Source organism: uncultured Clostridium sp. (assembly GCF_947072515.1).
Taxonomy (GTDB): domain Bacteria; phylum Bacillota; class Clostridia; order Clostridiales; family Clostridiaceae; genus Clostridium.
In genome coordinates, this window is record NZ_CAMTIG010000021.1 from 1 (window position 1) to 57,671 (window position 57,671).

Below are 57,671 nucleotides of genomic sequence, written 5' to 3' on the forward strand. Positions count from 1 at the left end.
AATTAGTAACACACTTTTTATATTATTCTACTGCTGGATATTCTTTAATTATTTTATCTTTTTTCATTAAATATCCAACTCCACCACCTTGATTAGGCATTCTATATACATTTCTTTCAATTTTATCAACTATATAAACAGCCATAGTATAATCGCTATCAACATAGAAAATATAGGCTTCTTGTATAGGTAATTTAAAAATATTTATTCCATTTCTAAGTCCTTTTCCCTCTTCTCCAGTATCCTTTAAATCACACCATATTCTAGGCTTTACTTTATAATACGTTTCTCTAAGTAATTCATCTAAAAATTCCCCATCATTTTCCTCTATAAGTTTCAAACCTTCTTCACAAGTTAATTCTTTTTTTTGTATTTGTTTTTCTACTGCATCATCAATTTTCTCTTCTAATGCATCTATATCTTCTTTTAACATATTCCAATCAACACCATTTTTCACTATACCAAGTATAACTTTATTAGCTTCTTCTATTTTTCCTTTTAGATATAAGTCATCAGCTAATAAATAATCTTTTATCTCTTCAATACTCTTTTTTGCTAATTTATTATCTTTATCTCTGTTTATTACTTCATTAAAGCATTCTACTGCCTCCTCATATTCGCCACTATTAGCATTGCTTATTCCTGTATCCATAAAACTATTTATTTTATAATATCTATAACTATAGAAAATGAATGCTAATAAGAATATTATTCCTAGAAACTCTATTGTCCTTTTTACTTTTCTCATTTTTTCCTCCAATATAACCTAATTCCTTTTACAATATATAGTTTTTCTCTTTATTTTGTGTATATACTACAAATATTCTTTATTTATAACTTTTAATCTTTTTATAATTAATATTTTCTTCCTATTTTTTAACTTTCTTTAGTTATACTATATATAAACTATAAAATTATATGATTAAAGGAGACTTTACAATGAAATTAACTAATTATCTTTATACATTAGATATTAATGTTTCTTTTATGGGACATAACAGTCTTATAACACCTGCATTAATAAAAACTTCTTCTGAAGCTATTTTAATAGATACAGGATTCCCAAATACTTTAGATTCTTTTGAATCAGAATTAAAAAAACTAGATTTAACTATTTCTGATTTAACAGGAATAATACTTACTCATCAAGATATTGATCATGTAGGTAATGTATCACAAATGAAGAAAATGAATAACAATATCGAAATAATGGCTCTTAAAGAGGAAATCCCTTATATAGATGGTACTTTACTTCCTCATAAGTTAAATGCTCTTGAAGAAAACAAAGACAATTTAACACCTGAATTAGAATCTAGATATAACATGTTTAAAAAAGGCTTTGCTAATACAGCAGTTAACGTAGATAGAGTTTTAACAGATGGTGAAACTTTAAATATCGCTGGTGATGTCGAAGTAATTCACACTCCTGGGCATACTTTGGGTCATACTTGCCTTTATTTTAATGATGGTAAAATTCTTATTGCTGGAGATATGTTATTTTCAGAGGATAACACTTTAAAAACTGGTAGAAAAGGAATAAACTTTGATGATAATTTATATAAAGAATCATTAAAAAAATTACTTAACTATGATATTCAAACTATTGTTCTTTATCATGGCGGAATTTTAAAAGGTAATATAACTGAACAAATTCAAACTTTACTTTCTTCTCTATAATAAAATAAAGCTAAGTAAATTTTAAATTACTTAGCTTTTCATTTTATATTGAATCTTTTGGAGTGAACACACAGTATCCTAACATGTCACATTCTTCTTTTAATTTTTTAAATTCATCTTCTTTTATTGAATCCATTGCTGTTGGATAAAGAATATAATTTTCTTTAAATATATGATCTCTTAACTCAAATACTATATCCTTAGATATTTTATCAAATCTTTCTTTAAAATCTTCTAAACTTAAATATTTCCATACTGAACAAAGTTCTTTTAATTCTCTTTTCTTCATTCTTAATTCTTCATGTTCTAATCTCATTACTCTTGTTGGTCCTGTTATTTCTAAGCTTTCTAACTTTTTAAACAACACCTCTTCTTCTCTTTTATGATGTGGTTCTGCATTCAATAAGCTTACTCCTAATGCTCTACCTTTTTTTATCTTTTCTTCATCAAAACTTTTCATTTTTTGTATTTCTTTATTTAAAGATTCTAATCCATCTAAAAACTTCAATATTTCTTCATGCTCTTTTATAAATGTATATAATACATGTCCTTTTTCCACGCTTTTTTCAAGTCTTTCTAATTCATCTTTTAATATTTCCATGTGAATATCACATAAATGTCTAAGTTCATTTGGATTCATTCCATCATCTATAAGCTTTTGTTCTGCTAATGATATTTCTAATGGGTCTATATTCTTTACTAGTTCAATTGCTTCTTTTCTTAATTTTTTAGTAAGTTCTTCTGTATTTAATCTTCTTAGTAATTCAGTTAATTTTTCTAATTTCTCATTTTCTATTTTTTTATTTATGTGTAAAACTTCTTTCATAAGTATCAACCTCTTTTGTATTTATTCTATGAGTTAATTATACTTCCACCCAAAAAGTTTTTATGTAACATACGTTACTACTATAATTCTTCATTTTATATAAAAAATATTTTTTGTACTTTAGCCCTAAACCTTCTTCTATATTATTATTCTAAAATTTTATATTTTTATAAAAAAAACTCATTAGGTACAACCTAATGAGTTTTGTATTTAAATATATTTTATTCCATCATTTTTGCAATTCTATTACTTAATAATAATAATACTATTCCTAAAATAATACATACTCCTGATATTAGTCCAAATATTTCTTTTGCTCCAAAAGAATCTAAATTTGAAGCTATAAATCCGCCTAGAATATTTGCAACTCCTGAACTTGCAAGCCATACTCCCATTAAAAGAGATGCAAGCTTTGCAGGTGCTATTTTAGTAACCATCGATAATCCTATTGGCGAAAGACATAATTCCCCAACTGTATTAAAGAAGTAAGTTATTACAAGCCACCACATACTAGCTTTTACTACTGGATTTGTCCCATCTCCAACTGACATAGTTGCAAATACCATTACTAAGAATCCAACTCCTAGTACTATCATCCCAATAGCCATTTTTACTGGTACTTTCATATCCCCTTTTCTTCTATTTGCAAGTACAAACCATACCTTTGCAAATATCGGTGAAAGAATTAATACGAATACTGGATTTAACGATTGAAGCCATGATACAGGAACTGTCATTCCTAAAACATCTCTATTTGTTAGCTTTTCAGCAAACATTGTAAGTGAACTTCCAGCTTGTTCGAATCCTGCCCAGAAAAATACTACGAATGCAGCTAATATAAATATAGCTATTGTTCTTTTCTTTTCTTTTGCTGTTAAAGGTTTCTTTTCTATTACTTTCTTTTCTACTTTTTTTCTTTCTAAATGACCTAAATATTTAGGTGATAAAGCCATAAATATAACTTGTCCGATTATCATTCCAATTGCTGATGCTAAAAAGCCATATTTAAAGCCATATTGTACAATTTGTCCATTTATTGTATTTGCAAAAATATTTTCTGCAAGTAATCCACATATTATAGGTGCTATTAATGAACCAACATTTATTCCCATATAGAAAATTGTAAATGCTGAATCTTTTCTACTATCACCTTCTGGATAAAGTTGTCCTACTACTGTAGATATGTTTGGTTTAAAGAATCCATTCCCTATAATTAATAGTGCTAGTCCTAAAAATAATCCTACATGTCCTGGCACGCCAAACAATGCAAGATTTCCTATTACCATTACAATTCCACCAATTATTATAGATAACTTTTGTCCTAAAAATCTATCTGCTAAATATCCTCCTATTATTGGAGTGAAATATGTAAAACCTGTATATAATCCATAAATCATAGCTCCTGTTCCTACGGTAAATCCAAGTCCACCTTGAACAAAGCTAGTTGTTAAATACAAGATTAGAAGTGATCTCATCCCATAATAACTAAATCTTTCCCACATTTCTGTAAAAAATAAAAGATACAGCCCTGGTGGGTGTTTTAGTTTTGTATTGCTTTTAATAACAGTTGTTTCTGTCATGTGTACTCCCCCTTGAGTTTATCTGTTTTTATTCATATTGTTTAACATTTTTAAATTTTTATCTGTTTTTGTTTAATACTTTAATAAAACTATAACACAATTCGACATTTTTTTCAATTTTCTATGACGAAATTTATAACTACTCTCACTTTGTTCATTTTGAGTTTACATTTATTTTCTTTTTCTTCTTTCAGAATTTTCTAAAAAATATATCCTTCCCCTCCATTTTTAATATATATTTTGGAAATACATTATTTTTTTCTACATCTTTCTACATTTTTCCTTAAAAAATTATTAACAGTTTATTCTTTTTTTGATATACTTGTTTTGAGGTGTTTATTATGAAAAATTTAAAAATTTATTTTACTTCTGACATTCATGGATATATATTTCCAACTGATTATAGAGATTTTGATGAAAAAAACTTAGGTTTATTAAATATTATTAGCAATTTCAAGAAAGATGGTAATACTTTAATAATTGATGGTGGTGATACTATCCAAGGTTCACCTTTTACAACTTATTTATCTAAAAATCAATTTTCATTTAATCCTTTAAGTGAAATTTTAAATATAGGTAAATATGATTTTATAACTCTAGGTAATCATGACTTTAATTATGGATATGATTATTTGAAAAACTATCTAGAAAATTTAGATGCTACATGTATATGTGCAAACATAAAAGATAAAACTAACAAACTTCCTATCTTACCTTCTAGTATAAAAGTATTAGAAAACGGACTTAAAATAGGTTTAATTGGAATAACTACAGATTTCATTCCACTTTGGGAACAACCTAAAAATTTAGTTAATATTCAAGTTATGGATACATATTCTTCAATAAAACAAGAAATATCCTCTTTAAAAGATAAAGTAGATATTTTAATTGGTGTTTATCATGGTGGTTTTGAAAATAATTTAGAAACAGGTGATGTTTTAAGTACAACTTCTGAGAACATAGCTTATAAAATTTGTTCTACACTATCCTTAGATTTATTATTAACAGGCCATCAACATATGGAAATTTACAATAAAAACTTATTTGGTACACATATTGTACAAACTCCAAATAACGGAACAAAGTTTGCTACTATAAACATTACTATAGATGATGATAATAATAAAAATATAATCTCTTCATTAGAAGTACCTACTATTAATCCTAACAAAGAAGGATTAAATTTATTACAATCTATTGAAGATAAAGTTCAAGAATGGCTTGATACTCCAGTAGGATTTTTAGATACTTCTCTTCTTCCTACTACTCATTTAGATATGGCCATTAATGGTAGTACTCTTGCAAATTTTATAAATAGTGTACAACTTCATTTCTCAGATGCCCAAATAGCATGTACATCATTTGCTAATTCAATTAAAGGTTTTAATAAAGAGGTTACTATACGAGATATTGTTTCTACTTACATCTATCCTAATACCTTAGTAGTTCTAGAAATTACAGGTACAATTCTAAAAAAAGCTTTATATAGATGCTCAGAATATTTTCATTTAAATGAAAATGGTTCCCTTGAAATTTCAAAAACTTTTTTAGAACCTAAAATAGAGCATTATAATTATGATTATTTTTACAATATTTCATATACTTTTGATTTAACTAAAACAGATTCTTCTAGAATCTCTTCTGTTAAATATAATGGAGTTGAAATTGAAGATACTGATAAATTTTCTATTGTTATGAATAACTATAGAACTAGTGGTTCTGGTGGCTTCGAATTCTTTAAAGATGCTCCTATTATAAAGGAAATTCAAATTGAAATGCCTGAACTTTTAATTGAATATTTTATAAAATATAAAAATATTTCTACTAATAATAAGAAATCCTTAAAACTTATATATTAATTGTATATTTTTCTATTTTTTGTTAATACTCCTTAATGAGAACACATTAAGGAGTTGATTTTTTTGAATAAAGTCATATTAACAGGCTATTTAACTAATGATTTAGAACTTAAATACTCTAAAGATAAAAATATACCTTTTACTAAAGGTAGTATTGCAGTAAATGATAGAATAAAAGATACAACTCATTTCATTCCTTTTGTAATTTTTAATAGAAATGCAGAAGTTATGTGTGAACATACTAAAAAAGGAAGTCATATAGGTTTATTTGGTAGAATAGATAGATCTCCTTACTTTGATGAAGAAAATGATAAAACTGTCTATACTACAACTGTTCTCGCTGATAGTTTTGAATTTATTAACTCAACAAAAAAGAAAAATTCAGAACAGATTCCTGAAGATGCAGAGCTTATATCAAGCGAAAATCTTCCATTTTAAATTGATATATTTGGCTGACCCCCATAGTTATATCCCCTTATAACCTATCCATTCAGCCAATTATATAAAAAGGAATTGCCTCTTTTTGAGACAATTCCTTTTATTTTTTTATTTTCAATTGTTTTACCCTCTTGCTAATTTTGTTCTTAATTTTCCTGAATAGAATTCTACTAATAATACAAAGATTATAAGTACTATTAATATTGCACCTGCTTTACTCCAATTATAAGAGTTCATTGCAAAGATAAGTGGTGCTCCGATTCCACCTGCTCCAACCATTCCTAAAATAGTTGCATCTTTAACATTTATTTCGTATCTATATATTGCAGTTGATACAAAGTTTGTAAATAATTGAGGTAAAATCCCATATCTTATTTTTTGAAATGTAGTACATCCAGCAGCATCAAGTGATTCTAAAATTCTTGTATCTAAATCTTCTATAGCTTCTATATAAAGTTTAGTAATCATTCCTATTGATGCAACAGAAAGAGTTAATACTCCTGTAAAAGGACCCGGTCCTGATACTCTTATAAACATTAGTCCATATACAAACGCTGGGAATGTTCTTATAGCTGCTACTATAAATGTACCAATTGTACTTACCCATTTCGGTACTATATTACTTGCACAAAGGAATGCAAATGGAACTGATACTATAGCCCCTATGATAGTTCCTAAAAATGCTATACATGCTGTTTCAAATATTAAATATAGTACACCTGTTTTTGTGAAGTTAAAAAGAAATTCTGTATCTGGTGTAAACAATCCCTTTATAATCCCTTCGACTATTCCAAAACCATCTTTTTGTATTCCTTTAAATTCTACACTTGTACTTGCCCAAAGGAGAATTAAAAGGATTCCTATTATATTTATACTTCTCTTTACCCAAACTTTTGGTTCAGCTAAAAGCTGCTTCTTAATTTTTTCTGTCATCTACGATAATCTCTCCCTTATAAATTTACTTAAATACTCAATTGAAATTACTGTTATGAATAACATTAAAAGAATCATTCCAACTCTATCGTATTCTCTCCATCCTATTTTTTCGTTTAAGATTATTCCTATTCCACCTGCTCCAACATATCCTAATATAGCTGCATAACGAACATTTATTTCAAAACTATATAAGCATACTGAAAGATATGTAGGTAAAATTTGTGGAACTACTGCCCCTATAAAGGCTTGTAATTTAGTTGCTCCTACTGCTTCCATTGATTCAAATGGTCCCATATCTATTGTTTCTATTTTTTCATAAAGCATTTTAGCTACTATTCCAAATGTAAATATTGAAATAGCTACTGTTCCTGCAAATGTTCCAACATCAAATATAAAAGTTGCAATTATAGCTATTATTAAAGTTGGAAGTGTTCTTATTACACTTGAAAAAAATCTTACTATAGTTAATGTATATTTATTTCCATTTATATTGCTTGCTGAAAGTATTGCAAATGGAATTGCTATAACACACCCTACTACTGATCCTAATAGAGACATTTTTATAGTATCTAAAAGTTGTGTCCATATAGGTTTTATATAATTAAAATCTGGAGGAAACATATCCTTAATCATTCCAAAGAATTTTTCTCCTCTTTTTAGCAATGTAGCAAAAGAAAAATCTGTTATTTGCATTGCTATAAAAACTAAAATCACAAGTCCAATAACTATAAATGGTGTTTTAGAAATTGGTTCTTTTATTTTTTTTCCATTCGAAAGATTAATTTCTTTTTGTTTAAAGATTTTATTTATCATATTACTCCCCCATCATTTCATCTTGAGTAACTTCTCTACCATATATCTCTTTTAATACCTCTCCAGTTACTTTTGATGAAGGTCCATCATAAATTATTTCTCCTGCTTTAATTCCAATTACTCTATCTGCATATTTTAAAGCTAAGTCTACATGATGAATGTTTATAAGGATAGATATATTCATTTCTTTATTTATTCTCTTAAAGTCATCCATTACTTCTTTAGCTGTAACTGGATCTAGTGCTGCAACTGGCTCATCGGCTAAAATTATTTCTGGTTTTTGAGCTAATGTTCTTGCAAGTGCCACCCTTTGTTGTTGTCCTCCAGATAATTGATCTGCTCTAACATATGCTTTATCTAGAATTCCAACTTTATCTAACGCTTCTAATGCAATTACTTTATCTTCTTTTGAAAATAAACCTAACGCTGATTTATAAATAGGCATATCTGGTACTCTTGATGTTAAAACATTTTTTATAACAGTTGTTCTATTTATTAAGTTAAAAGATTGAAATACCATTCCTATATTTCTTCTAAAGCTTCTTAATTCTTTTCCTTTTAAATTATTAACTTCCTTATTATTAACTACTAATTTTCCATCAGTTATATCATGCATTCTGTTTATAGTTCTTAAAAGTGTTGATTTTCCTGCACCTGACAATCCAATTATGGCTACAAATTCACCTTGATTTATTTCTAAATTTATATCTTTTAACGCTTTATATCCATTAGGATAAACCTTATTTACATTCTCAAATTTAATCAATCTCTTACCTCCAATTATGAAAAAATAGGCCCATGAAAGATTTCATGAGCCTAAAAATAATTTACCTCTATTAACTAAAAATTTTATTTATTTAATTCTTTTAGTAATTTTTGTGCTTCACGCTCACTATCATAATTTTTATCTTCTGCTTTTGTATATCCTGAATGACTGTAAATTGCTATTATTTCTTTACCTTCATCTGTTTCTGCTATTTCTAAGAATGAATCTTGAATTGCTTGTTTTAATTCTGGTGTCATAGATTCATCTTTTGTTACTGCGATCATATCGTTGTATATTGGCTTAGTAACTCCTATAACTGCTGTTTCTTCCCAAATATTTTTCTTTCCATGATCTTTTGTCCAACCACTTTCATAGTCTCTTCTAACATCTGCATATCCTGTCATAACATCTGCTTGCCCTGCTGCTAATTTTGCAACTGCATCTGCATATGATGGTGTTTGAATTAATGAATCGCTTATTGCACTTAATCCATTTAATCCAAAATTATCTTTTATCCATAATGATGGATAAACATATCCAGCTGGTGAAGTTGTACTACTAGGTACTGCCCATTTAACATCTTTTATATCTTCTGCTGTTAATTTTTCACCATTATTTATTTTTTTAGCTAACGCCTGTCCCTTTTCTGATGGACCAGCTATAATTAAACTTCTATAACTATCTGCTTTATTATCATCCATTCCTTTAGTTGGTTCTGTATTCCAATCTTTTGCTTCATCTGAATCATGATTTAAAGAATCTCTTGTTGCAGTTAATAGTGCTTCTGATTCACCATCATATAATACATATGTACTACCTGGAATAAACCCTACTTGTGCTGTCCCAGCACCTAATGCTTCTGCAACTGTTTCAAAATTTGTTCCAACCTTTACTGAAACCTTTTCTATATCGAAACCTTTGTCTTTTAACTTTTCTTTTAACATATTTTGTAGTGGATCTGTTGCTTTTTCAATTTCACTTGCATCTCTAGATGGTACAAATTGTACTATTAACTCCTCTGGTACCTCTGAAGACTTTGCTCCTCCACACCCTACAAATATTGAAGCCCCTAATATTACTGCTCCAACTAATGAAATAATTTTCTTCAATTTCATTAATATCCCCCCCAAAAAAATATCTTTTAGCTTGTCTTTCTTTTGACATCTTGAGTATATCATATTTTTGTCTAAATTTGAACTTTTTTTAAACTTTTTTTCTAAATTAATAATTTTTTGTATTTTTAATGAACAAAATTCCTATTTTTTTCTATTTTTACTTCTTTTATTTTAATTCTATTAAATCTCTCTTTCTATTTTTTATAAAAAAAATAGAGATTATCTTAAATAATCTCTATAAATATTATGTATTTTAAATTGTTTTTATTAAGTTAATTTTTATTTTGTTGTATCCGTTTGATTAATTTCCTTAGTAACAGCATTTATAGTTGTTGTCGAATCTAAATTTCTGCTATTGGTAACAATTACACCATTTTTCCCATTGATTTTACTTATCTTATATCCACCAAATATAATCAAAATTATCACTAAGCAAATTAAACTTATAATTTTCTTACTCATTTAAATGCCTCCAAATTAATACTTTATATTAATATATTACGATTTTTCTTTGCTTTTTTCAAGCTTTATTCTTTTTATTAACGTTTTTTTCAAAAAAACCTATGGTTTTTTTACAAATTCCATAGGTTTTATTTTACAATATTCAAATTTTTTTTACTCTTTATTTTTAAGCATATCTCCAATAGCTGCTATACTTCCTAAAGAAGAAAGTGTTTCATTTGGTAATATAAGTTTATTTGCTGGTCCATTTGCCATTTCTTTTAGTGCTTCTACTTGTTTTAATGCTATAACTCTTTCATCTGTTCCTGATTCAATAATTGCAGAGTTTACTTTTCTTATAGCTTCTGACTCAGCATCTGCTATTCTTTGTATTGCACTTGCTTTCCCCTCTGCTTCTAACAGTTGTGATTCTTTAAGTCCTTCTGCACGTCTTATTTGAGCTTCTTTTTGTGCTTCTGCTTCTAAAATTCTTGCTTGTTTTTCTCCTTCAGCCTTTTCTATTTGTGATTGTCTTTGTCCTTCAGCTTGAAGTATCATTGCTCTTTTATCTCTTTCCGCCTTCATTTGTTTTTCCATTGCATTTTGAATTTCTGCTGGTGGAATTATATTTTTTATTTCAACAGAAAGTATTTTTATTCCATAAGCATCTGTTATTTCATCTATTATAGTTAATAAATCTTGATTTATTTTATCTCTTCCTGATAATACCTCATCTAAGCTCATATTACCTATTAAATTTCTAATATTAGTTGTTGCAGAATAAACTATTCCTGCTTTATAATCCTCAATATTATATACTGCATCTCTAGCATTTAATAATTTATAAAAGATAACATTATCTACTGATATTTTAACATTGTCTTTTGTAATAACTGATTGAGGTTGAACATCTAGTATTTGTTGCTTTGTTGATATTTTTCTTCTAACAAAATCTGCAAATGGAATTGTAAAATGCCATCCTGGCTCTAACACTCTATGAAATTGTCCAAATCTTTCAACTACATAAAGATACCCTGTATTAACAATTTTTATTGATGATAATAACCCTATTAAAATAATTACAAGAATAACTATCGGTACTATAATCCCTATCATACTATTCATTTTTCGACTCCTCTTTTTTTATTTTTAATTTACTTCCTTCTATACCTATTACGGTAAACTCTTCATTTTTTAAAATTTTCTCTCCTTCATTTATACCAGCCCAATAAACGCCTCCTACCTTTATTCTTCCTTCTTTCTCTATATCTTCATAAGCTATAAATTTTTTCCCTATATACTCTTCTTCCATAGTTTTTACTCTTTTAGTTGACTGTCTTAATTTCTTCTTTACTATTGGATAACAAAAAATAATAAGCAATATACTAACTATAAAAAATACTATTACTTGGATTCCAAATCCTACCCCAAATGCTTCTAATATTAATGCTCCCAAACTTCCAACTGAGAAAAAACTAAATAAGAATGCACTTGTCATTAAATCAATTCCAATTCCTAATATTGCTACTACTATCCATAGAATCATCTTTTTTCATCTCCTTACTTATTCTATATTTATATTATATTCCTTTTTCCACCTTTTAACAATTTTTAGAAAAACTCTTTAAAAGTTATTCTATACCCTTTAAATTTTCTTTTCTCATATTTTCTTCTCTTTTCATTGATTTTCTAATGTTTTCATTTTATTATTGTTATATAAATTAGACTTGTCATTCAAATCTATTTTGAAATTTTAAGTATTTTTACGTTTAACTAATATAAATTTGAAAATACTAACTATAATATATAATTTAGGAGTTGATTTAATGGATTTTTTTAAAGTTAGTTCTGCTTGTCCAAAGACTAAAGTTGCAGATATAGATTTTAACCTTAATAATATTTTATCTTGTATTAATGAAGCTGTTACAAATAATTCTAAACTTATCGTTTTCCCTGAACTTTGTATAACTTCATATACTTGTGCTGATCTTTTTCTTCAAAGTTCTCTTATAGAGAGAAATTATCAGGGCTTAAAAACACTTTTATCTAAAACAAAAGACTTAGATATCCTTATAGCTGTAGGTGCACCACTTATAAATAATAATATCCTATATAACTGTGCTTATGTTCTATTTAAAGGAGAAGTTCTAGGGATTATGCCAAAATCATATATTCCAAACTACAATGAATTTTATGAAAAACGTTGGTTTACAGAAGGTTTAAATATTACTAATAGTACTACCGACTTATTTTTCCAAGAAAACATTCCTTTTGGAACTGATTTATTATTCCAATATAAAGATATAAAAATTTCATTTGAAATTTGTGAAGATCTTTGGGTTACAATTCCGCCTAGTTCAAATCTTTCTCTAATGGGTGCTAATATAATCGGTAATCTTTCTGCATCTAATGAGTTAGTTTCTAAAAGTAATTATAGAAAATCTCTTATAGCTAACCAAAGTGCAAGATGCATTACTTCATATATCTATTCCTCTGCTGGAGTTCATGAATCTACTACTGATCTTCTTTTTAGTGGTCATTTATTAATTTCCGAAAATGGATCTATTCTGAAAGAAAATAATAGATTCAATCGTGAAAATGAAGTAATTCATTCTATAATCGATATCTTTAAATTAAATTCAGAAAGAATGAAAAACTTAAGTTTTAGAGACGCTTCTAAAAATTTATCAATAAAGCCTAGAATTATAAAATATAATTATACTTCTACTTTAATCGAACATTTTGATAGATTTATAGATAAGCATCCTTTTGTTCCAAGTAATCTTCTAGAAAGAGCTGATCGTTGTATGGAAATTTTCAATATTCAATCTGCAGCTTTAGCTAAAAGATTAGAACACACTAATCTTAAAAAAGCTGTAATTGGAATATCTGGTGGACTTGATTCCACTTTAGCTTTACTTGTTATTTATAAAACTTTTAAACTTTTAAATTTTAATACAAAAGATATAGTAACTATTACAATGCCTGGTTTCGGTACAACTGATAGAACTTATACCAATGCATTAGCTCTTTGTAATGAATTAAATTGTGATTTAAGAGAAATAAATATTGTCGATGCTGCTCTTCAACATTTTAAAGATATTGGACACGATAAAGATATTCATGATGTTACATATGAAAATGTTCAGGCTAGAGAAAGAACTCAAATCCTTATGGATTTAGCTAATAAAGAAGGTGGTCTTTTAATAGGAACTGGGGATTTATCAGAGCTTGCTTTAGGTTGGTGTACTTATAATGGTGATCATATGTCAATGTACTCAGTAAATCCATCTATTCCTAAAACATTAGTTAGATATCTAGTTCAATATGTTGCAGAAAATGAATCTACTGAAAAAGTAAAAGAAACTCTTTTAGATATTTTAGATACACCTGTAAGTCCTGAATTATTACCTTCTGATGGAGACGGAAATATTGTTCAAAAAACGGAAGATATCGTAGGTCCATATGAATTACATGATTTCTTCTTATATCATTTTATGAAAAATGGCTCTTCTAAAGAAAGAATTCTTTTCTTAGCTAAAATTGCTTTTAAAGATACTTATTCTGAAGATGAAATTAAAAAATGGCTTGATAAATTTATATGGAGATTTTTTTCTCAACAATTTAAACGAAGTGCTCTTCCAGATGGGCCTAAAGTTGGAACTATATCTTTAAGTCCTCGTGGTGATTTAAGGATGCCTTCTGATTCTTCACCTAATTCATTTATTTAATATTTATATATTTCTTTATAAGTTAGAAAAGAGCTAAAGTAAAACTAGCTCTTTTTTAATATTTCAATATTTTCTTAAGTCTGGATTAAAATATATTTAATATCTAAAAATTCTTTTAATTCCATTCATATTTTCTATAATTTCAGAGGAATCTTTTTACATTTTTTTGAAGAAACCCTTTAAATTCAACCTTTTTAATCTTATTCTAACATTTTATTTTCATTTGTTTCCTTTACAACACATACTGCTATAAGATATACTTAGTAAGTTGAGACAAAAAAAGATATTAATATTTTTTATATAAAATACATACAAACGAAGGGAAATATAAATGGAAAATTTAAAATTCGAAAATCTAAACCTAAAGCCATCATTACTACAAGCAATTAATGACTTAGGATATGAGGAACCATCACAAATCCAAGCACAAGCTATACCATTAGCTTCTGAGGGGTATGATCTTATAGGGCAAGCACAAACTGGTACTGGAAAAACTGCCGCTTTTGGTTTATCTATATTAAACAATTTAGAAAAAACTAACGGTATTGCTTCTATTATACTTACACCTACTAGAGAACTTGCAATTCAAGTATATGAAGAGCTAAAAAAGTTATCTAAGCATGAAAAAGTTAGTGTTTTACCTGTATATGGTGGTGACCCAATACAAAAGCAAATTAGAGCCTTAAGTGGGCATATTGATATAGTTGTTGGAACTCCAGGGAGAGTTTTAGACCTAATTAAACGTAAAAAACTTCATTTAGATAAGGTTCAATTCTTAGTTCTTGATGAAGCTGATGAAATGTTAAACATGGGATTTATTGAAGACATTGAAAGTGTTATTAAAGAGTTACCTGAAGAAAGACAAACGCTTCTTTTCTCTGCTACAATGCCACCTCAAATAAAGAAATTAGCTAATAGATATATGAAAACAGATTCAAAGCATATCGAAATCAAAAAAGTTGCTATGACTGTTTCAAAAATCAAACAAGTTGCTTTCTTTGTAAATCACAAGAATAAATTTGAAGCACTTTGTAGAGTATTAGACTTTGATACTCCAGATATTGCTATCATTTTCTGTAAAACAAAAAAAGGTGTTGATGAATTAGTTCAAAACATGCAATCTAAAAACTATGTTGTTGAAGGTATGCATGGAGATATGTCACAAATGCATAGAACTAAAACATTAAAAAGATTTAAAGAGGGTGCTTTAAACTTCTTAGTTGCAACTGATGTAGCAGCTAGAGGAATTGATGTTGAAGGAGTTACTCACGTTATAAACTATGATTTAACACAAGATGTAGAATCTTATGTTCACAGAATCGGTAGAACTGGTAGAGCTAATAAAGAAGGAACTGCATACTCTTTCGTTACTCCTAGAGAAAACTCTATGCTTAGAGATATTAAAAGAGTTACTAAAGCAGATATCGCTAGAGGTGACCTTCCAACAGTTCAAGAAATTTTAGATAGAAAACTTGATGATAAGTTCTATCAAATCCAAGAAAATCTTAATAAAAAAGGATACCAAAAGTACTTACCACTTGCTATCAACATTTTAGATAATTTTGAAGCTGTTGATGCTATTGCAGCACTTTTAAAAATGGAATTTGATAAAGAAATGTCATTTGAATATACTAATGACTCTTTAAAATCTGCTGAAGAAGAAGATGTAAGATTATTCTTCTCTATTGGTAAAAGAGATAATTTAACTAAGAAAGCTTTAATTTCATTTATTTCTGAAAGATCTAAAATAAACGGATCTAAAATAAATAAAATTGATATTCTTGAAAACTTCTCATTCGTATCTGTAGAAAAAGATACATTTAATAAAGTTATTGATAAGTGTTCAGGAATCAAATTAAATGGTAGAAGAGTTAACATAGAAGTTGCTACTAAAAGAAGATAATCATAGGCGCTAAAAAGCGCCTATTTTATATTACAATAAAAATAATGCTAGAGGCAAAGCCTCTAGCATTATTTTATAATTCTTTTTCAGCTAAATAATTTACTGCACTAAGTGCTGCAATATTACCTTCACCTGCTGACTTTATATATTGATAAGGCTTACCTATACAGTCACCAGCTGCAAAACAGCCTGCTATATTTGTTTTCATAAGTCTATCAACTTTTATATGTCCATCTTCAATTTGAAGCCCAGGAACCAATTGTGTTGGTGGTACTGCATTTTTTAATAAAAATACTCCATCAGCCTTTATTTCATCTCCTGATTTTAAGATTACTTTTTCAACTTTTGCTTCTCCAACAATCTCTTTTGGTTTGCCTTCAATAACTTTTATTTCAGAGTTTAATTTTAAATCTCCTCTATACATAGGAATATAATTTACATTACTTGCAAGTTCACTAACATAATTAGCTTCTTCTTCTCCCTCTTTTGAATAAGAAATTATAGTAACTTCTTTTCCTTTATAAAGAGGTGCATCACAAGTAGCGCAATACCCTACTCCTCTACCTAGGAATTTTTCTTCTCCTTCTAGAGGTTTTGTGTATTCTATTCCTGTTGCTAAAATAACAGTTTTAGCTTCATACATTTTCTGATTTACCATTAATGTAAAATAATCTCCCATTGAGTAAACATTATTTACTCTCTCTTCAACTATTTCAATTTCCATCTCTTTTATGTGATTTTGAAAATTTGTAAGTAAGTCTTTTCCTTTTATAGAACTAAAGCCTAAATAGTTATTTATATGTGGGGCTAAAGCAAGTTTTGGGCTTATTTCTTTGCTTCCAAAAACAATAAAAGACTTATTTCTAATTTTTGCATTTAAAGCTGCCGATATTCCTGCCGGACCACTTCCTATAATTGCAATATCAAATCTTTCCATTACTATCATCCCTTATTTTATCTATGATTATTAATCATTGATACTATTTGATCTTTTGGTAAAAATCCTACTGTTGTTTGAACATCTTTTCCGTCTTTAAATAATTTCATTGTTGGTATACTTTGAATTCCATAAGTATTTGCTGTTTCTGGGCTTTGATCAACATCAACTTTTACAATTTTTACATCACTTAATTCAGTATCTAACTCTTCTAATATTGGAGCTATCATTTTACATGGACCACACCAAGTAGCAAAAAAGTCTACTAATACTAATCCTTTTGATTCTAAAACTTCTTCTTTAAAATTACTATCGTTTATATGCATTGTCATTTTTCTTCCTCCTGTATACCCCCATAGGGTATCTCTTTTTTTTATAATTTTAATCCTTTTTAATTTTATAGTCAACCCTTTTACTATATTTTATCACTAAATTCTATAAATATACTATTACTATATAATCTATTTATAAAACACTATTTTTGATATTATTTTTTTCTATAGTTACTTCTTATTTTAAAAAAAATTAGGGCTGTAAAATAACAGCCCTAATTCTCTATAAATCAATATTATTTTATTAGCCAAGTTCCCTCTGAATCTTGTTTGATTTTTCCTTCTTTCATAAGTCCACCTAAAGCCATTTTAAAATAATTTTTACTTGTTTTAAAAATTTCTTTTATTTCTTCTGGTTTTGACTTATCATTTAATTCCATAAATCCATTATTATCTCTTAAATGTTTTAGTATAACTTCTTTTATTTCTTCTCTAGCATCTAATCTTTTCTTTCTAGTAGATAATCCTATTACACCATCTTCATATATTCTTTTAATTCTTGCTTCTACTTCTTCTCCTGGATAAATAACTTCATCATGCTCATTTCCTAAAATGATTCCTCTGTATTTTCCATCAATACAAACTTTTAAGGTTTCTCCACCACTTCTAGCATAAGTTATTCCTTTAGCCATATCATCTACTTTATACATGCCTTCTTCAGCCATATCAAGATAATCATCAATTTCAGTAGTTCCTGCAATTCTTCCCGTCTTATCTACATATGCATATATAAGATATTTCTTTCCTTTTAATAGCTTAAATTTTTGTTCTCTCATTGGTACAAAAAGATCTTTATCTAATCCATTATTAAGGAAAGCTCCAAAATCACTTACACCTGCTACTTCTAAATATCCAACTTCTTCAACTGCAATTATAGGTTTCTTTAATGTTGCAACCCTTCTATCACTTGAGTCAATGTATACAAAAACTTCTATTGTTTCGTCTACTTCTACTTTTTCTCCATTTAATAATGATTTTGGAAGTAATACTTCATCTCCCTGTTCATCACATAAAAAGAACCCAAAATCTCTTTCTTTATTTACTTTTAAAACGTTATATTTTCCTACTTTTATCATTTTTCCTCCTAGAGTGGTTTATTTATATTTTTCACTTAATTCTATATAATGCTGTGCTGATTCTCTTATTCCTTGAATTTCCTCATCTCTGAGTTTTCTTACTGCTCTAGCTGGACTTCCTATTATTAGTACGCCCTCTTCAAATTCTTTATGCTCTGTAACTAGTGCTCCTGCTCCTACAATAGAGTTTTTTCCTATTTTAGCTCCATTTAAAATTATACTTCCCATTCCAATCAATACATTATCTGCTATTGTACACCCATGCACAATAGCTCCATGACCGACTGTAACGCCTTTCCCTATATAAGCAGGGTATTTACTGTCTACATGTACTACAGCATTCTCTTGGATGTTTGTACCCTCTTCTATAACTATCTTATTCATATCGCCTCTTAATCGGCTACCGAACCAGATGTTACACTTACGCTCTATAGAAACATCTCCTATTATATCCGTACTTTCTGATATGTATGTATTTTCGTTTATTTCTGGAAATTTTTTATCGAATTCATGAATCATAAAAATCACCTCTTTATTTTTATAATTTTATTTTATCATTTAAAGCTTTTATTGTCATTATTTTACCCTCTTATAGACTATATATAAATATAACAATAAAAAAGGATATATTATGCCAGCTAAATTAGATATGTATACTAAGATTCAATCTAACTGTAAATTTTTATATGGAATATTCCATGGACATAGCTCACTTTCTATTGGTCAAGGTACACCTCTTGATTGCTATAATTCTGCTTACCACAACGGGTTAGACTTTTTAATATTATCAGAACATAGTGATTTTTTATCTTCCTCAAACTCCAAATGGGATAAAGGGATCTCTCAATCTTCTCATTTTTCAAAAAAAAGAGAAAATTTTATTTCACTTTTTGGATTTGAAGGTAAAACAAATTTTTTAAATGAATTAAATATTATAAATTCTAATACTTATTTTAATGGTGTTATGAAAGATATACGTCTATTACCAATTTGGATTTTAAATAATCCAAATGCATTTATTATTATTAGCAACCCTTTGAAAAGCCTATGTAATATAGATTATAGCCCTCTCTTAGATAAAATAATCACTGCTATTGAGGTTACTTCTGGCACTTCTAATCGTTACCTTCATAGAGAAAAATACTATTTTGCTCTTTTAGATAAAGGATTTAAACTTGGAGCTGTAAATGGTCTTTCTGAGTCTAATTTCAACTTTGGAGATTCTGAAAATCTAACTTGTGTAATCACCTCAAAATTTAATAAAGATTCTTTTATTAGTGCTATTAGAAGTCGTCAAACATTTTCAACTGAATCTAAATCCTTAAGACTTCTTTACTTTATTAACGATACTTTTATGGGCGGCACTTTCTCTGATGAACCTAATTTAAGATTCACAATTATACTTGAAGATAAAAATTATCTTATTGAAAAAATTGAAATTATAAGTAATGGCGGAGTTTTAATCCATTCACTTGATAATATCGGTTTAAATAAAATAAAATATTTATATAATCATACTCCTGAAAATTCTGAATCCTGGTATATCATAAAAATCTACCAAGCGACTAATAAACAAGCTATAAGCTCCCCCATTTTTTATTCTAAATAAAGTTTAGCAAAAAAGTCCAAGGAATAGTATTCCTTAGACTTTTATTATTTTGAATCCTTTTTCACATTCTTAACTCTATTTGGTTTTGCTTTTGGCTTCATTTTAATAGCTTTTTCTTTTGGTCTTGGTCCTCCAGTTTGTTGAATGTCTAAGAACCAGAATAATCCTATTATAATTAATGGCGTACATACAAGTCCAAACCATGTTCCAGTAATCTTGCCTGTGAATTGAAGCAGAAGCAATATAATTGCTACAGCTAATGGTATAAATTTGTTTACTCTTACTTTTGGAAATACATATTTTTTCCCTAAAAATAATATTGCTACTGTAATAACAAACAATATAACAAAAGTAAGTATTGTTGAAATTAGATGCATCATAAATCATGTCCTCCTAAAACCGCATTATACTATATATAGTAATTTAAAATAAAATTTTTTTCAATACTAAACATAGTTTATTTTACTCTTTTATACCATTTATCTTTCTTAACTGTAAATTTTTATCAAAATAATAATATTTATTAAATATTTTAAACATTTTTTAATATTCTCTTTATTAAAGTGTTTTTTTTTGATAGAATTATATACGATTTATATATTTATCAGATTACTGAGGTGATAATATGGCTAACAATAATAATTTACAATTAGATGAGTTAGATCTTCAAATATTAGATTTACTTATAAAAGATTGCAGAACTCCTTATCTAGAAATCGCAAGAATTTGCCACGTTAGTGGTGGTACAATCCATGTACGTATGAAAAAAATGGAGGATATGGGTATAATCAAAGGAACAAGAATCATATTAAACTTACCAAAGCTTGGTTATGATGTTTGTTGTTTCGTTGGAATATTCGTAGATAAAACTTCATCATTTACTTATGTTTTTGATGAAATGCAAAAAATTAAAGAAGTTGTTGAACTTCACATAACTACAGGAGCTTATTCTATCTTTGCTAAAGTTATTTGCAAAAATATTAGTGATTTACAAGAGCTTCTTATGAACAAAATAAATAATATTGATGGTATTCAAAGAACTGATACTTTCATTTCTTTAAACCAACCAATAGACAGGAATATTACTTTATAATTTTATTTTTTAAATAATACTTTTTGATAATGGGTAAACTATTTTGTATAGCCTATTATCAAGAAGTATTTTTTTATAAATTTATTTCAATCTTTATTTTTTATTAAGCTTTATTTAAGGTTTAGGATTTATAATAAATTTATATAATAACATTAGGAGGATTCTATGAATATTAATACTTTTATTTTAGTATTTTTTATCTATTCCTTTTTAGGATGGTGTGTGGAAGTTACTTATCAATACTTTAAACATAAAGTTTTTATAAATAGAGGTTTTTTAAACGGGCCATTTTGCCCTATATATGGATTTTGTGCATTATTAATAGTTAATTGTCTTTCAAGCTTAGAGTTAAACGTTGTATGGTTATTTATATTTACGTCAGCCTTAACGTCTGTTGTAGAATATGCTACAAGTGTATTCTTAGAGAAATTTTTCAGATTGAAATGGTGGGATTATTCTGAAGACCCATTTAACCTTCACGGTAGAATTTGTTTTCATTTCTCATTAGCTTGGGGATTAGGATCAGTTTTTGTAATTAAAGTTTTAAACCCTTTTTTACTTTCTTCATTAAATGGATTAGATAGTAAATCTGTTGGATTTTTAGCTATATTAATTGTTACCTATCTTTCTGTTGATTTCTGTATAACTTTATATAATCTATTTATGGAGAAAAGAAGAGTTTTATTAGGTAATAATGATGATTTACCTTTTTAAGAAGCAATAATTATATTGCTTCTTTTTTTGCATAAAAATAGTGGAGGCAAGTATGCTCCACTATTTCAGATTTAATTTTCATTAAATATTATGTATGAATATAATATTTTTGTAATCACAAAATATACAAAATAAATAGCCATATAAATAAGATATATGCCCCCTATTACTACAAAGAACTTTCCACCTAGTCCCAATATAGTGATACTCAATGCAACTGTAGCATGTATTAATCCTATAACTAGAGGAATAATATATATTAGTTTTAACTGAGTACTAATTGTTTTATCTATATCTTTTCTAGTAAATCCTATTTGCTTTAAAATCTTATATCTATTTCTTTCCTCGTAGGCTTCTTGCATTAATTTAAATAATAAAATAGATAATGTACATATCGTAAATACAATTCCTATGAATATTCCCACAAAATATATACTTCCTGCTATCTCATTATTTATTCCACTATCTCTCGAAAAATATAATGTACTGCATATACCAACTGTAGTTAACGTAGACGCAATTAAAATCGTTATAGTACTTAGAGTTCGTGCGTTACTTCTAACTCTAAATAATACGTTTGATAAGGCTACTAATTTAACTTTATCCTCAAATCCATTTCCTGCTTTTTTCTTTTTTATCCCTTCTATAATTTTAGTATTAAATAGTTTGTATGTTCCTTTAACAACTATAATCAATGTAACTATTACACTTAATCCTAAAGTTGCAATTGCCCAAGGATATGTTAAGTATCCTAATATAATAAGTATGACTGCAGGTATTCCCTTTACTACCTTTTCTTTAAAAAGTTTTTCACTACTTTTACTATCATTAAATAATTGGAGTAATGTATATCTATTTACTATATCTGCACTTCCTAGACTTACATATAGATAAAAAATCCAAAATACAATAATTGTAACTAAAAGTGCCTTACTATTAATCCAACTCATACTCTCTATGCTTTTTAAATTAAATATATCCAGATATGCTATTGTGATAAATTGACTCAATATAATTCCTGCTATAGTTCCAACTACAGTTGCAATTGCACCTATAACTATATTTTCTGTGAAAATCATTTTAGCAACTTTCTTTTTTCCCATCCCTAATAACATAAAAATTCCAAATTCTTTTTTTCTTTTCTTTATAAAAAAAGAATTTGCATAATACATAAATACGCCCATAGAAATTATAACTACCATTAAAGCTGCATAGAACACCCCATTTGCTTTATCAAAGTTTTTTATTATTCTGTCTAGTAGCTCATTATATAATATGGAATTAAAAATATATATAATTGAAAATCCAATAGTCATAGTAGTTAAATATATCCCATAATCAACTTTATTTCCCTTTATATTTTTAAAAATTATTTTCATAGATATCCTCCTCTCTATTACTTAATTATAAAATATACATGAAATACTACATATTTATCTTCGTTACACTATTCTTTCATTTATGTAAGATACTATATTAAAGCCGAGTGCATTTTATATAAAAAAAAGAAAGGCAATATTGCCTTTCCCTAAATTAAAATTTTATAATTTTTTTATTTCTTCAAATAATTCTAAAGCTGCATCCCTTGGTCCAGTTTTTTCCTGACCATCTACTCCTAGACATGTTTTTATTTGTCCTACTTTAACTCCTACTTTAAACATTTCATTAAAGAATTGGTCTAATAATATATCTGTTTCCTCTTGTTTTTGTGCTGGTCCAAATGGATTTGCAAAGTAACTTTCTACTAATCCTTTTTCACTAGTAGTTCCTTTTGCCATTCTTGCTCCTGATCTGAATACTTTAATTGCTTCTTCTGGGGATTTGAAATAATCTATAGATTTCTCATTTTCTCCTACAGCAGTATAATTGTTTGCATAATAGAATAAATCTACTGGATATCCTTTAATAACTTCTTTATAAGGCGCTACCGGCATTACAAGCCTTGCATTTACTTTGTCTGGATTCATAAATATACTTCTATCCATTTCTTTAAATGCATAACCTGGATCTAAATCATCTAATCTAACAAATGCCCCTATTTCAGTTCCATATCCTTTTATTTTTCCATCTTCAAGCTTGAATGTACCCATATCATCAAATAGAATAGTCATATTAGAGATATAATCTTCACTTAATGTTCTAAGCGCTTCTAAACTTTCTGATTTTCCAGCTCCACTATCTCCCATTATTACAACATTAGCATTTTTCCCATCTTTTAATGTTATATTTACCATTGCTCCATGAATAGGTAAGTTTCCCTTTTGTATCATTTTTAAATTGTGTAGCGTTAATGTCATCTTTTTTAAATAACCAAAATAATCTACATCTACATTATGATTTACATATCCGAACATAATATCATTTTTCGTATCATTATAGAAAACTGTCTTATCATCGCCTTCTTCATCCTTTGCTCCATATACATAGATAAGATCCGGCTTAACACCTCTACACTCATCTTTTCTTGCCATTTCAAAAAGGTTAGATAAAGTTATTCCATGTGCCATAAAGTCTCTATGGAAATATATATATGCTAAAACTTCTCCCACTTTAGCTGGGTAACAATACCAATGATCTTTATTCATAGTTGAATATTTCAATGGATTTTCCTTAATTTCAGCAAACATACCTTTTCTAGTATTTCTCTTTGGATAAGTTATAAATGGTGTTTCTAAAAGTATACTATCAATAAATGGTATAAGCTCTAATTTTTCATATCCAGCTGGAATTGGCCATAAAATTTCATTTATCATAAGACATGAATTTCCACCTGCTGGAATTTGTCTAAATACTTTAGGTTCTCTTCCTAAAATATTTTTTTCAACTTTTCTATATAATTTTAATATAAGCTTTGATAACCCATCATTTGCTTCAATAAAACTCATTGCTGCAAGTCCTGTAGATTTTGCTCCACCATGAACTAAAGTGTATCTTTCAAGTCTTCTCCAGAAAAGATATAATTCTTCTATAAATTCAATAGCTCTATCTTTATCACTTAAAAGTACTCCGTATCTCTTATCTATATCTCTTATATCTTCAATTTTCATTACAGTTAAGTATTTAAATATTCTTGATAAATCTTTTCTTATTTCCGTTAAATCATCAGTTCCTAATGATTGAGTTAAATATCTATAACTTAAAGTATTTTTCTTTTTTGCTTTTTTAAGAAAATTATCTACTACTCTTCTAAACCCCTCACTTTCTAATAAAGTCTCAAAGTTTGAACAATACTTTGTAGTAAAATTTATTATAACTTTATCGTTACTCATTGAAAAATCTCTTTGCATCTTTATGCCCCCTTTTTGAAATTTTAATTCGTCAAAAATTTCATTTTTAAACATTTATTTTAATATTGTTCTAATTATAACACAACTTTTGAAAGTTTGTGAATATAAATTTTTCATTTTTCAAAATTTAAACATTTACATTTTCTTAGGTGCTTTAATAACTCTTCTTCAATATCTTTTCTAGATATTGTATATTTTATACTTTCTTATACATAAAAAAAGATGCTACCTTAACTTAGGTATCATCTTTTATCTATTTTTATTTTTTTATTTCAACAACAGCTTTATCTGTTTTTCCTTCTTTTGCATTTGCTAATGCTGCTTCAAATAATTGTTTTGCCTGTGCTGTTGAATTAGTAGCCCCAGTTACAACATCTATTTCAGCATTTTGTTTTTCAACTACTTGCTTTTCAAATTCTGGCTCAAACTTCTCTGGTGAAGTTTTAACTTTCTCTTCCATCATTTTGTTATATTTTTCATCATTTCTTTTGTCACCATCTTTAGTAAACTCATTGTATTTAGCTTCTGTTATTTTTCCTTCTTTAACAGTTAATGCAACCCTAGCACCTTTTCCTTCATCATCTGCTTTTGTTTCAGCTTCATATGTTCCATCTGTAATAGCTGGTTTTTGTGCTGCCCCTTTATCTTCTGGTTTGTCTCCTCCACATGCAACTAATGACATAGTCATAACTGCTGAACATAAAACTAATAATAACTTCTTTTTCATAATTTCTCGTCCCCCTTGATTATGTTTACACTATGGATTATACCTCATTTATCTAAGTACCTATTAATATATATTTTCTATATTATATAAGTTTTTTCTATTACCATTCCCTTCCTTATTACATTAAAATTTAAATATACTTATTTTTAAGGAGAAAACCGTTGAAAGCTATTAAAATTTTAAAAAAATTAGATTTAATCGTAATAATTTGTCTATTTTTAACTTCTTTAATTCCATTTTTTGTTGTAAAAGCTTCACCTATTAATGAAGTTAAAAGGAAATTTATAAATATAAAAGTTAGTGGTACAGTATTAGAAACATTACCTTTATCTGAAAATAGAACTTTTGATATAGAAACTTCCCATGGTATTAATACTATTAAACTCCAAAACGGTATAGTTTCCATGATTGATGCAGATTGTAAAGATTCAATTTGTATAAATACAAAAGGCATTTCTAAAGTTTATGAATCAATTATTTGTTTGCCACATGAAGTTATTATAGAAATAAAAGGAGAGATTGAAAATCAATCAGATGATGATATGATTTTTTCACATTAATAATTATGCTTAAAAGAAAATCTTCAAAATTAGTTTATATGTCACTTTTAATATCTTTAGCTTTAATTCTATTTACTATAGAAAGAGCTATTCCTTCACCTATACCTGTCCCAGGAGCTAAAATAGGACTTGCTAACTTAATTATAATGATAAGTATCTATACCTTATCTTATAGAGATGCTTTTATTGTCCTAGCTCTTAGAATAATACTATCTTGTATCTTTGGTGGTGGTTTATCTACTTTGCTTTATAGTTTTACAGGTGGTGTTTTAAGCTTCACTATTGCTATATGCTTCAAAACATTATTTAAAGATAATATTTCTATAATTGGTATTAGTGCTTCTGCTGCTGTATTTCATAATTTAGGTCAAATATTAGTTGCATCTATTATTTTGCAATCACCTTACATATTTTTATATCTTCCCTTTCTTTCTTTTTTAGGCATTTTAACAGGAGTTTTTATTGGTATTACTTCTAACTACTGCCTTATACATTTAAAAAAGCTTAGGTTATTTACCTAAGCTTTTTACATATTCACTATATTTATAATCTTTTTTAATATTTTTTTCCCGAAGCATCCACTCTTTACATAAATTAAAGTCTTTTTCTTTAAAATCTTCCTCTTCTTCAAATGTAAATTTTAAAAATCTTTTTTGATATTCCTTTGAATAATTCATTTCTTCCCTTAAAAACTTTTCCTTTTCCTCTAGAGACATATTATTATATATTTTCCCTGCCATTCTTACTCCGAAGTGAAAATCTCTTATTTCATCTTTATTATTTTCATAATAATTTTTATCAAAGCAATACATTACTAAATTCTTATCTGACTCTCTAAGGCTCCATTTCACTTTTCCTATCTTTTCATCTTCTATTATATCTACAAAAGGATTTATAGCTATTAGCCCTTGAATTCTGCCTTCTCTTAATGCTTCTATTCTCTCGAAGGTATTATTTATCCATACTATTTCCGGCTTATTAAGTTTTTCTTTTAAATCATTTTCTAAAAACAATTTAAATAATCCACTCCTATTAACTCCAATTTTCAAGTTTTTTTCATTTATCTCTACTCCATCTTTTACTACTAAATGAATTGTTCTTGTTAATGTTGATGTAATTACAGATTCTTTTCCTCTTTCCAATGCATAAAAGAAAAACGTTATATCTCCAATCATTAAATCAGATTTACCCTCCATATAAGGATTTTCTCCTATAAATTTAAAATCCTCTATTATTGATAAATTTAACTCTCTAAATAGCCCTAATTTTTTTCCTAAAATAATTGATATACTCAATGGATTCGTATTTATTACACTAATATTCATATTCCCACTCCTTTTAATATAATTCCTATTAAGAACATCCCTGACATAGTTAAATTAAAACTATAAATTAAAAGTAGAGGTCTTGGTCCCCATATTCTGCCCATTTCTTTAAATGGCTCTCTTATCTTTGAATATTCCTTATACCATTTTTCATATCCAAAATAATAAATTACAATTAATCCTATAACTATCATTCCAATATTCAAATGTCCTAAGATTCCAATACTTATAAATGCTAAAACCATCATCATCCCTTCTGGTAATAATATTTTTATAGAATTCTCAAATCCAATTACATGTGGTAATGTAGTCCTACTTCCCATATCTTTATTATAATCTGATGTATTATTTGTAGCCATTAAAAATATAGTCATAAATACACCAATAATTGAATATAGTACTAGTCCTAAATTTAAACTTTCAAATTGAATATACGCCGAAACTAAACTGCTTACTCCACCAACAAAAATTCCTGAAACCACTTCTCCAACTGGATATATTATATATGGTTTAGGTCCTAATGAATAACATAATGCTGCTAATGCACTTACAACTCCAATAATTAAAATCATAATATCTTTAGTTATAAACACTATTAAAAGCCCACTACCAGCTCCTAGCATAAGAAATATCCCTAAAGCTATGATTGCATCCTTTAGATTAGCATCTCCTCTTGCAAGGCCCTCACTTCCCTTATGACCTGTTAAAGTTTCTTCTGTTTCTTCATTTTTTAAATATCCTCTTATCTCATTAGCAATATTCGCAACTATATTAAAACTAAAACCTGATATAAACATTAACGCTAACAATAATATATCTAAACTTCCCTTTAAATAAGCTCCAAATAATCCTGCACTTAAAATTGGTAATCCCGTTGCAAACCCTGTTCTCAATTCTATTACCGTATACATTTTCTTAAAAAATCTAACCATTTTACCCCTTTACACTTCCTTCAACAATTCCTGAATAAATTTTTTTTTGTAAAAATACAAAAAGTATAATCATTGGAATAATACTTATAATTACTCCTGCACAAATCACATTCCATTCAATTTTACTAGTACTCATAAATTTAAATATAGTTTGAGAAACTGTATTTAATCCTTCTTTTGGCATATATAAATATGGAATATAAAAATCATTATATATACTAATCATCTTAAGCAAACACACTGTAAATGTAGCTGGCCTTAATATTTTAAATATAATATCTTTAAAAAGTCCAAAAACTGTTCCTCCCTCTAAGATATATGCTCTATCTATATCTCTTGGTATCTTCTCTAGCATTTGCATATAGATAAATAATGTAACCATGTCTATGCTCATATATAATATAATTGGTGCTATTCTCGTATTATATAAACCTAAATTATTTATTATTTTAAATGTCGTAACTTGTGAAATTTCTATAGGCACTATAGAAACTAATATATACATCAGCAATATAACTTTTTTAAATTTAAAATCAAATCTATTTAAGCAAAAAGCTAACATACTTCCTAGTATTATTGTCCCTAAACACCCTCCTAAAACTAATATAAAACTATTAATAAACCCTAAAAGCATCTTCCCATGAAAAAATGCTCTCTTATAATTTTCTAGTGTAGGATTAACTGAAAATTCTAGTCCTCCAGTACTATTAAATTCGCTATAACTTTTAAACGACCCAATTAAAACTGTCAAAATAGGTACTAAAATTACAATAGCCCACAATATCAGTAATCCATATTTTAATCCTTTAATATAAACTCTCTTCATTCTTCACTCTCTTTTTAATTAAATATCTAACTAAACTAATTAATATAATTATTAAACTTACTATGACTGCCATAGCTGATGCTAATCCAAAATCTTTATCTTTAAATGCTATATCCATAGTTTTCAAAATAACTGTACTTGTTCCATTCGATCCTTCTGTCATTATCATAGGAATATCAAAAACAGAAACTACACCAATCAAAAGCATTAATAAATTTATTTTTATAGTTGTTTTTATATTAGGCAATATAACATATTTTATTTTTTCTAATGCTCGTCCACCTTCAATGGAAACTACTTTAAAATATTCTTTTGGTATAGCTGCTATGGCTCCTAAATAAAGAATAAAACTAAGTCCTGTATATCTCCACAAAGATATAGATGCTAAGGACCAATTCACTATCTTAGGATCTCCTAGCCAATATCTTATATATTCTTCCAAACCTAACATAGTTAAAATTCCATTTAATGTTCCATCTGGTGAAAAAACTACTCTAAACATCATAGATATAGTAACTCCACTAATTAATATTGGTAATATAAATATCCCTTTAAAAAAACTTTTTCCTCTTAATTTTTCAGAAAGACTATATGCTAACATAAATCCAATTATTATTTGTAGTAATCCTGAAATCAAATAATAAATACAATTTTTAAATACTTCTAAATATTTTGGATTGGTTAAAATTTTAATATAATTATCTAAATAAACTATATTTTCTCCACTTCCCATTCCATTCCAGTCTGTAAAACTATAATATATAAGTTTCACCATAGGAATAATTCCAAATAAAAGAAGTAAAATTATAGGCAAAGAAAGAAAAGTAATTAAAACTTTTCTTTCTTTAAAACTTCTACTATTCATTATCTTTTACAGCTTTTTCCCACTTAGTTTCAGAATTTTTGATAAATTCCTCATAACTTTCATTATCTTTTGGATATAATCCTATATTTATTGATTTTTGTAATACTCCATTTAATCTAGCTACATCTGCATCTTTTGCAATCTTTGTATATTTAGCATCTACTTCTGGTTCTACTTGAGGCGCTGTTAAAACTACATTATTATTTTTCAAAGCTTCTTTTTCCTCTTTAGTTAAAGATTCAATATTAGGCGCAAGTCCTGCTAAGCTTTCTGCATATCCACTTTCTCTTGATGTTATAAACTCGACAAATGCCTTTGCAGTTTCTTTATTCCCACTATTTTTATTTATCCCTATTACTTCTGGAGCTCCAAATGCTATAGATGTTTCTCCATTAATCTTTATTGGAAAAGATCCTATTTTTATGCTGTCTTTATTCTTAGCCTGTGCTCTTATTTCTACTAATTCTTGTGACCCCATCATAAACATTGCTACTTTTCCTTCAGCTAACATCTGCTGTGACTTTCCATAATCACCAGTCATAGGATCTTCTTCTACTAATCCCTTACTAGATAATTCATAAAATAAATCCATAACTTCTCTTATAGGTTGTCCATCTTCAAAAGCTGTACCCTTTTTCAAAGTTTCTGATCTATAATTTTCTCCTCCATATGAAGTTAAAGCTCCACCCCATACACCAAGTGTTCTATTATAATTTGTATAAAATGGTATAGCATCAGTATTCTTCTTAATTTTTTCACAAGCCTCTACCATCTCTTCTAAAGATGTTGGCATTTTTTCTACTCCTGCTTCCTTTAAAACATCTTCATTATAAATAATTCCTAATGAATTTAATGCAGTAGGAATACCATATGCCACTCCATCGTAATCCGCTTCTGTTACATCTATATATTTATCATCTAATTCATCTACTTTTCCTAATGGCTCTAAATAATCTCCATACTTGTCTGGTGTTCCACTCATACTAAATGGCACAAATAAGACATCACCATAATCTTCTGTATTCATTCTAGTTCTAATATGATTGTCATAATCACTAGATGATTCAAATATAACATCTTCAACCTCTGGATATTTTTCTTTAAATTTCTTTTCTACTTCTTCTAAAATTTCATCCCCATCAGTTTTACTAGTTACAACCTTTATAGTTCCTCCAATTTTGCTCTCTTCCTTTTTTTCTCCACTTCCACAAGCAACCATTGATAATATACTACTTCCTAATAACAACCCAACTACTAACTTTTTTCTCATAATTCTTCTCTCCTGTTCTCTAATCCCTAAATATATTTATTTTATCTAAATCAAAAGATATTTTTACCCTATCTTTTGCTTTATACTTATTTTCTAATATTTTTGCTCTGATAGACTTCCCATTTAAATCTATTTTGATAAGATATTCACTTCCTAAATATCTTATATCTTCTATAATTCCTTCTAAAAATCCATTTTCATTTATTTTTATATTTTCTGGTCTCACACCTATTGTGTATTTTCCTTTTTCTAAAGCTTCAAATAAGTTTATTTTTATATTTTCTAAATAATTTTCTTCCCCTACAGTTAACTTTAAAAAATTTATTTTTTGTCTTCCTAAAAATTCTGCAACAAATTTATTTTCTGGATTTTTATAAATTTCTTCCGGGGTTCCTATTTGTTCAATTTCCCCATTTCTTATTATTATTAATCTATCTGAAATTAATATTGCTTCTTCTTGATCATGTGTTACATAAATAGTTGTTCCATTTATTTTTTTATTTAAACTTACTATTTCTTTAGCAGTTTCCATTTTCAAATTATAATCTAAATTAGATAATGGCTCATCCATAAGAAATACCTTTGGGTTCCTCACTATCCCTCTCCCTATTGCAACTCTTTGTTTTTGTCCCCCCGAAAGTTCTTTTGGTTTTCTTTTTAGATATTTAGTTAACTCTAAAATATCTGCTGCCCAAAGAACCTTTCTTTCTATATCTTTCTTTTTTTCCTTACGAATTTTCATTCCTAGTGCTATATTCTCATAAACATTCAAATGTGGCATTAACGCATAGTTTTGAAAAATCATTGATATATCTCTATCTTTTGGTTCTTTTTTTGATATTTCTTCTCCATCAATGTAAATTTTCCCATTATCAATTTCTTTAAACCCACATAAACTCTCTAAAATAGTAGATTTTCCACTTCCACTCTCACCTAATATAGAAACTATTTCTCCTTTTTTTATAGAAAAACTAATATTTTTTAATACTTTTGTTTTTCCATAACTCTTATCTACATTCTCAAACTCTATATATCCCATATTAATTTTTCCTTTGTAACATTTTTTCTGTTATCTCTAAAAGAATTTCTCTATATGTGTTTGATGGCAACATCCTTATATTCCTAATTGCTTTCTCTGAATACTTATTAGCTATATCAAAAGATTTCTCAATATACTTTTCCTTTTCCAAATATTCAGTAACACTCTTTATTTCATCATCTGAATACTCTTCTCTCAAAATACTTTCCATTTCTTTCCTATCATCTTTTAATGCTAAAAGAACAGGTAATGTATATATTCCTTCTCTTAAATCATTTCCTATTAGTTTTCCTGTTTTATGTTTTTCTCCAACTAAATCTAAAATATCATCTATTATTTGAAATGCCATACCTATGTTATGACCAATCTCCCAAAAAATTCTTGAAGTTTTATTATCTAAATTACTTTCCACTGCCCCTATGTATAAACTCAACGAAAATAATTCCGCTGTTTTTCCTGATACTCTTTTTAGATATTCCTTTATTGTTATATCTCTTTTATATCTTGAATTTAACTGTTCTACTTCACCTAAGCATATTCTTGACATAACTTTCGTGTCTACCGTAACATCTCTATTTAAATTTTTAGTCATTGCAAGAGTTTTAAAACAAAGACAAAAAAGATAATCTCCTATATATACAGCATAGTTTTTTCCATACTTACTCTGTACTGTTTCTTTTCCTCGTCTAAGCTCTGCATCATCAATTACATCATCATGTACTAGCGTTGCCATATGGAACATTTCTACTACAGATGCTAAAGCTCTTGTTCGTTCTTCATTATATTCCCCAAACTTAGAAGCTAATATTGTAAATCCTGGCCTTAACATTTTCCCACCAGATCCCAATAATTCTGTTATGCTATTTTCTATAATTTTATCTTTACATTTTGCATTTTTTTCAATAATCTCTTTTACTGCTTCTATTTCTCCATATATTTCAGGATAATCCTTCCAAAACCCTTTCACTTTTAAAACACCTCAACTTTCAGTTTTCGCAAGAATAAAAGGCTGTGCTCTCTTTTTTAATTCAAGATAATCAAATTAAAAATCTAAATTTCAAATTTTTTATAACACAACCTTTTTCTTACTCTTAACTAAAGCATAACATCTTTAGTAACTCTTTTATAATTTTTATGCATCTATAGATGCTTTATCTGATACTTCTTTTTCTGTTAAATTCCATATTCCTTTTCCATGTATATCATATATTGGCTCTCTTTTGCCCATCCAGAAATTCGATGTAATTCGACTAATCCATGGCATTACGTAATAATCAAGACCAAATGTTCTTCCTGCACCACTCATTAATGCGATACTTCCAAATGTAAACCATAATATATCAAATCCTGCCATTGCTGAGAATATAAAGTTCACAGTCATAAATGCTGATCCTGCACTCGCCAAGAATGTAAATAATCCAGCAATTAAACATAATCCAATTCCAATTTCCATAAGCACCACTACTCTTTGTGCCCATACTGCAATTTCTGCATTTGGCATAAATACTTGCATTATAGATTCATAGAATTTTGGCATAGTTTCAAATATCGGTTCTGGCATATTAGCTAAAGCTGCATCTGTAGTTGCTGATGCACCCGATACTGTATCTTGAAGCCAAGTAAATGGCATTTTCACATTCCCCATTTTCATCCAACTATCCCATCCAATAGTTAAATTATCACCCAATGCTGCTACATAAGAAGTTGTTCCATCTATAATTCCATCAGCCCCATTAAATGCGCTTTCTGCCATTTTAAATGTTTCTTTCCACGTTTCTTCACCAATAAGTTTTTTAAGTCCTTCAAATAACCATAAAACTCCTATATAAACCCTAAGAGGTACTAGCCATAATCTGTTTCCTTTAGATGAAAGATGACCTCTCATAATACATCTTCTTTCCTTCATAGCAAAGAATTCATGTTGTAAATAATTATATACTGCATGTACATCATTTACGCTAAATAGATAAACCATATTTATAAGATGTTTCATAACCATTGCAAAGAATCCTGAAAGCTTTATTCCCATAAGATTAGCTACAGCATATCTTCCACCTATAGATACCATAAATCCATGATAGTTTGGCTTAAATTTAACTTTCTCAGCTTTTCCTTCTATTGCATTTATTATATTTTTAGCTGCTGCTACTGCAGTTTGTTCTGCTGCTTCAACTATTTGAGGATTACCATTTCCCTTTTCATCCTCTGTGTATGCTAAATCTCCAACTACATAAACGCCATCTTTTCCTATAGCCTCCATGTATTCATTTGTTTTGTATCTTCCAGCTCTAGCTTTTTCGACCTCTAATTCATCTAAATCATTATTAGCTTGAATTCCACATGTCCAAATTAATGTCTCTGTTGGGATAACTCCACCATCTTTAAGCTTAATTGTATTTTTAGTAACTTCAGTTATAGGTGAATCTTTTAAAACTTCTACTCCATGCTTAATCATGTATTTCTCTGCTTTATCAGCTTGTTTTCTATCTAACATATTAAGAATAGTTCCCATAGCTTCAACTACTAATATTCTAATTTCTTTTACATCTACTCTATACTTTTTAGCTAAAGTATCTTTCCATTCTAAAAGCTCTCCAGCCATTTCAATTCCAGTAAATCCAGAACCTGCAACAACAAAAGTTAGCATTCTCTTTCTTTTTTCTTTATTTCTTTCAAAAGAAGCTTCCCTCACTCTATTTTCAATGTGTGATTTTATCTTTAATGCATCTTCTAGAGACCATAACGTAAATCCATTCTCCTTAACTCCTGGTACACCAAAGAACGCTGGTTCACTTCCCATTCCAAGCATTAGATAGTCATATTCAAACTCTCCTTGCTTTGTTTTAATTACTTTTTTATCTGTATCTACTTTTTCTATAAAATCAACAACTACATTGACTTTACTTCTATGAAAGATTCTTCCTAGTTCAATCTTTACAGATTCTTCTGGAACTCTTCCTCCTGCTACCTCATGTAATTCTGTCATTAATGTATGATATGGATTTTTATCTATTAATGTAATTTCCACATCACTTCTTTTTTTGTACTTCTTTCCCAATTTTTTAGCTGCATGTACTCCTGCATATCCTGCACCTAAAATAACTATTTTAGTCGACATAATTTTATCAATCCCTTCTATATCTCTATCTACATGGATTCATTCTATATTCATATATCTACCTTGTCTACAGGAGTTTTTTATATCTTTTTCTTCTTATATTCCTCTTCAAATGCTTATTTATCTTGCTTAAGCCAACTTTCCCTTTTATTGGTTATAAAAACTTTTAATTATGTATAACTTTTTTAAATACCTTATTTTAATAAAATATCTATTCTTTCCTTTAGCCCATTAATTCTTTCCTCTATATTTTTATCAATATTTTTTCTATATGATATATAAAGGTTATAATAACATTCCTCTAATCTTTCAATAAATATTTCTCCATCATTAATCTTTTTTTGAATTTCTATTCTAGGTAATATGGCACAGGTATCTTTTCCTTCTAGAAATCCCATGATAATAGCTATTGAATTGCTTTTTAATGCTATATTTAAATTATTTTTATCTACATATTCCTCAAATTTTTTACAATGTTTATAATCTAATATTCCTACTCTCATATTCTCTAAATTATCTATTTTAGTTTTACTCACTAAAACCAATTCATCTTTACCTGCAAACTCTGATTTCAAATCTTCATCATGCAATTGTTCACTTCCTATAATAATATCTGACTTTTCATTTATAAGTAAGATATGTCCTCCATTTACTAGGTTTTTATTCATTTCTACATTGTATTTATTGAATATACTTCCAATTCCTCCTGCTATAGCTGAAAAAATATAGTTTATATATGGACTTGTATTTGTAACCCTTAATTCTCTCTTTTCTTTTTCATTTTTATTTAATTCCTTATGTAATTCTTCATATAATGCTAGAATTTTTTTAGAATAATTGTATACAACTTCTCCTCTTTCTGTTATTTCAACGCCCTTATTACTTCTCTCTAATAACTGTAAATTAAATTCATTTTCTAATTTAAACAGTTGATGACTTAAAGCTGGTTGAGAAATATGTGAATTCTTCGCAACCTTAGATATACTCTTCAACTCAACTACATCATTAAAATATTTCAAACTTTCTAAGTTCACCCTTTTCCACCTATTCCTTCTTAAAATCTTTATTTATAAGTTCAAAATTATTTTCTAATCCATCTGATAGATATATATTTTTATTATTATCTACAAAAACACTCTCAACTCCATTTAACTCATTAATAAATTTTAACCCTTCATCTATTCCCAAAGTAAATATTAATGTGGATAATGCATCTCCATCTATGGATTTATCAGATATAATACTTACTCCTGCGATATTACTCTCATATGGATATCCTTTTTTAGGATCTAATATATGGTGATATTTTTTTCCCTCTTCTTCAATAAATCTTTCATAAATCCCCGTAGTTACAACTGATTTATTCTCCACATAAACTGATCCAACTACATCACCTCTCTCTGAAAAAGGATTTTGTATTCCAATTTTCCATGGCTTGTCCTTTTCTTTTGTTCCCATAGCATATATGTTGCCTCCTAAATCTATAATAGCTTTTTCTATTTTTTGTTCTTTTAAAATTTCTGCTATTTGATCTGCTGCATACCCTTTTGCAATACTTCCTAAATCTAAAATCATTCCCTTTTCCTTTAAAAATACCTCTTTAGTTTCTTTATTTAATTCTATATCTCTATAATCTACGTATTCTAGTGTTTTATTAACCTCTTCTTGTGTTGGTATTTTTGCTTCTGGTAATCCAATACTCCATAGCTTAACTATAGGACCAATGCTTATGTCATATTTCCCATTGGACATTTCAGAATATTTTAACCCTTTTTCTATTATTTCAAATGTATCATCACTAACACTTACTTTTTTAATTCCAGCATTTTTATTTATTTCATACACTTCAGTCTCATTTTTATTTATACTAACTTTGTCTTCGATTTCTTTTACTTTCTCAAAAGCTTCATTTAAAACTTCCTCTTTTCCATTATATATTTTCACACTTATTGCAGTTCCCATAAATAATTCAGTTCTCGATTTAACCTCTTCCTCTTTTTTTCCGCACCCTAGCATTCCTATCAATATTACTGATAATGCTATTGAAATTAAATACATTCTTTTTTTCATCCCTTATTCATCCTTTATTAATTTTATTAACTCTTTATTAATATTTTAACTCTTAATATAATTTTTTTCAACTTTTTCTCCTTCTTTTTTAATTTAATTTTTATAATAATAAAAAAAACTAAGTGTAATTCACTTAGTTTTAAACTCTTATTATATTTTCTTTTACAATTTTCTCTAATTTTGATGATAAATTTTTCTCTTCTTCTTTACTTATTTCACTAGTATAAATTGGTTCTCCAAATACAATTGTCACCTTTCCCTCTTTGAATCTTTTAGTATCTTCAAAACATTTAGCTGTTCCATTAATAGAAAATGGTACTACAGGAGCCTTTGCCTTTGTTGCAAGCTTTGTACTTCCTTTTTTAAATTCATGAACTTCTCCATCTTTAGATCTTGTCCCTTCTGGAAAAATAATCATATTATATCCTTCTTTTATGTATTCAGCACCTTTACTTATTACTTTTATTGCTTCTCTTGGATTACTTCTATCTAATGGTACACAATTTGTATTCTTTATCCAAAACCCTAATATAGGATATTCTAAAGCTTCTTTCTTTGCTATAAACCCTATCGTTCTATCTCTAAGTGCATGCTTTAATACTGGAATATCTAATACACTTTGATGATTTCCAACAAATGCGCAAGTTTCCTTTGGTATATTCTCTTTCCCTATAATTTCAACATCTATTCCTATAATCCTTAGAGTATCTTCACTCCACTCTAAAAATACTGATTGAGCATACTTAAATGCTTCTGCTTCACCTTCATTTTTTCTTATCTTATTAAATTTATAACTCTTTAATTTTAAGCTTGTCATACAAAATCCATATCTTATATATTTAAAAATTCCCATTCATTCACCTCTAGTTTTTTATTTAATTATAATATTTTAAAAAAGTTTACGCAAATTTTATTTTTTGGCAATAATTAAAATATATAAATATTCAGGAGGTCTTATGAAGAAATTCCCTAAATTTTTATTTTATTGTTTATTAATCTTTAGTACTCTATTTTTAATCAATAAGTTCATCCAGACTCCAAAATCTGATAAACTCTACGTCTATTTTTTAGATGTTGGACAGGGTGATTCAACTTTAATTCAATATATGGATAATACAATTTTAATTGATTCTGGACCTAAAAGTTCTGAAGATAAAATTCTCTCTTACTTAAAACAATTAAAATTAAAAGATATCGATTTTTTAGTTTCTACTCATCCCCATGAAGATCATATAGGTAATATGGATGAAATTATAGATACAATAAAAGTAAAAAAATTTTATGCTCCTCACGTATCTGTTGAAACTGAAGAATTTTCTGACTTAATTAATTCTTTAAATAGACAGAATCTGCAAATAACCATCTTAAATCAAGATACCGCCTCCATTAACTTAGGTGATGATATTAGAGTCGATATATTTTATCCCTTTAAAGGTTTAGAAACTGAAAATTTAAATAACTACTCCTCTGTTATAAAAATAACCTTTAAGGAAACTTCCTTTTTATTTACTGGTAATGCTGAAAAAGAGGTAAATGATTATTTACTTTCAAATAAATTACCAATTCAATCTGATGTTTTAAAACTCGGACATCATGGCTCAAATACCTCTTTAGATGAATATTTTTTAAGTGAAGTATCTCCTAAATTAGCTATTGCATCTTGTGGGTACAATAACTCTTATAATCACCCTAGTTCAAGTGTTATAGAACTTTTAAACTCTAATAACATTCCGCTTCTAAGAACTGATTTAACCGGTTCTATTATTCTTTCTAGTGATGGGAAAAATATATCTATTGAAAATTAAATAGGGGAAATTACTTCTCCTATTTAATTTAAAAGAATTTCTTTTAACTCTTCTTCACTTAATCTTTTTAGTGTTTTTCCATCCATCTTTTTATCATCTATAATATTATCTATAAGTTCCTCTTTTTCTTCTTGCAATTTTATTATTTGTTCTTCTATGGTATCTTTTGCTATAAATTTTATTATATTCACTTTGTTTTTTTGTCCAAATCTATAAGCCCTATCACTTGCTTGTTCTTGAACTTTTGGATTCCACCAAGGATCAAAATGAATAACTACACTGGCACTTGTTAAATTTATTCCTACGCCTCCAGCCATCAGCGATATTAAAAAAACTCCTGCTTCTTTTTGTTCATTAAAATTATTTACTATTTGTATTCTTTCCTTTGCATCAATACTTCCATCTAAGTAATTTATGTTAATATGATTTTTCAAAAGTTCCTTTTCTATTTCTTTTAAAACAGATACAAACTGAGAAAATACAAGTACTTTCTTTCCTTCTTTCATCAATTCTGTTACTAGTTCTTTTAAAGCTTCTATTTTAGACGATGTTTTTTTATACTCTGGAACTATTAAGTTTGGTGATAATACTAATTGTCTCAGTTTTATTAATCCCCCAAGATTTTTTTCTTCCTTAATCTGTTTTACTACATTTTTATATAATATTTTTTCATCTTTTGATAATTCTATATAATAATTTTTTTCTATTTTTTCAGGAAGTTCCTTTAAAACTGCTCCTTTAACTCTTCTTAAAATAAATGGTGTTATAAGGCTTTTTAATTCTTCACTATTGTCTTCTTCCATATACCTTTTTTTAAACTCATTTTCTTCTAATAAATATCCCGGCATTATAAAATCAAATATTGACCATAACTCTAATAAATTATTTTCTATGGGAGTTCCTGTTATCCCTATATTCCCCTCAGATTTTAATTCTTTTAAAGCCATTTTAACTTGTGATTTTGCATTCTTTATAGTCTGTGCTTCATCAATTATTATATTAAAAAATTTTATACTTCTATATATTTCAATATCATTTTTTACATTTCCATAAGTCGTTAATATAACATCATATTCTTTTAAATTTTCTAATGCCTTTCTTCTTTTATTTTTTTCTCCATGACAAAGCCCTATTTTTAAACTTGGTCCAAATTTTTTGAATTCTTCTAGCCAATTATATATAAGTGATGTTTTAGCTATAATTAAGAATTTTTTCTTTTTTTGTGAAAGTATATATGCAATTATTTGTATTGTTTTCCCGAGTCCCATATCATCTGCAAGTATTCCTCCAAACCCCAATGGTAATATCTCATTTAACCATCTAAATCCTTCTTTTTGATATTCTCTAAGCTCACCCTTAAATTCTTTTGGAATTAATTTTCTTTTAAATTCCTTATTTATAATCTTGTTTATGATTTTATTTGCTATCTCTTCTGACTCTACAAAATCTAAATTTCTATCTTTTAATCTTTCTTCTAAATAAAGCAATTTATTTTTTTCTATTAAAATCCCTTCTTCATTTCCAGAATAAAGTTGAAGTTCTTCTATTAAATTTAAAAATTCTTTCATTTTTTCATCTGTTAAATCGATAAACATATTATCTATTTTCAAAAAATCTATCCCTTTATTTTTCTCTCTATTTATCCATCTTAGATTTTCTTCATCAAGCCCTTCTATAAGATATTTTAATTTATATCCATCTTTATTGCTTTTTATGGAACTTTTTATTTTATTTCTATTTATAATTTTCTCTCTATCCTTAAACTTTATATTTAAACCATTTAACTCTTTCTTCCCATCTCTTAAAAGTTTAAATTTTTCTTCATCTTCGCCTCTAAAATAAAACTTATCTCTTTCTTTTCTTATTCCATACTTAGCTAAAGTTATTTTTATAATTTCCTCAAAAGCTTTATCTCTAAAAAAGGATACTTCTTTCTTATCTTCTATATCTATAAAGTTACTAAAATAATTAATCATTATTTTTACTCTATTTTCTTCTTCAAAAATAATATTAGTTTTAATTCCTTCTCTCTTTAATTCTTTTATATTAGAATCAAGAAAAACATCATTTGTAATTTTTTTCACTTTATTTATTATTTTCTCTAACTCAAATATTGTATTTTCATATTTAATTTCTCTATTTTTTAAAAATTGATTATATATATCCTTATATGCATTTAACTGATTTTCACTAGGAATATATATATTTCTATCAAATAAAACAACATCTTCACTTAGAAATACTGGAAATTTATTATGATGTCTTAAAGTAATCTTATCTTCTTTTATAGACATAGCTAAACTTATTGGAACATCTTCTTTTAAAACATGTCCATTGTAATCTATAAATTTATAATTTACACTACATTCATTTAAGTTTGATAGAAAATTTTTCAACTCATTTTTATAAACCTTTAAGCTATTTCCTGTTATCTTTTCTTTTTTACTTATTATAAAATTCAAAATTTTATTTTCTATAGTATCAATTCGTGGATCTAGCCATTCTAAATCTGTTATTTTAAATTTTTTCTTATTTAAAAATGCTTCTACAAAACCTCTTAAATCTAAAATTGGTATAAAATACTTTTCTCCAATACTAAAACTACATAAAAATGAATTGACTCCATTATTCTCTATAACTTTTATTTTAACCTGTAGTTTATACTTCTTTCCTTCTCTATTTTCTAATACTTTCTTTTCCTTCTTCTTTGCTATTTTATAAAAAAGCTCTATTGTGGAAATAATATGCATACACATATATCTATCATATTCTTTTCTATTCTCTTCAAATCTTTTACATGTACAAGATGATTTAATTATTTTACTAGTTTTAGTATCTATCTTTATATAAGTTTCTTCGTCTCTACTTATATTTGATACCTTTCCATATAAATTATATATACCATTTATAGATTTTCCTTTTAATCCATTAACAGCCTTCTTTTTAATAATTTCCTCTGCTTGTTCTCTTGTTAAACTTGAGCTTCCTATTAATATTTGTTTCTTTAAAATTTCTAAATCCATGAACTCCCTCCATGTATCCTTCAGTTAATTTTTCTCTTTTCATTATGACACATCACTAAAAAAAGTATCAATTAAAATTTAAATATTTTATTTAGTATAACTATTTATCCCATATTTCTTTTGTTTTACTAAACAACCATTGTATGGAGATTTTTTTAAAGCTTTCATAAATAAATGTGGATACACTCCGCTTAAATTTTTAATATATTTTACCCATCCTATAGATAAACATCTATACACTTGTGAAATATCTTCCTCTAAATGTAATATTTCATTATCTGAAATATTATTAATATCCTCTAAATCTTCAATTTCCTCTCTTAAATGAAGCGTATCTATTACTACTTGCGTAAATTCTTCACCTAATCCTATTGCTGAATTAAATAATATATCTATCATAAAATCTCTTCCATTATCAATTATCTCTTTCAAAATTTTCACATCTATATTTCTTCCAATTATATTATAATCATGCTCTTCAAAAAACTCTTCTAATTCACTGAAATTTCTATCTTCCCACTCCTCTGTTATCTTTGCTTTTTCTTTTAAATCCTCACAATTATCATCACATCTTATAAATTCTGTTAATAATGCTGTACCAAATTCGCCAAAAAAGACACCTGATAATATATTTAATTTTTCCTTCTTTTTTTCTCTTTCTTTCTTTTCAAGCATATTATCTATAAATAACCATGTAAAAATTATAGTAATTGGTATACTAAGAATATTATCCGCAATTGAATTCAACAATTCATTTCCATTACCAAAAATCAAATAATATCCAAGACAACTAACTACTGCTAACACTATAATTTTAATATATTTCTTAGTTTCTTCATCAATATTCCTTATCATTTTATATACCCCTTTACTCATATATTAATAATATATTTTAAAATAGGTATTTTGCTCACTATATATTTCTACATAATAAAAGATTAAAAAAGCAGTTATTAAATAACTGCTTTTTTAATCTTCTGATTCTTTATCTTCTTTTATTTTATCCTCTAATATTTCTTCTTCTAATACTACTTCTTTAATCACATATTTATTCCAATTTAAAAATATATGATACAGATTAACTACATCTTGTTCATTATATAAAAGAATTTTTTCTATTTTTTCATAAGGCATTCTTTTTATATATTCAGAATCTTTTAGTACTTTGTAAAAAGTTTTTGCAAGGGTCGATCCGCTCATCACCTCTCCTTGTCTATCTATATCAAACTTCTTTTCAAGATTCTTAAGACCTATAGATGTTCCCATTTCTCTTTCATAGTACTTTTGTAAATCTATTGAATTAAATTCTTCTTCAAAATCATAATCGATTTTATACTTATTAAATAAATAATTTATTACTGTAAAATCATTATTTCCAGAAAAAGTTGATATTGCTTTTTTTCCATGTTCTTTCATTTGCTTAAAATATTTTAAAGCTAGAACTAAAATATCCCTAACCTCTTTTTTATTTTCAATCATATACTGAGTAACTAGAAGTTCATTTTTAATTTCATCATATATACACGCTCCAAAAACACCTATACATTTAGGCTTTTTATATACATAATGCTCTAAATCAAAAAATATAATTTCTCTAGCATCTATTTTCCCATCACTTTTAAGCATAAATTCTCTATTAACATGGTTTAATTTTATCCGATTCTCTTTTATTATCACAGTACCCACTCATTTCTAATTAAATTCAATATCATCTACCTTTAATTTATATATTACATCTTTTCTTTCAACTACTATATTAATTCTTTCTCTAAGCTCATCATCTTCTAATGCAAGTTTTAATAATTCTTTTGTTGGATTCATACAATATGGATTAGCTACTTCTTTAAACATAGTATAATCGCCTGATGTATCTCCATATGCATAACTTTGTGAAAGGTCAATATTGTATTTTTGAACTAATTCATTTATTGCTCTTTGTTTACTTTCACTATCCCACATAGGAATATTTTCACCAGTATAGTTACCATTTTCATCTGTTATGTATATAGTTCCTTTATAATCGTCAAATCCATATTTATTAGCCATTTCTTTAACTAATTCACTTGGTGAACCTGAAATAGTTATGACTACATGATTTTGCTCTTTATGCCATTTTATTCTATCTCTAGTAAAAGTATACACTCTATCGCCTTTTTGTTCAATAACTCTCTCTGCAATAAATTCTAATTGACTTTTTGATAGCCCTTTTATTGCTTCTATATATATTTCAATCATCTTTAAAAGATAATTATCATAATCACCTTGTCTTCTATCCCATTTTATATATTCTGGTTTTACGTCATTAAACCATCTTTCCTGCTCTATTAACTCATATTTTATCATTTTTTTAAATACTTCCGTTATAAGTCCTTCTCTATAAAGCGTTCCATCTATATCAAAAAATGCTGCAATTCTTTTTTCCATTTATTTTCCTCCTAATCTAGTACTAATTTTTTTATTATCTATTATCTCATTAAATTCATTTAAAATCACCATAAGTTTTTAACTATTTATTTTTTTATTATTTTATTATTTTTATTCATCTTTTTTTCATTTTTTATTGACATCGGTTATCATTTAGCATATATTATAAGTAAGAAATGATAATGAATTTCATTGTGAGGTGTGTATAAATGAGTTTAAGTGATTTAAAAATAGGAGAATCTGGGACAATCCTTTCTATAAATGGAGATCAGAAGTTAGCTAAAAGATTATTAGCCTTAGGCTGTTTAGAAGGAACAGAAGTAAAATTAAAGGCTTTATCACCTTTTAAAGATCCATTAATAATCTCTTTTAGAGGTTTTGACTTAGCTATTAGAAAAAATGATGCTAAAAATATACAACTTGTTTAATTAACAAAAGATAATGACTTGGGGGGAATGAAATAATGACTACTGTTGCTTTACTGGGTAATCCTAATGTTGGGAAAACTACCCTTTTTAATGCACTAACAGGCTCTAATCAATATGTAGGAAACTGGCCTGGTGTTACAGTTGAAAAAAAAGAAGGATTTTTAAAAGATATTAAAATAGTAGATTTACCTGGTATATATGCTATGGATACTTTTTCTAACGAAGAAAAGGTAGCTAAAGAATTTCTTTTAAATGATGATGTTGATGTTATTTTGAACATTGTAGATGGTTCAAAATTAGATAGAAACCTTTATCTGACGACACAATTAAAACAATTTAATAAACCAATAATTTTAGCCGTAAATATGGTAGATGTTTTAGAAAATAACGGATTTATAATTGATTATGAAAAGCTTTCATCTGAAATGGATGTTACTATAATTCCTATTTCTGCTGCTAAAAAAACTGGAATAAAGGAACTTATACAAGTTTTAGAAAATAAAACATTTAAAAGCTCTACTTCAAATGAAAGATTTAAATTTGAAACTGAAAAAGAGGCATATAACTTTATTGAGGATGTATTGAAAAAATCAATTAATTCTTCAACTGAAATAAAAAGATCTTTTACTGAAAAGTTAGATAAATTCTTTTTACATCCTATTTTAGCTTTTCCATTATTTATAATAGCTATAGCTATTATGTTCCAATTAACATTTGCGTGGGTGGGGCAGCCTATTTCGGATTTACTAGATGGATTATTAAATGAAAATTTAATGCCATGGCTTAGTCATCTTCTATCTGGTACTGCACCATGGTTTAACTCACTTCTAGTTGATGGTATTGTAGGTGGAGTTGGAAGTATCATAGTTTTACTACCTGTTATTCTTACTCTATTTATTTGTATAACCTTCTTAGAAGAAAGTGGTTATATGGCGAGAGTAGCTTTCTTAATGGATAAAATAATGAGAAAAATGGGACTTTCAGGTAAAGCATTTATTCCGCTTATTATAAGCTTTGGATGTAATGTACCTGCTCTGATGTCTGCAAGAACTCTTGAAAGTGAAAAAGATCGAAAACTTACTGCTTTATTAGTACCTTTAATGTCTTGCAATGCTAGACTTGCTATTTTTTCAGTATTCGTTTCAATTTTCTTTAAAGATCATCAAGGTCTTATAGTTGCATCATTATATCTTATAAGTGTTCTTATTGCATTCACTTTTGGAATTATCTTTAAGAAGACATTATTTAAAAACGATGAAGAACCTTTCATTATAGAATTACCAGCTTACAGTATGCCAAGAGTTAATTCAATCGGATTACAAACTTGGGATAAAGCTAAGGCTTTCTTAAAAAAGGCCGGAACTTTAATATTCGCAATGAGCGTAATTATTTGGTTTTTATCAAACTTTAATATGCATGGTATGGCAGCAGATGTAAATCAAAGCTTTTTAGCACAGTTTGGACAACTCATTGCACCAATATTCAGTCCTCTTGGATTTGGAAATTGGCAAGCAGCTGTTTCTCTTCTATCTGGATTACTAGCTAAAGAAACAGTTATCTCAACAATGCAAGTTGTATACTCTGGTGATTTATCAACTATACTACCAACATTCTATTCTGCACTTGCAGCATATTCATTCTTAGTATTTGTTCTTTTATATGTACCTTGTGTATCTACAATAGGTGCTATGAAAAAAGAATTTGGTACTAAATTGACGGTATTCTCCTTCACATTCCAATGTGTTTTAGCCTGGGTTTGCTCATTTATAGTATTCTCTATTGGAACACTTCTATTTTAAAGGGGGAAAAGATATGATACTTGAAATTATGATAACAGCTCTAATAGTTATTTTAGCTATATTTATAATCTATAAAAATATAAAAAAAGAAGCTAAAGGTGGATGTAATTGCTCTGGTTGTTCTAAATCTAGTTGTTCATCTAGAAAATCTTCTACAAACATAGAACTAAAAAAATAATATATATTAAAGAGGATACAAACTTTGTATCCTCTTTATTTATTACTTATCTGTAAATAAAATACTTTATTTCTATTTTTTTATTTTAAAAATGATATACTTATTTAAAGGAGGTTTTTATGTATAGAGATTTATATAAAAAAATTTTAGATAATTTATACTATGAAGTCTTTGTAACAAATAACGAAGGCATAGTTTTATATTGCAATAAAGCTTTTTCTAATAATTATTGCTTAGATACTGAAGAAATTATAGGAAAGCATGTATCTACTATTTCTCCTACTATAAAATCTGGAAAGCAGATAATTCCTATGGTTTTACAAGAGAAAAAAGAAATTTCTTTATTCCAAGAAACTATCTATGGTAAAAGATTGTTTTTAAATGCAAAACCCATTTTAGATGATAACAATAACATCGAAATGGTTATTGAGAATGCAAGAGAAATGCTAAATCTATCCCTTAAACAAATTAGTTCTAATTCTATAACTTCTTCCGATTTAGATTCAATAACTAATCCACCACAAGATAATTTTGATGATTTTCTGAAAATGGATATATTTAAAAATTTAGATAAAATTGCACAGTTTGATGTAACCGTTCTATTGCTTGGAGAATCTGGAACTGGAAAATCTACTTGTGCTAAATTCATTCATAATTTAAGTCCTCGAAAAAACAGCCCTTTTTTTACTATTAATTGTACTACTATCCCTGAAAGTTTAATTGAATCTGAATTATTTGGTTATGCTAAAGGAGCTTTTACTGGTGCTACTAAAGATGGTAAACAAGGCTTAGTTGAACTTGCTAATACAGGAACATTATTTTTAGATGAAATTGGTGATTTACCCCTATCTTCTCAAAGTAAAATATTAGAACTTATTGAAAATAAAACTTATATTCCTGTTGGCGGAAACTCAAAGAAAAAAACTGATATTAGAATTATTACTGCTACTAATAAAGATATAAAAGCTATGGTTACACAAGGTAATTTTCGTGAAGATTTATATTATAGATTAAATGTTATAGAATTCAACTTACCTCCACTACGTGATAGAAAAAATGATATTCCATTTTTAGCTACAATTTTTTTAAATAAAATGAATTCTCGTTATAATTTAAATCGTTATTTTACCCAGAGTATTTTGCTTCAACTCAAAACTTATGACTGGCCAGGAAACTTACGTCAATTAGAACATATTATTGAAAAAATAGTCATCTCCAATGAATCTGATGCTATTACTACATCAAGCTTAGAAAAAGTATTTAATTGTACTATGCCTGAATATATAGATAATACTACAACTTTACCCTCTTTAAAAAATCATCTTGAAAACTCTGAACGCCTTTTAATTTTAGCTGCCTATAATAAATATCAAAGTTCTTATAAAGTTGCTAAAGCTTTAAATATTTCACAAAGTCAAGCATCTAGAAAAATTCGGAAATATATATTAAAATAGGACTATTACTAGCCCTATTTTGTTTTTTTAAAAAAATACTCTTTTATTTCTTTTTCTTCAATTTTATTATTTTCCTTAAATGATAATATATCTCCATCTGTAAATAAAATTATCATTTCTTTATTTCCTTTATTTTTCATTGCTTCAATTTCATTCATACTATATATTTTATACGGCTTGTCTTTATAAATATTTATATATTTTATATTTAATGGCTTTTCATATATAAAATTTTTACTTATTAAATATAACTTTATATATACTTCATTTAGTTCATTATTATAAGCTATCCCTTTTGGTGTAACCACTCTTTTTCTACAAGATATTACTCGTTCAAATTCAATTTTCTTTTCACCTATGGTGTTTTTAAAGTCATCTAATAATATTTCCTCTACTATTAATTCATTTAAATACAATAAATATCTATTTAATCTTGCTTTTTTTGATATACTTTTATCATTTAAACTTAAAAAACTTTTTCTATTATCAAAAAGCCTATAATCTTCTATATTTTTTCTATTTTTTACTTTTGTATCTAAATATTTTTCTAAATCAGCTAACGAATTTATTTTATTATTTTCTAAACTCCATAAATCTTTTAAAGTTTCAAAATAAATATTAAATACATCCTTATTATCATATTTATTGTCCTGTATTTTTTCTAAAATCTCTTTTCCTATTTTATCTATTTCAAGTCTAAACCCATAAATATCTTTATTTTTCAATGTATCTATAATTTTTTTATTCATAACTCATCATCCTTATTTAGATCTAACTTAGGTTATTATTGTATTTATGCATCCATTCTTAATTGAAATATTTTTTAATTCTTCTACTTCTTTATCTTTTACACTTTCATTCCCGTGTACTTCAATACCTTCTTCTCTTACTCCAAATTCTCTATATTTTATAAGTTTATACCTGCATTTATTTCCGATAATTTTTGATACTATCTCTACAGTTTCTTTATTATTCATATTTGGTGCTATAACTGTTCTTACTTCATATAACTTATCCTCATTTAGAAGCTCTTTTAAATTCTCTAAAACAACCTCATTAGATTTCCCTGTTATTCTTATATGTTCATTTTTATTTACACTCTTAACATCTAACATAACTTTATCTGTTTTATTTATTAAACCTCTGTCCTTAAAAAAATCATAACTACCATTTGTATCAACATAACATGTTAAACCTAATGATTTTACCTTTTCAAATAACTCCACTAAGAATTTCTCATTTAACGTACACTCTCCACCACTTACTGTTATTCCTTCAATGAAAAATTTTACTTTTTCAATTTCCTTAAAGAGTTCCTCAACAGTATATTCTTCTACCTTTGGTGATGCTAAATGAGGACAAATTTTTATACATTTATCACAGTTTATGCACTCTTCCTTATCCCATATTACATTTCCATCCTTCATAGATAATGCATCTGCGCCACAATTTGAAACACATATTCCACAATTGATACATTTATTTATAGTCTCTGGATTATGACAATAAGTACATTTAAAATTACACCCTTGAAAAAATATAGCCATTCTATTTCCTAATCCATCTACACATGAAAAAGGAATTATTTTATTTATAGTTGCCATCTTATCACTTACTTTCTAATTTTTCTATCAAACGCCTTACAATTATTTTTAGCTCCCATTGCAAAAACATCTGTATTATTTAAAACTGCCTCTCCATTCTCTAATTTTAAAACTTCTGATTTTTTGGCTAAATATCCTGTTACTCTAACAACATCTGCTCCTTCCCCATATACTGACATATATATAATCCCTGATTTAAATGCTCCATCTATAATATTTACTAAAGCCTCTGGATGTTCCTTATATGTTTCTTCAAATACAAAAATATCTCCTATTCCATTAAAGAAATATTTATGAAATGGTGCAGATTGAACAATATGCTGAAATATTTCTGGCTCTTCTCCTACCGGTATTCTGCATCCTGGTGAAACTTTTTTATCTAAATCTATTCCTACTTGTGCATGTAAAACATGATTTCCATTAAAGACTGTAACATATTTCCCCTTATGCTTTCTTATTTTCTTATTTAATGCCTCTATAATCTCTATTCCTAGTTTATTTCCTTTTTCTGAATATCCAAATCTATCTTTTTTATTTTCTGCTCCTAAAAGCGTATTCACGCATTCTGCAAGTCCTACAATTCCAAACATACCAGTGAATAACTCTTGCTTTATAAATTTTTCTTTTACTAAAAAATTTGATTTAAAAAATGCTGTTTCTTCAACTAAAAATCTTATTCTTTCATCAATAACATCAAGCATTTTCTCTGTAACTACCGGTAATATATTTTCAAAGAAATCCTCAACTGATTCTGCTTTTTTAGCTACATTGTTTAATTTCATTCTAACTAGTGTATATCCACCACCGCCAATATGAAATCCATTATAGCAACTAGCTATTGCATATTTTTCTGTTCCAAAACTTTCTGTTTCCATTTTATGATTTGCAAAACTTGGTTTAGCAGTACTTAATGCTACTTCAGCACATAATTTCATAAAATCTTTATCACTATTTTCACTATCATATTTCATAGTTAGGTTTGGAACAGCACATTGTATTTCTTTCATAACCTTTAATATTATTTCACCAGCTACAGTTTTCTTAGGTCCTATATTTGCATGGACAAAAGAATCGTTTAAAGTTCTATCTATATTAATCAAAAATAATTTTATTGCACTATATGCTTCATTATAGTCCTTTATAAACGGATTTAAAAGTTCATCTAAATTTCCTAAATAAACTGGGAAAGTTGTAATTGACGGAACATGTCTATAAAATATCATAAGTGCATTTATAGCTTCGTGTATATTTTCTGGCTTATCTATTCTTAAAAATTCACAGCCACTTTCCATAAGCTTTGAATAATCTGGTATTATGTATCTTGGTCTAAAAGGTGCATTCCCTTCAAAAAGTGTACATATACAATCTTCTTCTATAAGTTTTTTACTATCCTCATCAATCTTTAATACATCAACTGTTCCTTCTGCATATGCTGCTAAACTTTTTATTTGTTGATTATAAGTTAATGATTCATCTTTTATTATTTCAAGTACTCTATTCATAAAAAAACCCCCTAATGTTTATATTACTAGTGTAAATGATTTCTTCAGTAAAATAAACTTAATTTACTCTTTATTTATTATTCTATTTTCTACTTTCCTAATTAATCTCTTCTTATAATTTTTTCTTTTTATTATTTTCTTTTTTTCTAATAATATCTTAACCATTTTTTTATTTCTTTAGTAAATCGCAAAAAAACGAGCATTAATTTGCTCGTTTTTAAAGTCTCTTTACCAAATCTGAATTTTCCTTTGTATATTTATTTATCTTTCTATCATAATATACCTTCAATGTTGCCATGGTAGGTGATGCTAAAAGCATTCCTATTGGGCCAAAGAAGCCTCCACCTATAGTTACTCCAAGAATTATAAAAAATGGTTTAACACCTACTTTTCCTCCTATAAGTTTAGGATCTAAATACCAAGCATCAAATTGTTGAACTGCTAATAAAAATATGAATACAGCCAAAGCTTTCCATGGTGATACAAATATACATACTGTTGCAGCTATTATTTCTCCTACTAACGGTCCCACATATGGTATCATATTCGTAAATCCAACTACTATAGCTAATAATATAGCATATGGTGCATCTAAAATTATTAATCCTATTAATGCTATTGTTGCAATAATAAGTGAATCTAATGCTTTTGTTCCTACATATGTTCCAATCATTTTATTATATAATCGTAATCCTTCTAATATCTTTTCACTATGCTTTTCTTTTGCTATCATAGATAAAAGTATTTTAGCATTATATATTAGTCTCTCTTTATCTAATAGTACATATATAGAAATCAAGAATCCAAATCCAGCCATAACCACATTTGTAGTTATTGTTATTAGTGATGTCGCTGAACTTTCTAGTAAACTTACAAGTATAGTTCCAAGTTTTGTTGATATACTTGTTATTGTTTCTAATACTCCAGCCTGTTTCATTAAATCATATATTCTTTCATCCTTTAATGCAGCCAGAATCCAATCTTGACCTTCATTAACATATGTCGGTATTTCTTTAGCAATAGAAATTATACTATCTATTAAACTAGGAATTACATAAATCCCTAAAACAACTATCATTCCAGCTACTAAAAGATATGTTACCCCTACTGCAAGTCCTCGTTTTAATTTCAACTTATTTTCAAATAATTTCATTATAGGATTTAATATATAGGCAATTATAATAGCGTATATAAATGGGCTTAATACCGTTAAAACCTTTTTTATAAACGAAAAATATACATTGTAATTTTCGACTATTTTATAGCCAATCACAACAACTATTACTAATATAAGTATATCTATATATTTAATGTTTTTATTTAGCAATCTTTTCATCCTTTCCTTATTTTTCTTTATTATCTATAAGTATATCATATTTTTCCTTTTCTCTTTGCTTACTTTATATTAATTATTTCTTAATTTTATTCACTTTTTAGACATCTATATTTTTTATTATTATTTCTTCTATTAAGTTTAATTTAAAATAAAAAAGCCGCATAAATTATGCGGCTTTTTACTACATTTTTTCTACTGCTTCAAGTCCTATTAATCCAAGTGCATTTTTAATTACTTGACAACTAACTTTTACAAGCGCTAACCTAGAATTTTTTAATTTTTCATCTTCTAAATTTAATACTGAATGAGCATTATAGAATTTATTAAATGCTTTAGCTACATCTATAGCATATCTTGTCATAACACAAGGTTCTAATTTTTCTATTGCTCCATGTATATTCTTTTTAAATCCTTCTAATGCTTTTATAAGTTCAAATTCTTCTTTTGATGAAAGAAGCGAATAATCTACTTTAGTGAAATCTATCTCTCCTGCTCTTGTTAATATTGAATTAGCTCTAGCATATGAGTATTGTACATATGGTCCTGTTTCACCTTCAAATGAAAGAATTTCTTTCCAATCAAAAATAATATCTTTTTCTCTTGAGTTCTTAAGATAAGTAAATACTATTGCCCCAATTCCTATCTTTTTAGCTACTTCTTCTTTATTTTCTAAATTTGGATTTTTTTCATTTATAATTTCAAGTGTCTTTTCAACTGCTTCTCTTAATAGATCATCTAGTAATATTACATTACCTTTTCTAGTTGACATTCCACCATTAGGGAACTTAACTAATCCAAACCCTACATGGACGCAATCCTTAGCCCATTCTTTTCCTTCTAGCTCTAAAACTTTATATACTTGTTTAAAGTGAAGTGCTTGTGGAGTTCCTACTACATAAATACTCTTATAGAAATCATAATTTTCTTTTCTGTAATTTGCAGCTGCTAAATCCCTAGTTGCATATATAGTTGCTCCATCACCTTTTAATACTATACATGGAGGCATATTATACTCATCAAGCATTACAACTTGTGCTCCATTACTTTCTACTAAAAGATTTTTTTCTTTTAATCCTTCTATTACTTTATCCATTTTATCATTATAGAATGCTTCTCCTGCTAATGAATCAAACTTTACTCCTAGAAGGTTATATATTCTATCAAATTCTTTTAAACTTAATGCTCTAAATCTTTTCCAAAGTTCTGTAGCTTCTGCGTCCCCATCTTCAAGTTTCTTAAAGTACATTCTTCCTTCATCTACTAATGTTGGATCTTTTTCTGCTTCTTCATGGAATTTAACGTAAATTCTTAAAAGTTCTTCTATTGGTGCTTTTTCTAAAGCATCTAAATCTACCCATCTGTGATATGCAGATATAAGTTTCCCAAATTGAGTTCCCCAATCACCTAAATGATTTATTCCTTCTACAGTATATCCTTCTTCTTTAAATAATCTGTATAATGAATTCCCTATTGATGTACTAAATAAATGTCCTACGTGGAATGGTTTTGCTATATTAGGTGATGAATATTCAACACATACAGTTTTTCCTTCACCTATATTAGATTTACCATAATTGTCGCCTTCATTTAAAATTGTTTCTATAGTTGCCTTATTAAAGGCTCCTTTATCTACAAAGAAATTAACATATGGTCCTAAAGCTTTAATTTCTTCAAATCCATCTTTATTTAATTCCTCACTTAACTCTGCTGATATCATATTTGGAGCTTTTTTCATAACCTTTGCTAATTGGAAACAAGGAAATGCATAATCTCCCATATCTGATTTTGGTGGAATCTCTATAAGCTTTTTAATATCTTCTACTTCTAAATCAACTTTAGTTTTTATAAGTTCTGCTATTTTTTGTTTGTAATCCATTTTCAATCTCCTCCGGTTTCATTTATATTTCTTCTAATTTTTTAATTTTATGCATAAAAAAAACCGCCTCTTAAATATATTAAGAGACGGATAAGTTCCGCGGTACCACTCTAATTGCATAATTTCTCTACTATGCCACTCTTTTTGTTAACGCAAATTGTTTTGCGGCGCCCTTACTTTTTCAGGGGCTCCTTAGAGGCTCTCTTTGTCTTAATTCTCTTGTGGGCTTCCACCAAATCTCCACTCGCTTTAAGAAAAATATTAAGACTACTCTTCTCTTCATAGGATTTATTTTAAATTTCTTTTGTTAATTATACACAATTTATTATCATAGTGTCAATAAACCCTTAAATATTCTTTAATATGAATATTTCTTTTCTTAAAAAGTGTATAATGTATTCAAGATTAAAAATTTATCTTTACGAGAATTATGAAGGAGTAGTAAATTTATGAATAAAATAGGAATTATAGAAATAGGCGTTGATATTTTCAATCTTACCCTTACTGATATCGATAAAAATGGTTACTTTAAAATAATTGATCAAATACACTCTTCTGTAGCTTTATCTTCAAGTCTTTTAGATAATACAAAACTTTCAGAAGAAGAACTTAACATAACTATTTCCACATTAAAATCATTTAAATCAATGTGCCAAGTATCTGGTGTTAATAAAATACTTGCAGTAGCTACTGAAGCTTTTAGAGAAGCTACAAATAGCACACTTTTAGCTGACCTTATTAAGGATCTTTTATCAATCGATATAAAAATTCTTTCTGTTGAAGAAGAAATTCGTTATAATTTTTTAGCTGTATCTAATAGTATTTATTTCGATAACTCTCTTCTTGTAGATATAGAGGGGTGTTCAACTCATATATCATGGATAAAGGATAATTGTATAAAGGAGAGTATCTCTTTACCAATTGGCTATTTAAATACCGCATCAACTTATCATTTAGAAGATAGAATTTCTTTAGAAGATTTAGATCTTGCAACTGAAGAGAGTCTTACTTTAATTAAAGATTGTTCATGGCTTAAAGAAAATACTTTCGATTCTTTAATCTCTAGCGATATAATTGTTCGTTCTTTAAGTAGATTAGATAGATTAAAAAAACGTTATCCACTTGATGTATCTCATAACTATAGATTTTATGATATTGATGTTGCAGAATATTTAAATCTTTTCAAAACTAAAGATTTAAAAAGCCGTAAAAATATTGATGGTATAACACCACGTGAATCTAAGGTTATTGTTGCTGGTACATTAATTTTAAAAAATATTTTAGAAACTTCACAAACCAACACTCTTATTTCTTCATCAAATGGGTTAAGTGGTGGTTTAATGTATGATTATATTCTAAAAAATTATAATATTACACATGATATGCTAGACTATTCTCTTGAAGGGACAATGGATAAACTAGGTATAAATAAGCAACATGCATATCAAGTTTATTTTCTAGCCCAAAAATTATTTAAAGGATTAAAGCCTATTCACAAGCTTAATGATTCTTATGATAAAATATTAAAAACCTCTTCTCTTATGCATGATTGTGGTACTAGTATAGATTATTACAATCATCACAGACATAGTTTTTATATTATTTTAAGCTCTGAAATTAGAGGTTTAACCCATAAAGAAATGCTTATGAGTGCTGCTATTGCTGCATCACATCGAAATAATAATTATAAATTCCCATTACCAGTTTATAACTCTATATTAAATAAATCTGATATAAAGCATATTGAGTATATAGGAACTATTTTGAAAATTGCTGAAGGTTTAGATAGAAGTCTTGAGGGTGCTGTAAAAGATCTTTCAGTTTTTATAAATGGTGACAAAGTTACTATTTATCTTAATTCAAGACTTGATTTACAATTTGAAATAAATCAAGCCATGAGAGCTGCTAAACACTTCAATGAAATTTATAAAAAAGAGCTTATAATTCAAAAATTCTAAAGCTTAAATCTTTATAAAAAAATTAAAGCCCAATCTATAAAATTTTCATTTTTAGATTGGGCTTATTTATTTAATTAAATAAATATTCCTGTTATTAAATTTATTAAAATTTGTAATCCATTTAATACCCAACCAACTGGATATCTTAAAATAGGACCTGCTAAAAGAATTATCCCAATTAGTATTATAAATTGATATTGGCTATTTAATAATGGCTCTCCATACTTATGGAAATTTTTAGGACTTAAATCTCTAAATATATTAAATCCATCTAATCCTGGAAGTGGTAATAGATAAAATATAAATAAACTAACAAAGATTCTAATACTACTTACTACCATTGTTAAAATTATTCCATATATAGGACTTGAAATTCCAAACTTAAACACTGCAACTTTCATTATTGCTAATATTATACT

The 57,671-nt window shown here is 27.3% G+C and carries 55 protein-coding genes and 1 other annotated feature (1 of these 56 running past the window's edge); of the genes, 16 read left to right on the forward strand and 39 right to left on the reverse strand.

Translation table 11 applies throughout. The features are described from left to right. Positions 1 to 22: 22 nt before the first annotated feature. Positions 23 to 748, reverse strand: a complete 726-nt coding sequence (locus Q0W06_RS09355) for a hypothetical protein (RefSeq protein WP_297634295.1) — start codon at positions 746 to 748, stop codon at positions 23 to 25. 191 nt (positions 749 to 939) lie between these two features. Here Q0W06_RS09355 and Q0W06_RS09360 point away from each other — a divergent pair, with 191 nt between their 5' ends. Continuing rightward, positions 940 to 1,677, forward strand: coding sequence for an MBL fold metallo-hydrolase (locus tag Q0W06_RS09360; protein ID WP_297634298.1), 738 nt, complete (start codon positions 940 to 942; stop codon positions 1,675 to 1,677). A 43-nt stretch (positions 1,678 to 1,720) separates the two neighbouring features. Here Q0W06_RS09360 and Q0W06_RS09365 read toward each other — a convergent pair whose 3' ends face one another. Both Q0W06_RS09365 and Q0W06_RS09370 read right to left on the reverse strand, forming a co-directional pair. Then, positions 1,721 to 2,503, reverse strand: coding sequence for a DUF438 domain-containing protein (locus Q0W06_RS09365; RefSeq protein WP_297634302.1), 783 nt, complete (start codon positions 2,501 to 2,503; stop codon positions 1,721 to 1,723). Between the two features lie 221 nt (positions 2,504 to 2,724). After that, positions 2,725 to 4,083, reverse strand: coding sequence for a peptide MFS transporter (locus Q0W06_RS09370; protein ID WP_297634305.1), 1,359 nt, complete (start codon positions 4,081 to 4,083; stop codon positions 2,725 to 2,727). Positions 4,084 to 4,424: 341 nt separating this feature from the next. Here Q0W06_RS09370 and Q0W06_RS09375 point away from each other — a divergent pair, with 341 nt between their 5' ends. Both Q0W06_RS09375 and Q0W06_RS09380 read left to right on the forward strand, forming a co-directional pair. Then, positions 4,425 to 5,942 (forward strand): bifunctional UDP-sugar hydrolase/5'-nucleotidase, encoded by a 1,518-nt coding sequence (locus tag Q0W06_RS09375; RefSeq protein ID WP_297634308.1) that lies wholly within the window; start codon positions 4,425 to 4,427, stop codon positions 5,940 to 5,942. A gap of 63 nt (positions 5,943 to 6,005) precedes the next feature. Beyond that, complete coding sequence (locus tag Q0W06_RS09380; protein ID WP_297634311.1) at positions 6,006 to 6,380, forward strand: single-stranded DNA-binding protein; 375 nt, start codon at positions 6,006 to 6,008, stop codon at positions 6,378 to 6,380. 123 nt (positions 6,381 to 6,503) lie between these two features. On the opposite strand, the gene phnE (Q0W06_RS09385) is transcribed toward Q0W06_RS09380, so the two are convergent. The 7 genes from phnE (Q0W06_RS09385) to Q0W06_RS09415 all read right to left on the reverse strand — a co-directional run bounded on the left by phnE (Q0W06_RS09385) (position 6,504) and on the right by Q0W06_RS09415 (position 11,997). Then, the gene (phnE, locus tag Q0W06_RS09385) at positions 6,504 to 7,313 is read right to left on the reverse strand and encodes a phosphonate ABC transporter, permease protein PhnE (protein ID WP_297634314.1); all 810 of its coding nucleotides are present in this window, start codon (positions 7,311 to 7,313) and stop codon (positions 6,504 to 6,506) included. Continuing rightward, a complete protein-coding gene (gene phnE, locus Q0W06_RS09390; protein WP_297634317.1) occupies positions 7,314 to 8,129 on the reverse strand; it encodes a phosphonate ABC transporter, permease protein PhnE in 816 nt (271 codons plus the stop codon). Between the two features lies 1 nt (position 8,130). Further along, entirely contained in the window at positions 8,131 to 8,895 is a 765-nt protein-coding gene (phnC, locus tag Q0W06_RS09395) for a phosphonate ABC transporter ATP-binding protein (RefSeq protein ID WP_297634320.1), read from the reverse strand. Positions 8,896 to 8,978: 83 nt separating this feature from the next. Next, complete coding sequence (locus Q0W06_RS09400; RefSeq protein ID WP_366516765.1) at positions 8,979 to 10,010, reverse strand: PhnD/SsuA/transferrin family substrate-binding protein; 1,032 nt, start codon at positions 10,008 to 10,010, stop codon at positions 8,979 to 8,981. A 279-nt stretch (positions 10,011 to 10,289) separates the two neighbouring features. Beyond that, complete coding sequence (locus tag Q0W06_RS09405; protein ID WP_297634323.1) at positions 10,290 to 10,472, reverse strand: hypothetical protein; 183 nt, start codon at positions 10,470 to 10,472, stop codon at positions 10,290 to 10,292. A gap of 153 nt (positions 10,473 to 10,625) precedes the next feature. Further along, the gene (locus tag Q0W06_RS09410) at positions 10,626 to 11,567 is read right to left on the reverse strand and encodes an SPFH domain-containing protein (protein ID WP_297634455.1); all 942 of its coding nucleotides are present in this window, start codon (positions 11,565 to 11,567) and stop codon (positions 10,626 to 10,628) included. Position 11,568: 1 nt separating this feature from the next. After that, positions 11,569 to 11,997 carry an NfeD family protein gene (locus tag Q0W06_RS09415; protein ID WP_297634325.1) on the reverse strand — a complete coding sequence of 143 codons (429 nt, stop codon included), beginning with the start codon at positions 11,995 to 11,997 and terminating at the stop codon, positions 11,569 to 11,571. Positions 11,998 to 12,277: 280 nt separating this feature from the next. Here Q0W06_RS09415 and Q0W06_RS09420 point away from each other — a divergent pair, with 280 nt between their 5' ends. Further along, complete coding sequence (locus Q0W06_RS09420; RefSeq protein WP_297634328.1) at positions 12,278 to 14,182, forward strand: NAD(+) synthase; 1,905 nt, start codon at positions 12,278 to 12,280, stop codon at positions 14,180 to 14,182. Between the two features lie 331 nt (positions 14,183 to 14,513). Continuing rightward, complete coding sequence (locus Q0W06_RS09425; RefSeq protein WP_297634331.1) at positions 14,514 to 16,085, forward strand: DEAD/DEAH box helicase; 1,572 nt, start codon at positions 14,514 to 14,516, stop codon at positions 16,083 to 16,085. A gap of 73 nt (positions 16,086 to 16,158) precedes the next feature. Here the strand turns inward: Q0W06_RS09425 and Q0W06_RS09430 are convergent, their stop codons facing one another. The 4 genes from Q0W06_RS09430 to Q0W06_RS09445 all read right to left on the reverse strand — a co-directional run bounded on the left by Q0W06_RS09430 (position 16,159) and on the right by Q0W06_RS09445 (position 18,949). Further along, entirely contained in the window at positions 16,159 to 17,031 is an 873-nt protein-coding gene (locus Q0W06_RS09430) for an NAD(P)/FAD-dependent oxidoreductase (RefSeq protein ID WP_297634334.1), read from the reverse strand. Between the two features lie 8 nt (positions 17,032 to 17,039). Then, a complete protein-coding gene (trxA, locus tag Q0W06_RS09435) occupies positions 17,040 to 17,354 on the reverse strand; it encodes a thioredoxin (protein ID WP_297634336.1) in 315 nt (104 codons plus the stop codon). Between the two features lie 236 nt (positions 17,355 to 17,590). Beyond that, on the reverse strand, positions 17,591 to 18,430 hold the full coding sequence (locus Q0W06_RS09440; protein WP_297634339.1) for a S1-like domain-containing RNA-binding protein: 840 nt from the start codon (positions 18,428 to 18,430) through the stop codon (positions 17,591 to 17,593). Between the two features lie 18 nt (positions 18,431 to 18,448). Further along, complete coding sequence (locus Q0W06_RS09445) at positions 18,449 to 18,949, reverse strand: gamma carbonic anhydrase family protein (RefSeq protein ID WP_297634342.1); 501 nt, start codon at positions 18,947 to 18,949, stop codon at positions 18,449 to 18,451. A 112-nt stretch (positions 18,950 to 19,061) separates the two neighbouring features. On the opposite strand from Q0W06_RS09445, the gene Q0W06_RS09450 reads away from it, so the two are divergent. Next, complete coding sequence (locus tag Q0W06_RS09450; RefSeq protein WP_297634344.1) at positions 19,062 to 20,039, forward strand: histidinol phosphatase; 978 nt, start codon at positions 19,062 to 19,064, stop codon at positions 20,037 to 20,039. A 44-nt stretch (positions 20,040 to 20,083) separates the two neighbouring features. Here Q0W06_RS09450 and Q0W06_RS09455 read toward each other — a convergent pair whose 3' ends face one another. Further along, positions 20,084 to 20,419 carry a hypothetical protein gene (locus Q0W06_RS09455; RefSeq protein ID WP_297634346.1) on the reverse strand — a complete coding sequence of 112 codons (336 nt, stop codon included), beginning with the start codon at positions 20,417 to 20,419 and terminating at the stop codon, positions 20,084 to 20,086. A 245-nt stretch (positions 20,420 to 20,664) separates the two neighbouring features. Here Q0W06_RS09455 and Q0W06_RS09460 point away from each other — a divergent pair, with 245 nt between their 5' ends. Together Q0W06_RS09460 and Q0W06_RS09465 are read left to right on the forward strand one after the other, a co-directional pair. Beyond that, entirely contained in the window at positions 20,665 to 21,132 is a 468-nt protein-coding gene (locus tag Q0W06_RS09460) for an Lrp/AsnC ligand binding domain-containing protein (protein ID WP_297634349.1), read from the forward strand. Between the two features lie 165 nt (positions 21,133 to 21,297). Next, positions 21,298 to 21,846, forward strand: a complete 549-nt coding sequence (locus tag Q0W06_RS09465) for a putative ABC transporter permease (RefSeq protein WP_297634352.1) — start codon at positions 21,298 to 21,300, stop codon at positions 21,844 to 21,846. 71 nt (positions 21,847 to 21,917) lie between these two features. Here Q0W06_RS09465 and Q0W06_RS09470 read toward each other — a convergent pair whose 3' ends face one another. From Q0W06_RS09470 to Q0W06_RS09480, 3 genes are all read right to left on the reverse strand, one after another. Further along, positions 21,918 to 23,225 (reverse strand): FtsX-like permease family protein, encoded by a 1,308-nt coding sequence (locus tag Q0W06_RS09470; protein ID WP_297634355.1) that lies wholly within the window; start codon positions 23,223 to 23,225, stop codon positions 21,918 to 21,920. 162 nt (positions 23,226 to 23,387) lie between these two features. Further along, positions 23,388 to 25,133 (reverse strand): phosphoenolpyruvate carboxykinase, encoded by a 1,746-nt coding sequence (locus tag Q0W06_RS09475; protein WP_297634358.1) that lies wholly within the window; start codon positions 25,131 to 25,133, stop codon positions 23,388 to 23,390. 259 nt (positions 25,134 to 25,392) lie between these two features. Continuing rightward, entirely contained in the window at positions 25,393 to 25,860 is a 468-nt protein-coding gene (locus tag Q0W06_RS09480; protein WP_297634361.1) for an FMN-binding protein, read from the reverse strand. Positions 25,861 to 26,021: 161 nt separating this feature from the next. On the opposite strand from Q0W06_RS09480, the gene Q0W06_RS09485 reads away from it, so the two are divergent. Both Q0W06_RS09485 and Q0W06_RS09490 read left to right on the forward strand, forming a co-directional pair. Continuing rightward, the gene (locus Q0W06_RS09485; RefSeq protein WP_297634364.1) at positions 26,022 to 26,420 is read left to right on the forward strand and encodes a NusG domain II-containing protein; all 399 of its coding nucleotides are present in this window, start codon (positions 26,022 to 26,024) and stop codon (positions 26,418 to 26,420) included. Positions 26,421 to 26,458: 38 nt separating this feature from the next. Then, entirely contained in the window at positions 26,459 to 26,941 is a 483-nt protein-coding gene (locus Q0W06_RS09490) for a Gx transporter family protein (RefSeq protein ID WP_297634367.1), read from the forward strand. Here the strand turns inward: Q0W06_RS09490 and Q0W06_RS09495 are convergent. The 11 genes from Q0W06_RS09495 to Q0W06_RS09545 form a co-directional block, all read right to left on the reverse strand. Beyond that, entirely contained in the window at positions 26,930 to 27,745 is an 816-nt protein-coding gene (locus Q0W06_RS09495; protein WP_297634370.1) for a hypothetical protein, read from the reverse strand. The genes Q0W06_RS09490 and Q0W06_RS09495 overlap by 12 nt on opposite strands. After that, positions 27,742 to 28,677 (reverse strand): prenyltransferase, encoded by a 936-nt coding sequence (locus Q0W06_RS09500; protein ID WP_297634373.1) that lies wholly within the window; start codon positions 28,675 to 28,677, stop codon positions 27,742 to 27,744. Before Q0W06_RS09500 ends, Q0W06_RS09495 begins: the two co-directional genes overlap by 4 nt. Position 28,678: 1 nt before the next feature. Continuing rightward, positions 28,679 to 29,503 (reverse strand): carbohydrate ABC transporter permease, encoded by an 825-nt coding sequence (locus tag Q0W06_RS09505; RefSeq protein WP_297634376.1) that lies wholly within the window; start codon positions 29,501 to 29,503, stop codon positions 28,679 to 28,681. Further along, positions 29,484 to 30,368 carry a sugar ABC transporter permease gene (locus Q0W06_RS09510; RefSeq protein ID WP_297634379.1) on the reverse strand — a complete coding sequence of 295 codons (885 nt, stop codon included), beginning with the start codon at positions 30,366 to 30,368 and terminating at the stop codon, positions 29,484 to 29,486. The genes Q0W06_RS09505 and Q0W06_RS09510 overlap by 20 nt, the downstream gene beginning before the upstream one ends. Further along, positions 30,361 to 31,638: an extracellular solute-binding protein gene (locus tag Q0W06_RS09515; protein ID WP_297634381.1), complete on the reverse strand. Its 1,278-nt coding sequence runs from the start codon at positions 31,636 to 31,638 to the stop codon at positions 30,361 to 30,363. The genes Q0W06_RS09510 and Q0W06_RS09515 overlap by 8 nt, the downstream gene beginning before the upstream one ends. A gap of 19 nt (positions 31,639 to 31,657) precedes the next feature. Then, complete coding sequence (locus tag Q0W06_RS09520; RefSeq protein WP_297634383.1) at positions 31,658 to 32,677, reverse strand: ABC transporter ATP-binding protein; 1,020 nt, start codon at positions 32,675 to 32,677, stop codon at positions 31,658 to 31,660. Between the two features lies 1 nt (position 32,678). Continuing rightward, on the reverse strand, positions 32,679 to 33,644 hold the full coding sequence (locus Q0W06_RS09525) for a polyprenyl synthetase family protein (RefSeq protein ID WP_297634385.1): 966 nt from the start codon (positions 33,642 to 33,644) through the stop codon (positions 32,679 to 32,681). A 165-nt stretch (positions 33,645 to 33,809) separates the two neighbouring features. Further along, entirely contained in the window at positions 33,810 to 35,795 is a 1,986-nt protein-coding gene (locus Q0W06_RS09530; RefSeq protein ID WP_297634388.1) for an NAD(P)/FAD-dependent oxidoreductase, read from the reverse strand. A gap of 194 nt (positions 35,796 to 35,989) precedes the next feature. Further along, positions 35,990 to 36,829, reverse strand: coding sequence for a LysR family transcriptional regulator (locus Q0W06_RS09535; protein ID WP_297634390.1), 840 nt, complete (start codon positions 36,827 to 36,829; stop codon positions 35,990 to 35,992). Positions 36,830 to 36,839: 10 nt separating this feature from the next. Continuing rightward, positions 36,840 to 37,865: an FAD:protein FMN transferase gene (locus Q0W06_RS09540; protein ID WP_297634393.1), complete on the reverse strand. Its 1,026-nt coding sequence runs from the start codon at positions 37,863 to 37,865 to the stop codon at positions 36,840 to 36,842. Positions 37,866 to 38,004: 139 nt separating this feature from the next. Next, the gene (locus tag Q0W06_RS09545) at positions 38,005 to 38,718 is read right to left on the reverse strand and encodes a lysophospholipid acyltransferase family protein (protein WP_297634397.1); all 714 of its coding nucleotides are present in this window, start codon (positions 38,716 to 38,718) and stop codon (positions 38,005 to 38,007) included. A gap of 103 nt (positions 38,719 to 38,821) precedes the next feature. Here Q0W06_RS09545 and Q0W06_RS09550 point away from each other — a divergent pair, with 103 nt between their 5' ends. Continuing rightward, on the forward strand, positions 38,822 to 39,670 hold the full coding sequence (locus Q0W06_RS09550) for a ComEC/Rec2 family competence protein (RefSeq protein ID WP_297634399.1): 849 nt from the start codon (positions 38,822 to 38,824) through the stop codon (positions 39,668 to 39,670). Positions 39,671 to 39,693: 23 nt separating this feature from the next. Here Q0W06_RS09550 and Q0W06_RS09555 read toward each other — a convergent pair whose 3' ends face one another. The 4 genes from Q0W06_RS09555 to Q0W06_RS09570 form a co-directional block, all read right to left on the reverse strand. Further along, positions 39,694 to 42,693 carry a DEAD/DEAH box helicase gene (locus Q0W06_RS09555; protein WP_297634402.1) on the reverse strand — a complete coding sequence of 1,000 codons (3,000 nt, stop codon included), beginning with the start codon at positions 42,691 to 42,693 and terminating at the stop codon, positions 39,694 to 39,696. 87 nt (positions 42,694 to 42,780) lie between these two features. Continuing rightward, on the reverse strand, positions 42,781 to 43,548 hold the full coding sequence (locus Q0W06_RS09560; protein ID WP_297634405.1) for a hypothetical protein: 768 nt from the start codon (positions 43,546 to 43,548) through the stop codon (positions 42,781 to 42,783). A gap of 114 nt (positions 43,549 to 43,662) precedes the next feature. After that, a complete protein-coding gene (locus Q0W06_RS09565) occupies positions 43,663 to 44,370 on the reverse strand; it encodes a ribonuclease H-like domain-containing protein (RefSeq protein ID WP_297634408.1) in 708 nt (235 codons plus the stop codon). Positions 44,371 to 44,385: 15 nt separating this feature from the next. After that, positions 44,386 to 45,117 (reverse strand): HAD-IB family hydrolase, encoded by a 732-nt coding sequence (locus Q0W06_RS09570; protein ID WP_297634410.1) that lies wholly within the window; start codon positions 45,115 to 45,117, stop codon positions 44,386 to 44,388. Between the two features lie 209 nt (positions 45,118 to 45,326). Here Q0W06_RS09570 and Q0W06_RS09575 point away from each other — a divergent pair, with 209 nt between their 5' ends. The 4 genes from Q0W06_RS09575 (at position 45,327) to Q0W06_RS09590 (ending at position 48,976) form a co-directional block, all read left to right on the forward strand. Further along, positions 45,327 to 45,545, forward strand: a complete 219-nt coding sequence (locus Q0W06_RS09575; protein WP_297634413.1) for a ferrous iron transport protein A — start codon at positions 45,327 to 45,329, stop codon at positions 45,543 to 45,545. Positions 45,546 to 45,580: 35 nt separating this feature from the next. Further along, positions 45,581 to 47,344, forward strand: coding sequence for a ferrous iron transport protein B (gene feoB, locus Q0W06_RS09580; RefSeq protein ID WP_297634416.1), 1,764 nt, complete (start codon positions 45,581 to 45,583; stop codon positions 47,342 to 47,344). Between the two features lie 13 nt (positions 47,345 to 47,357). Then, complete coding sequence (locus Q0W06_RS09585) at positions 47,358 to 47,522, forward strand: FeoB-associated Cys-rich membrane protein (RefSeq protein WP_297634418.1); 165 nt, start codon at positions 47,358 to 47,360, stop codon at positions 47,520 to 47,522. A 119-nt stretch (positions 47,523 to 47,641) separates the two neighbouring features. After that, positions 47,642 to 48,976, forward strand: a complete 1,335-nt coding sequence (locus Q0W06_RS09590; protein ID WP_297634420.1) for a sigma 54-interacting transcriptional regulator — start codon at positions 47,642 to 47,644, stop codon at positions 48,974 to 48,976. Between the two features lie 14 nt (positions 48,977 to 48,990). Here Q0W06_RS09590 and Q0W06_RS09595 read toward each other — a convergent pair whose 3' ends face one another. From Q0W06_RS09595 to argS, 5 genes are all read right to left on the reverse strand, one after another. Beyond that, the gene (locus Q0W06_RS09595) at positions 48,991 to 49,725 is read right to left on the reverse strand and encodes a hypothetical protein (protein WP_297634424.1); all 735 of its coding nucleotides are present in this window, start codon (positions 49,723 to 49,725) and stop codon (positions 48,991 to 48,993) included. A 27-nt stretch (positions 49,726 to 49,752) separates the two neighbouring features. Further along, entirely contained in the window at positions 49,753 to 50,580 is an 828-nt protein-coding gene (locus tag Q0W06_RS09600; protein WP_297634427.1) for a YjjW family glycine radical enzyme activase, read from the reverse strand. Between the two features lie 8 nt (positions 50,581 to 50,588). Next, on the reverse strand, positions 50,589 to 52,082 hold the full coding sequence (locus tag Q0W06_RS09605; RefSeq protein WP_297634430.1) for a YjjI family glycine radical enzyme: 1,494 nt from the start codon (positions 52,080 to 52,082) through the stop codon (positions 50,589 to 50,591). A gap of 217 nt (positions 52,083 to 52,299) precedes the next feature. Then, positions 52,300 to 53,409: an AI-2E family transporter gene (locus tag Q0W06_RS09610; protein WP_297634433.1), complete on the reverse strand. Its 1,110-nt coding sequence runs from the start codon at positions 53,407 to 53,409 to the stop codon at positions 52,300 to 52,302. A 190-nt stretch (positions 53,410 to 53,599) separates the two neighbouring features. Beyond that, positions 53,600 to 55,294 (reverse strand): arginine--tRNA ligase, encoded by a 1,695-nt coding sequence (argS, locus tag Q0W06_RS09615; protein WP_297634435.1) that lies wholly within the window; start codon positions 55,292 to 55,294, stop codon positions 53,600 to 53,602. Positions 55,295 to 55,373: 79 nt separating this feature from the next. After that, positions 55,374 to 55,586 (reverse strand) — a binding site (T-box leader). Between the two features lie 157 nt (positions 55,587 to 55,743). Here argS and Q0W06_RS09620 point away from each other — a divergent pair. Further along, positions 55,744 to 57,252, forward strand: a complete 1,509-nt coding sequence (locus tag Q0W06_RS09620) for a Ppx/GppA phosphatase family protein (RefSeq protein ID WP_297634438.1) — start codon at positions 55,744 to 55,746, stop codon at positions 57,250 to 57,252. Between the two features lie 74 nt (positions 57,253 to 57,326). On the opposite strand, the gene Q0W06_RS09625 is transcribed toward Q0W06_RS09620, so the two are convergent. Continuing rightward, a protein-coding gene (locus Q0W06_RS09625; protein WP_297634441.1) for a site-2 protease family protein crosses the window boundary here: on the reverse strand, positions 57,327 to 57,671 show its 3' portion. The gene runs 309 nt beyond the window's last position; the window shows 345 of its 654 coding nt (coding positions 310-654); the start codon falls outside the window, past its right edge; its stop codon occupies positions 57,327 to 57,329.

Bases quoted from the DNA above. Each gene is read 5' to 3' on its own strand.
- Q0W06_RS09355 (WP_297634295.1), bottom strand. From the start codon at position 748: ATGAGAAAAGTAAAAAGGACAATAGAGTTTCTAGGAATAATATTCTTA.
- Q0W06_RS09360 (WP_297634298.1), top strand. From the start codon at position 940: ATGAAATTAACTAATTATCTTTATACATTAGATATTAATGTTTCTTTT.
- Q0W06_RS09365 (WP_297634302.1), bottom strand. From the start codon at position 2,503: ATGAAAGAAGTTTTACACATAAATAAAAAAATAGAAAATGAGAAATTA.
- Q0W06_RS09370 (WP_297634305.1), bottom strand. From the start codon at position 4,083: ATGACAGAAACAACTGTTATTAAAAGCAATACAAAACTAAAACACCCA.
- Q0W06_RS09375 (WP_297634308.1), top strand. From the start codon at position 4,425: ATGAAAAATTTAAAAATTTATTTTACTTCTGACATTCATGGATATATA.
- phnE (WP_297634314.1), bottom strand. From the start codon at position 7,313: ATGACAGAAAAAATTAAGAAGCAGCTTTTAGCTGAACCAAAAGTTTGG.
- phnE (WP_297634317.1), bottom strand. From the start codon at position 8,129: ATGATAAATAAAATCTTTAAACAAAAAGAAATTAATCTTTCGAATGGA.
- Q0W06_RS09400 (WP_366516765.1), bottom strand. From the start codon at position 10,010: ATGAAATTGAAGAAAATTATTTCATTAGTTGGAGCAGTAATATTAGGG.
- Q0W06_RS09405 (WP_297634323.1), bottom strand. From the start codon at position 10,472: ATGAGTAAGAAAATTATAAGTTTAATTTGCTTAGTGATAATTTTGATT.
- Q0W06_RS09410 (WP_297634455.1), bottom strand. From the start codon at position 11,567: ATGATAGGGATTATAGTACCGATAGTTATTCTTGTAATTATTTTAATA.
- Q0W06_RS09415 (WP_297634325.1), bottom strand. From the start codon at position 11,997: ATGATTCTATGGATAGTAGTAGCAATATTAGGAATTGGAATTGATTTA.
- Q0W06_RS09420 (WP_297634328.1), top strand. From the start codon at position 12,278: ATGGATTTTTTTAAAGTTAGTTCTGCTTGTCCAAAGACTAAAGTTGCA.
- Q0W06_RS09425 (WP_297634331.1), top strand. From the start codon at position 14,514: ATGGAAAATTTAAAATTCGAAAATCTAAACCTAAAGCCATCATTACTA.
- Q0W06_RS09430 (WP_297634334.1), bottom strand. From the start codon at position 17,031: ATGATAGTAATGGAAAGATTTGATATTGCAATTATAGGAAGTGGTCCG.
- trxA (WP_297634336.1), bottom strand. From the start codon at position 17,354: ATGACAATGCATATAAACGATAGTAATTTTAAAGAAGAAGTTTTAGAA.
- Q0W06_RS09440 (WP_297634339.1), bottom strand. From the start codon at position 18,430: ATGATAAAAGTAGGAAAATATAACGTTTTAAAAGTAAATAAAGAAAGA.
- Q0W06_RS09445 (WP_297634342.1), bottom strand. From the start codon at position 18,949: ATGATTCATGAATTCGATAAAAAATTTCCAGAAATAAACGAAAATACA.
- Q0W06_RS09450 (WP_297634344.1), top strand. From the start codon at position 19,062: ATGCCAGCTAAATTAGATATGTATACTAAGATTCAATCTAACTGTAAA.
- Q0W06_RS09455 (WP_297634346.1), bottom strand. From the start codon at position 20,419: ATGATGCATCTAATTTCAACAATACTTACTTTTGTTATATTGTTTGTT.
- Q0W06_RS09460 (WP_297634349.1), top strand. From the start codon at position 20,665: ATGGCTAACAATAATAATTTACAATTAGATGAGTTAGATCTTCAAATA.
- Q0W06_RS09465 (WP_297634352.1), top strand. From the start codon at position 21,298: ATGAATATTAATACTTTTATTTTAGTATTTTTTATCTATTCCTTTTTA.
- Q0W06_RS09470 (WP_297634355.1), bottom strand. From the start codon at position 23,225: ATGAAAATAATTTTTAAAAATATAAAGGGAAATAAAGTTGATTATGGG.
- Q0W06_RS09475 (WP_297634358.1), bottom strand. From the start codon at position 25,133: ATGCAAAGAGATTTTTCAATGAGTAACGATAAAGTTATAATAAATTTT.
- Q0W06_RS09480 (WP_297634361.1), bottom strand. From the start codon at position 25,860: ATGAAAAAGAAGTTATTATTAGTTTTATGTTCAGCAGTTATGACTATG.
- Q0W06_RS09490 (WP_297634367.1), top strand. From the start codon at position 26,459: ATGTCACTTTTAATATCTTTAGCTTTAATTCTATTTACTATAGAAAGA.
- Q0W06_RS09495 (WP_297634370.1), bottom strand. From the start codon at position 27,745: ATGAATATTAGTGTAATAAATACGAATCCATTGAGTATATCAATTATT.
- Q0W06_RS09500 (WP_297634373.1), bottom strand. From the start codon at position 28,677: ATGGTTAGATTTTTTAAGAAAATGTATACGGTAATAGAATTGAGAACA.
- Q0W06_RS09505 (WP_297634376.1), bottom strand. From the start codon at position 29,503: ATGAAGAGAGTTTATATTAAAGGATTAAAATATGGATTACTGATATTG.
- Q0W06_RS09510 (WP_297634379.1), bottom strand. From the start codon at position 30,368: ATGAATAGTAGAAGTTTTAAAGAAAGAAAAGTTTTAATTACTTTTCTT.
- Q0W06_RS09515 (WP_297634381.1), bottom strand. From the start codon at position 31,638: ATGAGAAAAAAGTTAGTAGTTGGGTTGTTATTAGGAAGTAGTATATTA.
- Q0W06_RS09520 (WP_297634383.1), bottom strand. From the start codon at position 32,677: ATGGGATATATAGAGTTTGAGAATGTAGATAAGAGTTATGGAAAAACA.
- Q0W06_RS09530 (WP_297634388.1), bottom strand. From the start codon at position 35,795: ATGTCGACTAAAATAGTTATTTTAGGTGCAGGATATGCAGGAGTACAT.
- Q0W06_RS09540 (WP_297634393.1), bottom strand. From the start codon at position 37,865: ATGAAAAAAAGAATGTATTTAATTTCAATAGCATTATCAGTAATATTG.
- Q0W06_RS09545 (WP_297634397.1), bottom strand. From the start codon at position 38,718: ATGGGAATTTTTAAATATATAAGATATGGATTTTGTATGACAAGCTTA.
- Q0W06_RS09550 (WP_297634399.1), top strand. From the start codon at position 38,822: ATGAAGAAATTCCCTAAATTTTTATTTTATTGTTTATTAATCTTTAGT.
- Q0W06_RS09555 (WP_297634402.1), bottom strand. From the start codon at position 42,693: ATGGATTTAGAAATTTTAAAGAAACAAATATTAATAGGAAGCTCAAGT.
- Q0W06_RS09560 (WP_297634405.1), bottom strand. From the start codon at position 43,548: ATGATAAGGAATATTGATGAAGAAACTAAGAAATATATTAAAATTATA.
- Q0W06_RS09570 (WP_297634410.1), bottom strand. From the start codon at position 45,117: ATGGAAAAAAGAATTGCAGCATTTTTTGATATAGATGGAACGCTTTAT.
- Q0W06_RS09575 (WP_297634413.1), top strand. From the start codon at position 45,327: ATGAGTTTAAGTGATTTAAAAATAGGAGAATCTGGGACAATCCTTTCT.
- feoB (WP_297634416.1), top strand. From the start codon at position 45,581: ATGACTACTGTTGCTTTACTGGGTAATCCTAATGTTGGGAAAACTACC.
- Q0W06_RS09585 (WP_297634418.1), top strand. From the start codon at position 47,358: ATGATACTTGAAATTATGATAACAGCTCTAATAGTTATTTTAGCTATA.
- Q0W06_RS09590 (WP_297634420.1), top strand. From the start codon at position 47,642: ATGTATAGAGATTTATATAAAAAAATTTTAGATAATTTATACTATGAA.
- Q0W06_RS09595 (WP_297634424.1), bottom strand. From the start codon at position 49,725: ATGAATAAAAAAATTATAGATACATTGAAAAATAAAGATATTTATGGG.
- Q0W06_RS09600 (WP_297634427.1), bottom strand. From the start codon at position 50,580: ATGGCAACTATAAATAAAATAATTCCTTTTTCATGTGTAGATGGATTA.
- Q0W06_RS09605 (WP_297634430.1), bottom strand. From the start codon at position 52,082: ATGAATAGAGTACTTGAAATAATAAAAGATGAATCATTAACTTATAAT.
- argS (WP_297634435.1), bottom strand. From the start codon at position 55,294: ATGGATTACAAACAAAAAATAGCAGAACTTATAAAAACTAAAGTTGAT.
- Q0W06_RS09620 (WP_297634438.1), top strand. From the start codon at position 55,744: ATGAATAAAATAGGAATTATAGAAATAGGCGTTGATATTTTCAATCTT.